This window comes from Capnocytophaga sp. HP1101 (genome assembly GCF_054772415.1).
In genome coordinates, this window is record NZ_BPUU01000004.1 from 1 (window position 1) to 57,671 (window position 57,671).

At 39.6% G+C, this 57,671-nt stretch carries 52 protein-coding genes, 1 other RNA gene and 3 pseudogenes (1 of these 56 running past the window's edge); 27 read left to right on the forward strand and 29 right to left on the reverse strand.

The features are described 5' to 3' along the window. Positions 1 to 506: 506 nt before the first annotated feature. Positions 507 to 1,718 carry a beta-ketoacyl-[acyl-carrier-protein] synthase family protein gene (locus tag RCZ04_RS03505; protein WP_460484573.1) on the forward strand — a complete coding sequence of 404 codons (1,212 nt, stop codon included), beginning with the start codon at positions 507 to 509 and terminating at the stop codon, positions 1,716 to 1,718. Between the two features lie 81 nt (positions 1,719 to 1,799). Here the strand turns inward: RCZ04_RS03505 and RCZ04_RS03510 are convergent, their stop codons facing one another. The 4 genes from RCZ04_RS03510 to RCZ04_RS03525 all read right to left on the reverse strand — a co-directional run bounded on the left by RCZ04_RS03510 (position 1,800) and on the right by RCZ04_RS03525 (position 8,351). Then, positions 1,800 to 2,159: a DUF6567 family protein gene (locus tag RCZ04_RS03510; protein ID WP_460484574.1), complete on the reverse strand. Its 360-nt coding sequence runs from the start codon at positions 2,157 to 2,159 to the stop codon at positions 1,800 to 1,802. A 22-nt stretch (positions 2,160 to 2,181) separates the two neighbouring features. Next, positions 2,182 to 2,829 (reverse strand): porin family protein, encoded by a 648-nt coding sequence (locus RCZ04_RS03515; protein WP_460484575.1) that lies wholly within the window; start codon positions 2,827 to 2,829, stop codon positions 2,182 to 2,184. Positions 2,830 to 3,201: 372 nt separating this feature from the next. Next, complete coding sequence (locus RCZ04_RS03520; protein WP_460484576.1) at positions 3,202 to 5,322, reverse strand: GH92 family glycosyl hydrolase; 2,121 nt, start codon at positions 5,320 to 5,322, stop codon at positions 3,202 to 3,204. Between the two features lie 806 nt (positions 5,323 to 6,128). Continuing rightward, the gene (locus RCZ04_RS03525) at positions 6,129 to 8,351 is read right to left on the reverse strand and encodes an FAD-dependent oxidoreductase (RefSeq protein WP_460484577.1); all 2,223 of its coding nucleotides are present in this window, start codon (positions 8,349 to 8,351) and stop codon (positions 6,129 to 6,131) included. Positions 8,352 to 8,439: 88 nt separating this feature from the next. Between RCZ04_RS03525 and RCZ04_RS03530 the strand changes: the two genes are divergently transcribed. Next, on the forward strand, positions 8,440 to 9,147 hold the full coding sequence (locus tag RCZ04_RS03530; RefSeq protein WP_460484578.1) for a response regulator transcription factor: 708 nt from the start codon (positions 8,440 to 8,442) through the stop codon (positions 9,145 to 9,147). Positions 9,148 to 9,351: 204 nt separating this feature from the next. On the opposite strand, the gene RCZ04_RS03535 is transcribed toward RCZ04_RS03530, so the two are convergent. From RCZ04_RS03535 to RCZ04_RS03550, 4 genes are read right to left on the reverse strand one after another with little or no spacing between them, the layout of a single operon-like run. Continuing rightward, positions 9,352 to 10,011 (reverse strand): hypothetical protein, encoded by a 660-nt coding sequence (locus RCZ04_RS03535; RefSeq protein WP_460484579.1) that lies wholly within the window; start codon positions 10,009 to 10,011, stop codon positions 9,352 to 9,354. A gap of 55 nt (positions 10,012 to 10,066) precedes the next feature. Then, positions 10,067 to 12,649, reverse strand: a complete 2,583-nt coding sequence (gene mutS / locus RCZ04_RS03540; RefSeq protein WP_460484580.1) for a DNA mismatch repair protein MutS — start codon at positions 12,647 to 12,649, stop codon at positions 10,067 to 10,069. A gap of 19 nt (positions 12,650 to 12,668) precedes the next feature. Next, entirely contained in the window at positions 12,669 to 13,115 is a 447-nt protein-coding gene (locus tag RCZ04_RS03545; protein ID WP_460484581.1) for a PIN domain-containing protein, read from the reverse strand. A gap of 6 nt (positions 13,116 to 13,121) precedes the next feature. Continuing rightward, positions 13,122 to 13,403 (reverse strand): hypothetical protein, encoded by a 282-nt coding sequence (locus RCZ04_RS03550; protein WP_460484582.1) that lies wholly within the window; start codon positions 13,401 to 13,403, stop codon positions 13,122 to 13,124. Positions 13,404 to 14,179: 776 nt separating this feature from the next. On the opposite strand from RCZ04_RS03550, the gene RCZ04_RS03555 reads away from it, so the two are divergent. Next, positions 14,180 to 16,477, forward strand: a complete 2,298-nt coding sequence (locus RCZ04_RS03555; RefSeq protein ID WP_460484583.1) for a glycosyl hydrolase family 65 protein — start codon at positions 14,180 to 14,182, stop codon at positions 16,475 to 16,477. Between the two features lie 48 nt (positions 16,478 to 16,525). On the opposite strand, the gene RCZ04_RS03560 is transcribed toward RCZ04_RS03555, so the two are convergent. Continuing rightward, positions 16,526 to 17,176, reverse strand: coding sequence for a WG repeat-containing protein (locus RCZ04_RS03560; protein ID WP_460484584.1), 651 nt, complete (start codon positions 17,174 to 17,176; stop codon positions 16,526 to 16,528). A gap of 20 nt (positions 17,177 to 17,196) precedes the next feature. Further along, positions 17,197 to 17,988, reverse strand: coding sequence for a hypothetical protein (locus RCZ04_RS03565; RefSeq protein ID WP_460484585.1), 792 nt, complete (start codon positions 17,986 to 17,988; stop codon positions 17,197 to 17,199). A gap of 200 nt (positions 17,989 to 18,188) precedes the next feature. Between RCZ04_RS03565 and RCZ04_RS03570 the strand changes: the two are divergent. Continuing rightward, positions 18,189 to 18,531: pseudogene (locus tag RCZ04_RS03570) on the forward strand (hypothetical protein). A gap of 141 nt (positions 18,532 to 18,672) precedes the next feature. Continuing rightward, positions 18,673 to 19,491, forward strand: coding sequence for a class I SAM-dependent methyltransferase (locus RCZ04_RS03575; RefSeq protein WP_460484586.1), 819 nt, complete (start codon positions 18,673 to 18,675; stop codon positions 19,489 to 19,491). Positions 19,492 to 19,736: 245 nt separating this feature from the next. Here the strand turns inward: RCZ04_RS03575 and RCZ04_RS03580 are convergent, their stop codons facing one another. The 3 genes from RCZ04_RS03580 to RCZ04_RS03590 all read right to left on the reverse strand — a co-directional run bounded on the left by RCZ04_RS03580 (position 19,737) and on the right by RCZ04_RS03590 (position 21,006). After that, positions 19,737 to 20,045, reverse strand: coding sequence for a hypothetical protein (locus RCZ04_RS03580; protein WP_460484587.1), 309 nt, complete (start codon positions 20,043 to 20,045; stop codon positions 19,737 to 19,739). A gap of 75 nt (positions 20,046 to 20,120) precedes the next feature. Next, positions 20,121 to 20,396 carry a hypothetical protein gene (locus tag RCZ04_RS03585; protein WP_460484588.1) on the reverse strand — a complete coding sequence of 92 codons (276 nt, stop codon included), beginning with the start codon at positions 20,394 to 20,396 and terminating at the stop codon, positions 20,121 to 20,123. A 457-nt stretch (positions 20,397 to 20,853) separates the two neighbouring features. Further along, positions 20,854 to 21,006 (reverse strand): hypothetical protein, encoded by a 153-nt coding sequence (locus RCZ04_RS03590; RefSeq protein WP_460484589.1) that lies wholly within the window; start codon positions 21,004 to 21,006, stop codon positions 20,854 to 20,856. Positions 21,007 to 21,107: 101 nt separating this feature from the next. Between RCZ04_RS03590 and RCZ04_RS03595 the strand changes: the two genes are divergently transcribed. Then, positions 21,108 to 21,620 carry an OmpH/Skp family outer membrane protein gene (locus RCZ04_RS03595; protein ID WP_460484590.1) on the forward strand — a complete coding sequence of 171 codons (513 nt, stop codon included), beginning with the start codon at positions 21,108 to 21,110 and terminating at the stop codon, positions 21,618 to 21,620. Between the two features lie 146 nt (positions 21,621 to 21,766). On the opposite strand, the gene RCZ04_RS03600 is transcribed toward RCZ04_RS03595, so the two are convergent. The 7 genes from RCZ04_RS03600 to RCZ04_RS03630 all read right to left on the reverse strand — a co-directional run bounded on the left by RCZ04_RS03600 (position 21,767) and on the right by RCZ04_RS03630 (position 28,420). Beyond that, positions 21,767 to 22,429: a LysE family translocator gene (locus RCZ04_RS03600; protein WP_460484591.1), complete on the reverse strand. Its 663-nt coding sequence runs from the start codon at positions 22,427 to 22,429 to the stop codon at positions 21,767 to 21,769. A 142-nt stretch (positions 22,430 to 22,571) separates the two neighbouring features. After that, complete coding sequence (locus RCZ04_RS03605) at positions 22,572 to 23,042, reverse strand: hypothetical protein (RefSeq protein ID WP_460484592.1); 471 nt, start codon at positions 23,040 to 23,042, stop codon at positions 22,572 to 22,574. Positions 23,043 to 23,337: 295 nt separating this feature from the next. Beyond that, positions 23,338 to 25,575, reverse strand: a complete 2,238-nt coding sequence (gene rnr, locus RCZ04_RS03610; RefSeq protein WP_460484593.1) for a ribonuclease R family protein — start codon at positions 25,573 to 25,575, stop codon at positions 23,338 to 23,340. 979 nt (positions 25,576 to 26,554) lie between these two features. Continuing rightward, the gene (rpsU, locus tag RCZ04_RS03615; RefSeq protein WP_009413086.1) at positions 26,555 to 26,749 is read right to left on the reverse strand and encodes a 30S ribosomal protein S21; all 195 of its coding nucleotides are present in this window, start codon (positions 26,747 to 26,749) and stop codon (positions 26,555 to 26,557) included. An 82-nt stretch (positions 26,750 to 26,831) separates the two neighbouring features. Beyond that, entirely contained in the window at positions 26,832 to 27,413 is a 582-nt protein-coding gene (locus tag RCZ04_RS03620; RefSeq protein WP_460484594.1) for a TatD family hydrolase, read from the reverse strand. Positions 27,414 to 27,436: 23 nt separating this feature from the next. Continuing rightward, positions 27,437 to 27,913 (reverse strand): CAP domain-containing protein, encoded by a 477-nt coding sequence (locus RCZ04_RS03625; RefSeq protein ID WP_460484595.1) that lies wholly within the window; start codon positions 27,911 to 27,913, stop codon positions 27,437 to 27,439. A gap of 87 nt (positions 27,914 to 28,000) precedes the next feature. Next, positions 28,001 to 28,420 (reverse strand): nucleoside-diphosphate kinase, encoded by a 420-nt coding sequence (locus tag RCZ04_RS03630; RefSeq protein WP_460484596.1) that lies wholly within the window; start codon positions 28,418 to 28,420, stop codon positions 28,001 to 28,003. A gap of 138 nt (positions 28,421 to 28,558) precedes the next feature. Here RCZ04_RS03630 and ffs point away from each other — a divergent pair. Next, an RNA gene (gene ffs, locus RCZ04_RS03635) (signal recognition particle sRNA small type) lies at positions 28,559 to 28,657 on the forward strand. 27 nt (positions 28,658 to 28,684) lie between these two features. Here the strand turns inward: ffs and RCZ04_RS03640 are convergent. Continuing rightward, on the reverse strand, positions 28,685 to 29,410 hold the full coding sequence (locus tag RCZ04_RS03640; protein ID WP_460484597.1) for a TerB family tellurite resistance protein: 726 nt from the start codon (positions 29,408 to 29,410) through the stop codon (positions 28,685 to 28,687). 87 nt (positions 29,411 to 29,497) lie between these two features. Further along, positions 29,498 to 30,358 carry a hypothetical protein gene (locus RCZ04_RS03645; RefSeq protein ID WP_460484598.1) on the reverse strand — a complete coding sequence of 287 codons (861 nt, stop codon included), beginning with the start codon at positions 30,356 to 30,358 and terminating at the stop codon, positions 29,498 to 29,500. A 699-nt stretch (positions 30,359 to 31,057) separates the two neighbouring features. Here RCZ04_RS03645 and RCZ04_RS03650 point away from each other — a divergent pair. The 20 genes and pseudogenes from RCZ04_RS03650 (at position 31,058) to recA (ending at position 51,932) form a co-directional block, all read left to right on the forward strand. Further along, positions 31,058 to 32,347: a peptidoglycan DD-metalloendopeptidase family protein gene (locus RCZ04_RS03650; protein ID WP_460484599.1), complete on the forward strand. Its 1,290-nt coding sequence runs from the start codon at positions 31,058 to 31,060 to the stop codon at positions 32,345 to 32,347. A gap of 272 nt (positions 32,348 to 32,619) precedes the next feature. Then, a pseudogene (dcm, locus tag RCZ04_RS03655) lies at positions 32,620 to 32,952 on the forward strand (DNA (cytosine-5-)-methyltransferase); the annotation flags it as partial. Between the two features lie 17 nt (positions 32,953 to 32,969). Continuing rightward, positions 32,970 to 33,719 carry a protein NO VEIN domain-containing protein gene (locus RCZ04_RS03660; protein ID WP_460484600.1) on the forward strand — a complete coding sequence of 250 codons (750 nt, stop codon included), beginning with the start codon at positions 32,970 to 32,972 and terminating at the stop codon, positions 33,717 to 33,719. A 5-nt stretch (positions 33,720 to 33,724) separates the two neighbouring features. Further along, positions 33,725 to 33,985: a hypothetical protein gene (locus RCZ04_RS03665; protein WP_460484601.1), complete on the forward strand. Its 261-nt coding sequence runs from the start codon at positions 33,725 to 33,727 to the stop codon at positions 33,983 to 33,985. A gap of 491 nt (positions 33,986 to 34,476) precedes the next feature. Beyond that, positions 34,477 to 36,096, forward strand: a complete 1,620-nt coding sequence (gene pgi, locus RCZ04_RS03670; RefSeq protein ID WP_460484602.1) for a glucose-6-phosphate isomerase — start codon at positions 34,477 to 34,479, stop codon at positions 36,094 to 36,096. Positions 36,097 to 36,178: 82 nt separating this feature from the next. Beyond that, on the forward strand, positions 36,179 to 36,985 hold the full coding sequence (map, locus tag RCZ04_RS03675) for a type I methionyl aminopeptidase (RefSeq protein ID WP_460484603.1): 807 nt from the start codon (positions 36,179 to 36,181) through the stop codon (positions 36,983 to 36,985). 85 nt (positions 36,986 to 37,070) lie between these two features. Continuing rightward, positions 37,071 to 37,235: an antitoxin gene (locus tag RCZ04_RS03680; RefSeq protein ID WP_460484604.1), complete on the forward strand. Its 165-nt coding sequence runs from the start codon at positions 37,071 to 37,073 to the stop codon at positions 37,233 to 37,235. 34 nt (positions 37,236 to 37,269) lie between these two features. Further along, the gene (aspS, locus tag RCZ04_RS03685; protein WP_460484605.1) at positions 37,270 to 39,018 is read left to right on the forward strand and encodes an aspartate--tRNA ligase family protein; all 1,749 of its coding nucleotides are present in this window, start codon (positions 37,270 to 37,272) and stop codon (positions 39,016 to 39,018) included. A gap of 153 nt (positions 39,019 to 39,171) precedes the next feature. Beyond that, positions 39,172 to 39,786: a DUF7691 family protein gene (locus tag RCZ04_RS03690; protein WP_460484606.1), complete on the forward strand. Its 615-nt coding sequence runs from the start codon at positions 39,172 to 39,174 to the stop codon at positions 39,784 to 39,786. An 856-nt stretch (positions 39,787 to 40,642) separates the two neighbouring features. Then, entirely contained in the window at positions 40,643 to 41,233 is a 591-nt protein-coding gene (locus tag RCZ04_RS03695; RefSeq protein WP_460484607.1) for an outer membrane beta-barrel protein, read from the forward strand. A 378-nt stretch (positions 41,234 to 41,611) separates the two neighbouring features. Beyond that, complete coding sequence (locus RCZ04_RS03700; protein ID WP_460484608.1) at positions 41,612 to 42,190, forward strand: outer membrane beta-barrel protein; 579 nt, start codon at positions 41,612 to 41,614, stop codon at positions 42,188 to 42,190. A 531-nt stretch (positions 42,191 to 42,721) separates the two neighbouring features. Next, positions 42,722 to 42,910: a hypothetical protein gene (locus RCZ04_RS03705; RefSeq protein WP_460484609.1), complete on the forward strand. Its 189-nt coding sequence runs from the start codon at positions 42,722 to 42,724 to the stop codon at positions 42,908 to 42,910. Further along, entirely contained in the window at positions 42,889 to 43,191 is a 303-nt protein-coding gene (locus tag RCZ04_RS03710; protein ID WP_460484610.1) for a type II toxin-antitoxin system RelE/ParE family toxin, read from the forward strand. Before RCZ04_RS03705 ends, RCZ04_RS03710 begins: the two co-directional genes overlap by 22 nt. A 27-nt stretch (positions 43,192 to 43,218) precedes the next feature. Further along, on the forward strand, positions 43,219 to 45,342 hold the full coding sequence (locus RCZ04_RS03715) for a prolyl oligopeptidase family serine peptidase (RefSeq protein ID WP_460484611.1): 2,124 nt from the start codon (positions 43,219 to 43,221) through the stop codon (positions 45,340 to 45,342). 278 nt (positions 45,343 to 45,620) lie between these two features. Continuing rightward, the gene (porK, locus tag RCZ04_RS03720) at positions 45,621 to 46,997 is read left to right on the forward strand and encodes a T9SS ring complex lipoprotein PorK/GldK (protein WP_460484612.1); all 1,377 of its coding nucleotides are present in this window, start codon (positions 45,621 to 45,623) and stop codon (positions 46,995 to 46,997) included. Positions 46,998 to 47,055: 58 nt separating this feature from the next. Beyond that, complete coding sequence (porL, locus tag RCZ04_RS03725; protein WP_460484613.1) at positions 47,056 to 47,724, forward strand: type IX secretion system motor protein PorL/GldL; 669 nt, start codon at positions 47,056 to 47,058, stop codon at positions 47,722 to 47,724. A 36-nt stretch (positions 47,725 to 47,760) separates the two neighbouring features. Further along, positions 47,761 to 49,341 (forward strand): annotated as a pseudogene (gene porM / locus RCZ04_RS03730) (type IX secretion system motor protein PorM/GldM). 13 nt (positions 49,342 to 49,354) lie between these two features. Next, positions 49,355 to 50,254, forward strand: a complete 900-nt coding sequence (gene porN, locus RCZ04_RS03735; RefSeq protein ID WP_460484614.1) for a type IX secretion system ring subunit PorN/GldN — start codon at positions 49,355 to 49,357, stop codon at positions 50,252 to 50,254. A gap of 113 nt (positions 50,255 to 50,367) precedes the next feature. After that, entirely contained in the window at positions 50,368 to 50,694 is a 327-nt protein-coding gene (locus tag RCZ04_RS03740; RefSeq protein WP_460484615.1) for a nucleotide pyrophosphohydrolase, read from the forward strand. Between the two features lie 68 nt (positions 50,695 to 50,762). After that, positions 50,763 to 51,932 carry a recombinase RecA gene (gene recA, locus RCZ04_RS03745; protein ID WP_460484616.1) on the forward strand — a complete coding sequence of 390 codons (1,170 nt, stop codon included), beginning with the start codon at positions 50,763 to 50,765 and terminating at the stop codon, positions 51,930 to 51,932. Positions 51,933 to 52,007: 75 nt separating this feature from the next. Here recA and RCZ04_RS03750 read toward each other — a convergent pair whose 3' ends face one another. The 7 genes from RCZ04_RS03750 to RCZ04_RS03780 all read right to left on the reverse strand — a co-directional run. Further along, the gene (locus RCZ04_RS03750; RefSeq protein ID WP_460484617.1) at positions 52,008 to 52,670 is read right to left on the reverse strand and encodes a DUF4377 domain-containing protein; all 663 of its coding nucleotides are present in this window, start codon (positions 52,668 to 52,670) and stop codon (positions 52,008 to 52,010) included. Positions 52,671 to 52,741: 71 nt separating this feature from the next. Further along, positions 52,742 to 53,236 (reverse strand): TlpA family protein disulfide reductase, encoded by a 495-nt coding sequence (locus tag RCZ04_RS03755; protein ID WP_460484618.1) that lies wholly within the window; start codon positions 53,234 to 53,236, stop codon positions 52,742 to 52,744. 78 nt (positions 53,237 to 53,314) lie between these two features. Next, positions 53,315 to 54,214 (reverse strand): sulfate adenylyltransferase subunit CysD, encoded by a 900-nt coding sequence (gene cysD, locus RCZ04_RS03760; protein ID WP_460484619.1) that lies wholly within the window; start codon positions 54,212 to 54,214, stop codon positions 53,315 to 53,317. Between the two features lie 6 nt (positions 54,215 to 54,220). Beyond that, positions 54,221 to 54,529, reverse strand: coding sequence for a type II toxin-antitoxin system RelE/ParE family toxin (locus RCZ04_RS03765; protein ID WP_460484620.1), 309 nt, complete (start codon positions 54,527 to 54,529; stop codon positions 54,221 to 54,223). After that, positions 54,519 to 54,755: a hypothetical protein gene (locus tag RCZ04_RS03770; RefSeq protein ID WP_460484621.1), complete on the reverse strand. Its 237-nt coding sequence runs from the start codon at positions 54,753 to 54,755 to the stop codon at positions 54,519 to 54,521. The genes RCZ04_RS03765 and RCZ04_RS03770 overlap by 11 nt, the downstream gene beginning before the upstream one ends. Positions 54,756 to 54,760: 5 nt before the next feature. After that, on the reverse strand, positions 54,761 to 55,186 hold the full coding sequence (locus RCZ04_RS03775) for an energy transducer TonB (RefSeq protein WP_460484622.1): 426 nt from the start codon (positions 55,184 to 55,186) through the stop codon (positions 54,761 to 54,763). A gap of 697 nt (positions 55,187 to 55,883) precedes the next feature. Continuing rightward, positions 55,884 to 57,671, reverse strand: partial view of a TonB-dependent receptor domain-containing protein gene (locus RCZ04_RS03780; protein ID WP_460484623.1) — the 3' portion only. The gene runs 531 nt beyond the window's last position; the window shows 1,788 of its 2,319 coding nt (coding positions 532-2,319); the start codon falls outside the window, past its right edge; the stop codon is at positions 55,884 to 55,886.

Consider the following 57,671-nt stretch of genomic DNA (forward strand, 5'->3'; position numbering starts at 1 on the left):
AACCTTTTTTAGGACAGGACATTCGTCCCTTTCCCCTATTGCCTATTGCCTAAGTCCCAATACCTCTTCCCCTTTCTTTCGCCTCGAAACCCTCTTTTCAGCATTATTGGCATTGTTGTATTACAGTATGAATCAATTACTTANNTTCGTATAAGCATCCTATAAGCTTTGTATAAGCTAACCATACCCATTTTACCTTTTACCTTTTATCTTTTACCTAAAAACTCCCTTCCGAACCTCTCCGTTTCCTTCCGAAACCACTGATATGTCACTTTTAGCAGTATACGCTTTGCCAAAGTTTTTAATCGCCCGTCGTGCTACACACTTTGCCAAAGTTTGAAACTTTGGCAAAGTTCATTATCGGTATTATTGGCATTATCGGTATTATCAGTATTATTGGCATTATCCGGTATTATTGGCATTATTTGGCATTATTTGGCATTATCAGTATTATTTCTTACCTTTGCCCCACTTTGTTAATTATCAATTGTCAACTGTCAATTATTATGAGAGTAGTTATCACCGGAATGGGAATTTATTCCTGCATTGGCACTTCGTTAGCCGAAGTGCGTGATTCACTATATCAAGGAAAATCGGGTATTGTTTTCTTGCCCGAACGCAAAGAATACGGCTATCGCTCTGCTCTGACAGGCTTTGTAGAAAACCCCGACCTAAAAGGACTCTTAGGTCGCCGTGAGCGTATTTCTATGGGTCAAGAAAGCGAGTTCGCCTATATGGCAACCCTCGAAGCACTTAAAAATGCCGGTATTGATAGCGATTTCTTACAACAAAACGAAGTAGGAATCCTCTACGGCAACGACAGTGTAGCCGAGTCGGTAATTCTTACCAACTACAAGATAAGAGAGAAGAAAGACACCACCCTCGTAGGCTCTGGGGCGGTATTCCGCACGATGAACTCTACCGTAACAATGAACCTTTCAACCCTCTTCCAATTGCGAGGGGTGAATATGAGTATCAGCGCGGCTTGTGCCAGTGGGTCACATTCGGTAGGCTTAGGCTATTTATTGATACAAAGTGGTATGCAAGACTGCGTAATATGTGGCGGAGCTCAAGAAATCAACAAATACAGTATGGGCAGTTTTGATGGCTTAGGCGTGTTCTCAATGCGTGAAGACGCTCCTACTCAAGCTTCACGTCCCTTCGATGCCAGTAGAGACGGCTTAGTACCCAGTGGAGGGGCAGCTACTTTAGTGTTAGAGAGCTACGAGTCGGCGATGAAGCGTGGAGCGACCCCTATCGCTGAAGTAGTAGGCTACGGCTTTTCGTCTAATGGCGGACATATTTCTACACCCAATGTAGAAGGACCTGCCCGTGCGATGGCGCGTGCCTTGCAAAATGCAGGAATGCAAGCCCGTGAAATCGACTATATCAATGCCCACGCTACTTCCACCCCCATAGGCGATGCCAACGAAGCAAAGGCAATTTATGAGATTTTTGGTAGCGAAATACCCGTGAGTTCCACCAAATCAATGACCGGACACGAGTGCTGGATGGCAGGTGCCAGCGAAGTGATATACTCAGTATTGATGATGCAAAACAGCTTTATAGCTCCTAATATCAATTTCAATACCCCCGATGAAGCTTCCGCTAAGTTGAACATCATTCCCGAAACCGTAGAACGCCCTATTCAAGCCTTTTTGAGCAACTCTTTTGGTTTCGGAGGCACTAACTCAGCTTTAGTTGTGAAGAGCTTTTAAAATAAGCCACACAAACAATTAAAAAATATCAGAAAGCCCCCTTTGTACAAAGGGGGCTTTCTGATATTACGAAAATCACTATTATTCTTCTGTAAATTCTATTACATCAGCCGAAACAGTTACAGTATATCTTGTCCCTATGAAAAATAGGAACGAATGTGCTTCTACCGTTTCGTTAATAACAGCTCTTGAAGTTCCTACCAAATTAGCATTTTTAAGCATTTCTGCACGGGCTTTCTCTATAAGAGCTTTTCTACCTCCTCCAAAAAACAGAAAATAATCATTAGTAGCTTCTCCTTTCACGTGTTCCACTACTTTAAAATTGTTTTTAGATAATACTACTTGAGTAGTATGACTATTTTGGTTGTATGTCAGTCCATTACTTACACCACAACTCACTAATAATAGTGCTAAAGTACCGAATAAAATTACTTTCTTCATATAATGATTTGATTATTGATTATTAAAACTTGTAACCTACACCTAATTGAACAATGCGTTTGTTTAAGCCAAAAAAACGAGCCTCTCCTTCATAATAAGATTTTGTACTTTCCAAACTTGTTAAACCATATTTAAAGTTTGCATCAACAAAAAGACCCATAGGAAAATGATATTCACAACCTATTCCCAATGAAACGCCAAAATTACTTTCTGCTGACCTATTTAAATAACGTGGCGCATCATACCTAAAGCGATAATAGCTATAATCTAAACTTATACCTAATTTAGGACGAAAGTTATTGATGTCATACTTTAACCATAAAGGCAGGCTTATTTCAGACATTCTAATTTTAAAAGAGTCGTTGTGTTCCCCACTCTCTTTTATCTTACTTGTTTGAGTAGAAAATATTAAACCCACATCTAAGAATAAGTTTTTGTAAAACTGATATTCCTCAAATCCTCCTAAGTGAAAGCCAGCCCCAACCGCTGATTTTACATCTACTGAGTGCCTTTCAGCAGGATAATACGTGGTGTATTCAAAATGTTTATTCTCCAAGGAGTAAGTAGAGATATTTACACCTCCTCTAATACCCCATTTTACTGCTTGGGCTTTCAACAAAGTAATAGAGGTAAGGGCTACCAATGTGAATAATAGAAGTTTTTTATTCATAAGATAATTTGAAATTAATAGGTTAGTTCACCAAGCCCTAAAAGTGAAGATATTATTTATTAGAAAAGAAAAAGCGAGGACTTTTAGCTTTCATTTATACTTTTAAGAAGCCTCTGGTATGGCTGAAATACTATATAAATAAAAGAAAAGCCCACGCCTAAGCGTGAGCGTTCTCGTTATTTATCCTATAAGTATTTCGTGAATTTACCAGATTCTCTTAAAAATAGAATAAAAAACTAACGCTTTTTATGTTTTATGTAAATTGTCTTGTTGGTTGTCTATATCATTAGACGATGCAAAATTACTTATTACTTTTATATTAGCAAAATAAAATTATGTTTATTTTTATGTAAGCGACTAAATTAAGGGCGTTTACTTCTTAAATTCTAAACTTCCGCCTTTTATAATTTCTTCATAAGTAATATAGCCTCTGCTCAGTGGTTTGCCGTTGAGTAGTGTTTTTGCTTTGCTGTTTTTTCTTTTTTCAATGGTAAAAGTCTTACCGTTCTCTAAGTGTAAAGTAGCTTTATCAAACAAAGGTTCACTCAAATAATACTTGCCGTTGGCAGGGTTAAGAGGATACAAACCTAAAGCGCTGAGCACATACCAACTGCTCATTTGTCCGCAGTCCTCATTACCACAATGTCCGTCGGGGGTATTTTTGTATTGAGTGTTCAATATTTCGGTAACGCGCTGGGTGGCTTTCTCGGGGTGAGCTGTAAAGTGATAGAGGTAAGCCACGTGATGACTGGGTTCGTTGCCGTGCACATACTGTCCTATCATACCCGTACTGAAGATAGGTAGTTTCTCATCGGGGGTAACTGCTAAAGTGAACATTGAGTCGAGTTTTTGTTCAAAAGCTTTAGTGCCTCCCATTGCAGCGCGCAATCCTTCGATGTTTTGTGGCACAAACCAACGATAATGCCAAGCGTTGCTTTCGCAGAAGTATTTACTATAATCTTTGGGGTTAAAAGGTTTCATAAATTGCCCTTTGCTATCCTTAGGACGGAAGAAAGTAGTTTTTTCGTCGAAGAGGTTGCGCCAGTTTTCCGCACGTTTGGCAAAGTAAGCCTCATCTTCTTTTTTATTCAAAGCTTTGGCAAATTGTGCAATGCACCAATCGTCGTAAGCGTACTCTAAGGTTTTGGACACCGACCAGTTTTCGTCTGACTTATCTAAATCGTAAGGCACATAGCCATATTGCTTATATAGGTCGATTTCACGTTCATTAGCCATTGCACTTTGCTTGCAAGCCTCATAAGCCAAAGGGATATCCATTGGGATATTCTTAAAATACGCATCTACGATAATAGGCACAGCGTGATAACCTATCATCATATGGGTTTCTCCTCCTTGCATACTCCACACGGGTAGCGTACCGTTTTCGCGGTAATGAGCCAAAAAGCTACGGATAAAATCGGCGGAAGCTTCACGATGTAAAAGGGTATAAAGCGGGTGTGCTGCGCGGAAAGTATCCCAAAGAGAGAAGGTATCATAACGTTTTTCGGTGGCATCGATATCGCTGAAAAGATTAGGTGCTAACATCGATTGGTAGAGCATTGTATAGAAAATCTTTTTTTGCTCTTCGGTGCCTCCTTCCACAGTGATTTTTTGTAATTGGGCTTCCCATAGATTGCGTGCGACTTCACGATACTCATCGAAAGCGAAGTGAGGGGCTTCAGCTTCCATATTTTTATACGCTCCTGCGATACTATGCATAGAGAGGGCGGTTTTCACTACAATGGTTTCATTATCGGCGGTGGCATAATGGAGTACGATTTTAGAACGGTTGCTTTTGCCGTTTTCTTTTTCTTCTGTAAACTCTTTATCAGCAAAGGGTTTGGAGAGTTTGATGACGAAATAGACCTTTTGGCTGCGTGCCCAACCGGTAGAAAAGCGATAGCCTTCCAATGTTGTGTTATCCACCACTTTTAGATAGGTTTCGGTGGGTTTATCCCAATTGATACTATAACCTAAATCAACGGTGATTTTGGATTGTTCATCTTTGGGGAAGGTATATCGTTGCACTCCTACGCGAGGAGTGGCGGTAAGTTCGGCTTTGATGCCATAACTAAGCAAATTGACACTGTAATAACCTGCGGTAGCGGTTTCCTTTTCGTGAGAAAAATAGGAGAAGGGCAAGTGATTGTTTGCCTCGATGCGCTCGTTAAATCTACTATTGGTAGGCATTATGAGCACATCGTAGAGGTCTCCCGCACCCGTGCCTGAGAGGTGGGTGTGTGAAAAGCCGGTGATGATGCTATCGGGGTAGAAGTAGCCCGAAATCCTGTTCCAGCCAGGAATGCCTATATCAGGGCTCAGTTGTACCATACCGAAGGGTGTCATCGCACCGGGATAAGTATTACCTGTGCCATCGGTACCAATAAAGGGGTTTACGTAATTAGTGAGTGGCTTTTTAGACAAATTGTTTTGTTCTGATGGGTTGTGGCAAGCCGTAAGGGCAAATGCTAAAAGGTAAAAGTATGGTTTCATATGGGTTGAGAGTTATGAGTTGCAAAGATAGGAAATAATACTGATAATGCCAAAAATGCCAAATAATACCGATAATGCCAATAATACCTAATAATTTACTTTGACAAGTGTGAGCCACACGGGCAGGTGCAAGTCGCACGGGCGATAATGGGGAGATTGGTTAGGCTTGTTTGGACGAGTCGGACATTTCAGACGAGTCGGACAGCTCAGAGGGTAAGAGCTTTCGGAAGAAAACGGAGAAATTCAGAAGGGAGTTTTTAGGCAAAAGATAAAAGATGAGCTGTGAGAAGGGTATGGTTAGCTTATACAAAGCTTATAGGATGCTTATACGAATCTTGGACGATTGTTATACAAGGGCTATATAAAGGGTTGAGAGTGAGCAGTTAAGAATGAAGGGTAAAATGCTGATAGTTGGGTTTTGAGGCGAAAGAAATGGGAATCCTCACCCCGACCCTCTCCCAAGGAGAAGGAGAGAGTAGCGACGGGCAGTTAAATTAGAAAATGAGAGAATTAGTAAATTAGGAGAGAGGGGTTGGACGGAGATCAGATTGGTCGGATAAAATCGGATAAGTCAGGTAGGTTGGAGAGAGGGAGAAAGATTAGCAGATTAGGAAATTTGAAAATGAGAAAATGTGTAGAAACCTCCCCCTAATTTACTTACTCGGCAGTTGCCGATAATCCTCAAATAGGGGGTAACCTCCCTCTACCCCCCTCAAAGAGGGGGAGTGTGGTGACGGAAAAGGGAGAGAAACCTGTCTCTTATTCAACTTTGGCAAAGGTCGTAGTACGGCAGGCAAATTATAAATTTACCCTCCAAAATCGTCTTTAAAGATATGTGATGCAGGAACTCCTTCTGAGCGAAAAAGTCCCTGCATTGCTTTGGTAAAGCTGTTGGTACCTACGATGTAATAATCACAATCGGTGAGGGTGTGGAGGTGTGTTTGCAAGAAATCGGCATTGAGGCGTTTTTGGGTTGCGGTGAATACGGGCACATAGCGGTAATGAGGTAAGGCAATACGCTGTAAATCGTTGTGAAAAGCAGTTGCGGATTCGGTTTTATTGGAGTAGAACACGCTTACTTCGCCAGTGAATTGCTGTTGCGCTAATTCTTTTAGCATTGGGAGCACGGGAGTAATGCCAATCCCTGAGGCGAGAAACACAATGCGTTGGCTTTTTCCTTTGAGGCTGAAAGTACCCATAGGGGCGAACACAGTGGCGGTATCGCCTATTGCCATTGCGGCAACACTTTTCTTAAAACTGCTATCGCTGAGGCGCATTGCGAATTGCAAAGTGCCTTCACTGGGGTGAGAAACCATAGAAAGCGGACGCAAAGGCATATCCAATTCGGTATAACGAGGGTTGTCGAGGCGCAACACGGCGTACTGACCTGCTTTGTACTGCAAATCTTTGGGTTTTTCAAAAGTGAGCAAGATGGTATTATCGGCAATGGTGTTTTTGGCTAAGAGTTTTAGAGAACGTTCATCGGTGAGGGTTGAGGGCGTGTAGTTTTGCCATTTCACTTGGGTTTTCATCTTGCAAGCCGTCATAAAACCACTATAGACAGCCCCTGAATAACCACCTCCAGAAGGCGCCCAAGCCGAGGCAAAATAAAGATTCTTCAGCGGTGAAGTGGTGAGTTTGTCGCGCTGAGGATAGGTTTGCTTCACCGATTGCACATAACCATACGGCGTGCCTTGCGGATTTAAAGTGTATCTTTTTATGGTTTTAGCGGTAGCTACCTCATAATACTCCAAGTACTGGAGAATCGTTGGAAATTCGGCTTCTAAACGCGTTAAAAACAGCTGTGCAACGGCTTCTTTCTTCTGCTGATATTCGGTTTCGGTGAGTCCTTCCCATTCTTTGAGGTAATCAACGGCGCAAATTACCGCTACCGTCTTCCCTTCGGGAGCCAATTGTGCGTCTACCATTCCGTAATTCACAAAAGTAAAAGGTTTTTGAGCCCAATCACCTTCTGAATCGGCTTTTACACCCTTGAGGGTATAGTCTTTTTGACCTTGAATAATGGTAGAATAATGGTTTACACCGAGTTTTTTCAAATCGGTATTGAAGCCTAAATAAATAGTGAGCAGCGAGCAAGCCATTTGTAAAGGTGCTACCTTTTGTTGTAGTTTAGTGCGGTAAGGCTCGGGGAGCATTTGAGTGACAATAGGTTGGGCAGCATTGGCAACCACGCTATCGGCATAGAGCGATTGCTTAGGCGCTGAGGTGTTGAACGTATCGCGATAGGTAACGCCCACGGCTTGATTGTTTTCTACTAAGATTTCTTCTACAAATTTACCCGTAAGCACTTGTCCGCCGCGCTTTTCGATAAAGCGCACCAAGTAGTTGGACAGCGATTGCGAACCCCCTTTCACGAAGTTACCTCCACCGTTCAAGTAGCTACCTTGAGCCACCAAAAAGTACATTAGCGAGAGGTTGTAAGGGTCATCGGTATAATAACCCAAGTTGGCTGTGAGCACGTTTTTGAGTTGTTCGTTTTTGATATTAGCATCGAGCCAAGTACCTACGTTCATTTTAGAAGTTTTGATTATGTTAGGAATCAAGAACGGCATTAGTGGGTAGAGTAATATACTGAGCCATTTGTTGCGTGGGAGACGGCGCATTTCGGTGTAAAGCTTGTCAATGAGTCCAAAATAGCGTTCGATTTCGGCCTTACAATCGGGAAAATCGGCAATGAGTTTTGCTTTAGCCTCACTCCCGTGGTGGAGGGTGCACTGGAAGTCGGGTTTCTGTAGATGGTAGAATTCGGGTACTTTTAGAAATTCTACTTCATCAAACACGCCCAAAAGTTCTAAAATCGGGCGCTTAGGGTCGGTTTCGTTGAGACCGTCGATTTCGTGCAAGCCAACTTCCATCAGGTAGTCTTTGCGTTTGAAAGCAGTGGCGCAACCCCCTGCGATATAGTGTTGTTCGAGCACGATTACCTTCTTGCCCCAGAGCGCCAAAGTAGCTCCAGCGATGAGTCCGCCCAAGCCACTACCTATAATAATACTGTTGTAATTTTTCATCTTTGAGAAATAATTATTAATTTTGGGGCAAAATTACGGCGGTTGCGCGAGTGTGGCAATACGCAAAAATAACCATTTTTAATTGACGATGAGCACCCCTACCTCTATGGAAATCTTGGCACAGAAGTATATCCCTTATGCCGAAATGTTAGCAAAAATAGGGAATAACGCTGTTTTTATAGTGGATAAGAACGAGCATTTCTATTATATTTCGGATAAGTTTCAGCTCTTTGGCTACGATGATATACCCGAAAACAACAGTAGTGAAATGCCCGATTATCCGCTAAAACGACGCATTCACCCTGATGATTTGGCAATAAAGGAAAAGATAGACGAGCAGATTTTTGAGTTTTTATCCACTTTGCCTAAAGAAGAGCAGGTGCAGTATAAGTACGTTTACGACTATCGCGGAATGGCGAGCGACGGCACTTATGGTCGGGTGACCAATGAGGTACAACTCTTAGAAGTGACAGACGATAATTACTTAGCTTTGGGGATTATAGAAATTGCCCCTGACCAATCGGAGCATTTGCCCGTGCGGGTGCGAATGAAACACTGTGTAACGGGAGAGATTGTGCCCATTAAACTACAAGATGAAGAAGAATTTGCGCTTACCCCGCGGGAAAAAGAAATACTCACGCTTGCCTCACAAGGTTTGTCGAGCAAACAGATAGCCGAGCAACTGTTTATCAGTACTTATACCGTGAATCGGCATCGGCAGAATATACGGGAGAAGTTTGGCGCTGAGAGCTTGATAGAAGCGATAGATATAGCGAGGAGGAAGGGAATACTATAATATTAAGTAAAAACTGAAAGATAAAAAGTGAAATCAAAAACACTTCTGCTTATCACAATGTGTGACAAAGTAAAGAAATATTAATTTAGTATTTCACCGTGTGTGACGGGGTAAAGAAATATTAATTTAGCATTTCACCGTGTGTGACGGGGTAAAAAAACTTCTCTCCGTTTATATACAGAACGGAGAGAAGAAAAATAAAGTTTAATAATCAGTTACTTTTTTAGCAATACGTCCGTCTTGACTAAAAATGCGATAAACACCTACTCCCATTATTTTATTTCCTTGGTCTTCTTTTTCAGTAACCGTCATTGTGAAAACCAAATCTTTAATCCCTTCAGAGGTAATTTCACCTGAGAAAACATATACATCTTTGTTCTTTACGCCTTGAGTAACGGCAACGTGAGCTAAGAAGACCGTAAACTTATTGCCACTTCCTGAGATGATAGCTCCAGAACCTATGGCAGTGTCAAATACTCCAAATCCTAATGCTTTATAGTCGGATTTTACTTTTACTCCTTGTTGTTCGTAGAATTTGAATTTGTAATTAGTAGCCTTATCACCTTTGGTGAAAGCATTATCATTAGGGTCACTGGTATAAAGGAATGTAAGGTTATCGAGCAGGTAAATGCCTTCGATATTAGGAGGCGTAGTCCCTTCGTGAATGGTCATACCATTAGCCACCATTTGCGTAAGGGTTTTGTCGGGCAGAATGGCTTTAGCTTCCTGAGGAATATTGAAGTTGGTTACCTCAATATCATCTTCGCCTTTATCTTTTTTGCTGTCATTATCATCAGATTTAGAGCAGGCAACAAAAGCAAATAGCGCAAATACAGCGCAAAGCGTGTGGATTGTTCTTTTCATTTTTATAGTTTTTTATTATTAGTGTTCTAATTATACACTTTGGCTAATTCGTCAATTAGCCAAATCGCTTTCGCATTTCGTTCAGCTTCATTAGGGCTTCTACGGGAGTGAGGGTGTTGATATCAAGGCTTAGTAAATCGTCTTTGAGAGCTTCGAGGAGAGGGTCGTTCATATCAAAAAAGCTCAATTGCATTTCTTTTTGGGCGCTTTTAACGACCTCAGCAGTTGGCACTACATTATGACTCTCTTCAAGCTTTTTTAGCATCTTATTTGCTTTTTGAATCACGTATTGGGGCATTCCCGCCATCTTGGCCACGTGTATCCCAAAACTGTGAGCCGAACCGCCTTCAGTGAGTTTGCGCAAAAAGAGTACGCTGTCCTTGGTTTCTTTCACTGATACGTTAAAATTCTTAATCCGCTCAAAGCTCTCACTCATCTCGTTGAGTTCGTGATAGTGAGTCGCAAAGAGGGTTTTGGCTTTGCTGGGGTGTTCGTGCAGGTATTCAGCGATTGCCCAAGCGATAGAAATCCCGTCGTAAGTGCTGGTTCCCCGCCCGATTTCGTCCAAAAGCACTAAACTTCTATCGGAAATATTGTTCAAGATAAGCGCTGCTTCGTTCATCTCCACCATAAAAGTCGATTCGCCCATCGAGATGTTGTCGCTCGCGCCTACACGGGTGAAAATCTTGTCGATAATCCCTAAGTGCGCTTCGGCGGCAGGGACAAAACTGCCTATCTGCGCCAAGAGCACAATGAGTGCTGTTTGTCGCAAAATAGCCGACTTACCCGACATATTAGGTCCGGTAATCATTATGATTTGCTGACTTTCGCGGTCTAAATACACATCGTTGGCGATATAGGGCGTACCCACGGGCAGTTGTTTTTCAATCACAGGGTGGCGACCTTCCTTAATGTCAATGGCATAACCCTCGTTCATCTCAGGACGGTGGTAATTGTTTTCCATCGCCAAAGTGGCAAACCCGCAGAGGCAATCCAACTGACCAATAAGGGTCGCGTTCGTTTGTACCTCGCTGATATACTCACTGATAAAGGCGATAAGTTCGGTATAGAGTGTTTGTTCTAACTGGGCGATTTTCTCTTCTGCCCCTAAGATTTTAGCCTCGTATTCCTTGAGTTCTCCCGTGATGTAGCGTTCGGCATTGACGAGCGTTTGCTTGCGAATCCAATCAGATGGGACTTTATCCTTATGGGTGTTGCGCACTTCGATGTAGTAGCCAAACACGTTGTTACTGTCGATTTTCAAGGACGGAATGCCCGTGCGCTGGGTTTCGCGCAGGAGCAAATCGTCTAAATAACTTTTGCCCGAATGCGAGAGTCCGCGTAGTTCGTCGAGTTCAGGTGAAAAACCTTCGGCAATGGCGTTGCCTTTGGCGATATTTACAGGAGCATCATCATTCAGTGTTTCGGCGATGCGTGCACTGAGCTGTTCGCAATTGTGGAGTTTGTCGCCTAAGAGTTGTAACGATTCATTGCCTGATGCCAAGCACAATTGCTTTATCAGGGGGATATGTTCTAAGGAAGCGCGCAATTGCACCACTTCACGCGGATTGATTTTCAGAGTAGCGACTTTGGAGATGAGCCGTTCGATGTCGCCCATACGGCTGAGAGAGGTTTTCACCTGCTCCAGTACATCGATATGCTTCAAGAAGTAATCCACCACCTCGTGACGCTGACGGATTTTGTCTAACTTTTTCAGCGGTAGAGCCAACCAGCGTTTGAGCGTGCGGCTGCCCATAGGCGACAGCGTTTTGTCAATCACATCTAATAAACTCACCGATTGGGCTGAGGTGCCTGCGTAGAGTTCCAGATTGCGAATGGTAAACTTGTCGAGCCACACATAAGCCTCTTCGGCGATGCGTTGAATAGCCGTAATATGTTGCAGTTGATGGTGTTGCGTTTCGGATAAGTAGTAGAGAATTGCCCCTGCGGTGAGGAGTGCTTCGGTGAGTTCATCTACGCCAAAGCCCTTGAGCGAGTTGGTTTGAAAGTGTTTGGTGAGTACCTGTTGGGCGTAATCGTCTTTAAAAACCCAATCTTCCAAATAGAAGCAGTGAAAATCATCACCAAAGCGTTCGGAAAATTCGCGTTTTTGGTGTTTGGCAATAAGGAGTTCGCTAGGGCGGAAGTTCTGTAAAAGCTTATCGATGTAGGTGGTATCGCCTTGGGCTACGAGAAATTCACCCGTAGAGACATCGAGGAAAGCCGCACCACACAGCTGTTTGCCCAGCCATACCGAAGCTAAGAAGTTGTTGCTTTTGCTTTGGAGAATATCGTCGTTCAGGGCGACGCCAGGGGTTACGAGTTCGGTTACGCCCCGTTTGACGATGCCTTTTACGAGTTTAGGGTCTTCGAGTTGGTCGCATATCGCCACGCGGTAGCCCGCTTTTACGAGTTTGGGGAGGTAAGTATTGATAGAATGGTAAGGAAATCCCGCGAGTTCGCTGCGCTCGGTGCCGTTGTTGCGGTTGGTGAGCACAATATCGAGGGTATGAGCGGTTTTGACGGCATCTTCGCCAAAAGTTTCGTAGAAATCGCCTACCCTAAAGAGCAACAGTGCATCAGGATATTTGCTTTTAATCTGATTGTACTGTTTCATCAAGGGAGTTTCTTTAGCCATATTATTTTTAGTGAAAAGTTTATTTTTTATAAAGATGTTTGCTTAGTTCTTCTGTAGAAGTAAAGAAATGTCCGTAACCTTTTTCAGTAAGACCTTTTACAAGTAGTTTATCAGAAGTCCAGATTTTGTGTTTGATTTGTAGATGAAGAGCGATAAAAGGATAATCTTTTATATCTATATCAGCTACTATTTCTTTAGCTTTAATAGCATTAGCTCTTTTTACCTCCTTTTCATTTACAATTGTAATCCCTTCTAATAACTTTTTGAAATCAGCTAATAATTGTTTCTTTGTTTTCTGATTTTTAAAGCGTTTTACCAAATCAGGAATATGCTCAGTTACTTCGGTGATAAGATAATCAGGGACTACATATTGTATTTTCTTTCTCTCAGCTAATATAGATGCTGTGCGTCCTGTAGGGTTTACAAGAGCACTCATAAAAATATTACTGTCGGCAATGATTATCATAGTAGCTTAAATGTTAAAGTGTTCATCCCAACGTTTAGCTATATTGTGATTTATTTTCTTAGAAATTGTCATCACAAAAGCGTAATCTTCAGGAGTCATTTCCTCTTCTTTAGCAGCGTCTACTATTTCTTGAGGGGTCATCTTTAACACTTTGGAAGCTTTCAACACTTCTTGAGAATAAGCAGGTTCTTTTTGCTTAGTAACCTTTACAAAATCAAGTGTTTTAAGGTATTTCACAAGGTGTATTGCTTGTGGATTGTTATCAGTAATGGTGATTGTATAAGGCATAACGTTTAGTATTTTTGGCAAAGGTACGAATAATTGGCAAATTTGCAAATGAGAAAATTTGCAAATGAGAAAATTAGTAGAAAAAAATCTTTTTCACTACCGACCGCAACCTGTAATATAGGGTGCAATAGTTGATAATACTGATAATGCCAATAATACTGATAATGAACTTTGCCAAAGGTCGTAGCACGACGGGCAGTGCGAGCCGCACGGGCAGTGCGAGGTCGTAGCACGACGAGCGATTAAAAACTTTGGAAAAGTGTATACCGCTAAAAGTGATATATCAGTGATTTCGGAAGGAAACGGAGGAATTCGGAAGGTGCTTTTTAGGTGAAAGATAAAAGGTGAGCTGTGAGAAGGGTATGGTTAGCTTATACAAAGCTTATAGGATGCTTATACGAATCTTGGACGATTGTTATACAAAGGGTATATAAGTAATTGATTCATACTATAATACAACAATGCTAATAATAGTAAAAATAGGATTTCGAGGCGAAAGAAAGGGAAAGAAGTGTTAGACATTAGGCAATAGGCATTAGGAGAAAATGGACGAATGACGAGGAACGAATTACAAAGGACGAAGGACGAATGACGAGGAAACCTCCCCCTAGCCCCCTCAGAGAGGGGGAACTGTAGGGACGGAAAAGTGAGGGTAAAATAGAAAAATGTAATGATGAAGATTGTTGGGTAGGGTATTTATGTGCTAATTTTAGAAATTTGCTGGTTTGCGAATTATCTTCTACCTTTGCACTTTAAACTGGTGAAATTTTATTGTTATGAACACGTGGAACATCATTGTTGAGGGCTTTGACAAAGCTGAGGTTACTAAACACGAGAGTATTTTCAGCCTTGGGAATGGGGCTATGGGAATGCGCGCTAACTTTGAAGAGGATTACAGTGGCGATACGCTTCAAGGGAGCTACATCGGTGGGGTGTATTACCCCGATAAAACCAAAGTGGGTTGGTGGAAAAACGGCTACCCTGAATACTTTGCCAAAGTGCTGAACGCACCGAGTTGGATTGGGTTACATATTCACATCAACGGGGAATTGTTGGACTTAAACACTTGTTTGGAGGTGAAGAACTTCCGTCGTGAGCTGAATATGAAAGAGGGTTGGTATGAGCGTTCGTTTACGGCTATGCTACCTAATGGGGTGGAGGTTGCTGTGAAAGCGGTGCGTTTGCTCTCGTTACGTCACGACGAATTGGGGGCTTTGCGCTATGAGATTACTCCTTTGAACACTGATGCTTCTATAGCAATAGAGAGTTATTTAGACAGTGGTATTGTGAATAATGATGCTAACTGGGATGAGCATTTTTGGAATACTTTAGAAATCAGTTCGGAAAACAACAGCGCTACTATTGTTGCTGAGACTAAAAAGACGGCTTTTAAAGTGGAAACCTTTATGGAAAACCGTCTGTTTGTAGAAGGAAAAGAACTGAATATCAGTGGAAAAGAGAATAGAGGGGAGAATTATATAGGGTTGCAGTATGAGGTTGCTATTAAGAAGAATAATGTTTTTTGTATTGAGAAGTATGGGGGGTATTTGAGAAATGAGATTGATAACATCCCCCCTTCACATACTCCGCTCTCGCGGACTTCCCTTAAAAGGGGGAGTGTAGCGACCGAAAAAAACATCCCCCCTGCCCCCTTCAAAGGGGGAGATGCGATGGAGAAAGTGGGAGAAGTAAAACCTTTGTCAAAGTTTGAGACCTTGACAAAGGTCGTAGCGCGACAGGCAGGAAAGAAAGATGTACAGGCAGTAACATTTGAGGGGTTATTGGAGATGCAGAAAGAAGATTGGGGAATGATATGGGAGACATCGGATATTGTGATTGAAGGTGATGAACAGGCGCAACAAGGGATAAGGTTTAATATCTTTCAACTAAATCAAACGTATCAGGGCAAGTACGCTCGCTTGAATATAGGTCCTAAGGGTTTTACGGGTGAGAAGTACGGTGGCAGTACTTACTGGGATACTGAAGCCTATTGCTTGCCTTTTTATATGGCAACCAAGGGCGCGGAAGTGGCTCGGAATCTTCTGTTGTACCGCTATAAACAGTTGCCTCAAGCTATTGAAAATGCTAAGAATTTAGGTTTCACAGGTGGGGCTGCGCTGTACCCTATGGTTACGATGAACGGCGAAGAGTGCCATAACGAGTGGGAAATTACCTTTGAGGAAATACACCGCAATGGGGCGATTGCCTTTGCAATTTACAACTATACGCGTTATACGGGCGATGAAACTTATATTAAAGATTACGGTTTGGAGGTGCTTATTGCCATTGCGCGTTTTTGGGTACAGCGAGTAAATTATTCAAAAGAGAAACAACAGTACGTACTTTTAGGGGTGACGGGACCTAATGAGTACGAGAACAACGTAAACAATAACTTTTATACAAACTATCTTGCCTCTTGGTGTTTGAGCTATGCGGCGACTATGGCTCTAAAATACAGAAAAGAAAAGCAGTGGGTGACTACTGAAGAATTAAAGGAGTGGAGTTACATAGTGGAACATATGTACTTGCCTTATAGTGAAAAATATGGTGTATACTTGCAACAAGATGGTTTTTTGGATAAAGACCTCAAGCCTGTGAGTAGCATTCCTGCTGGGGAGCGTCCGTTGAACCAACACTGGTCGTGGGATAGAATCTTGCGTTCGCCTTACATCAAGCAAGCGGATACGCTACAGGGGTTCTATTTCTTTGAAGAGCGATTCAGCAAAGAAGAGTTGCAAAAGCACTACGAATTCTATGAGCCTTTTACCGTACACGAGTCGTCACTTTCTCCTTGTGTGCACAGTGTGTTGGCTTCTGCTTTAGGGAAAACTGACGAAGCCTATGCTCTCTATTTGCGCACGGCTCGGCTTGACTTAGATGACTACAACAAGGAAGTGCACGAGGGCTTGCACATCACCTCGATGGCGGGCACTTGGTTGAGCATTGTAGAGGGGTTTGCAGGTATGCGTGTGAAGAACGGCGAATTGCAATTTACCCCCCGATTGCCCAAACAATGGAAGCGTTTATCGTTTAAAGTGATATTTAGAGGAGAAGTAAAAGAGGTGATTATTTAAATGAAAAAAGATTACCTTCTTTATCTATATTTACTTCTCTGCCTTTCTTTATGAGGATGTAGTAATAGTCTTCCCATTCCTCATTGCTTTTAGTATAGGTTCAGCCTGCTCGTATTCGAAAGGAATGATTGTATTACCGCGGCTATCAATCATTCCCCACTTTCCTTTATACTTTACCATTGCCTTTTTACTGTCGTTGAAATCATCGGCATCATCATATACAAAAGGCAATACTACTTTACCTTTAGTATTTAAATAACCATACTGATTACCTTGTTTAGCACGAGCGAGACCACCGAAAAATAGGTCTATTTCGTCATACCAAGGGGTGAGTGCTTCGTTATTAGTACTGAGGAGTTTCTTCTTACCATTGGATTGCACGATGAAAACACCTTCAGAATACGAAATAAAATTATACTCAGCAGGAATGAGTTCTTCACCTGAAGGGCGTATTACTCCATACAAATTGTTAATAGTAACATCGTAAAAAGGTATTCCGTCAGAAGGATAGATATTGATATAGTCATACTTCAAAGGTGCCACGAGGGTACCTTCGGCATTTACGAGTCCGTATTTATTATCTTTTCTGACCATTGAGATTCCGTTTTGAGACGGATACACCTCGTCGTATTTTCTGCGCCAATCGGTATTACAAGCAGTAGACAATAAAGCTAAAGTAATGATGAATAGTTTTTTCATAAGTAAATGTATTTTCTATATTAGTATTTTATTTCTCTTTCAGTAAAACCTACGATATACCCATTGACAGAAACAATGCGAGTTACCCAATTGCCTTGCTTATCAAAAGTGTGTTCAAACTTCTGATTATTCACACCGGTAGGTATACCTTTTTTATCATAGGCGTAATGCATTACATCGGGTTTGGTGTTCCCCTCAGCAATACTGCGTTCCACTACCCTACCCTCACGATCGTAACGCACTGAGATATGCATCTCGGTAGGCGGATTACCTTCGGTTACCATCTTGAGCAAAGTGCGTTGGTTATTTTTATCAAACTCCTGGAACACCTTGGCTTTGCTATTAGGTGTTACTAAGAGACCTTCAGTAGGGTTACCGTTGGCGTCCCATTTATTAAAAGTATAGGTTTGTGTAGGCGAAGCAATTACCCCTATCACTGTTTGGTAAGTTATTAAATGCCCTTGGTCATTATATTCATAAACTCCTGTAGAGTACTGCACACCTCCGTGAGCGACTCTTGATACTGTTACGCGCAGAGGTTTTTGCTCAGCATTGTAAGTATAGTCGTAACGCAAAGTAATACCACTATATTTTTGTTCTAACTGCAAGGCATTTCCTTCTTCATTAAATTCATAGTAATTTTCGGTTGCAAGACGTTTTTGTTTAAGGTTACCCTGGAAGACGTCGTAGGTACGTTCAGTAAGAGATTTAACTTTGCCGTTGAGCTCTTTCTCTAAGCGTGTAGCTGGAGTATTGATAATTTGTGCTACTCCCATAAAAGGAAGCAACAACAGAATAAAAAACTTTTTCATACTGATATATTATTATTTTACGCGGACAAAGGTAATAAATATTTTTTAATAGAGCTATATATTATTAGAAAATGTTCCACGTGGAACATTTATCAATGAACGATTGAGAATGGATAATTAAGAGTGTTTGTTTATCTGTGAATTATTATTTACCTTTGCCACAAATTAATGGTTTATCACTAAGTATTGAATAATAATAAATGAAACGTTTTATCGTAAACAAATATTTTGTACCTAAAGGTTATAGTGGTATTACTCTTTATCCTTTTGTATTTGCAAATAATTCCCAATTATTAGAAGACCCATACTTTATCAATCACGAACGCATACACCTTGCCCAGCAACGCGAACTCTTAGTGATATTCTTTTACATATGGTATCTTATAGATTTTTTGCTAAAGTATATTAAATATAAAGATAAGAAGAAAGCCTACCATAATATTATTTTCGAACGTGAAGCCTACGAGAATGATTATTCTTGATTATTTAAAGACGCGTAAATTCTACGCTTATATTAGAGGTAAGAAGCAAATAGAGAATTGATGAATTATAAAAATAGAAAATGTTCCACGTGGAACATTTAATAATGAACAATTGTATTTAGCAGTTAGAACTTAGTCGTTAGCAGTTAGTAAGCGACTAAACACTAACAATTAATGATAAACGACTAATAAGTAACGACTAATGACTATAAAGGATTACAGTGTATCAAAAGAGGAATTTACCCTCGTATATGACTCAGTATTAAAACTTTACCGCACTACTCCCCTACCCAATGACCTGGGTAGATACTACGAGAGTGCCGATTATATTTCGCATACCGATAGCCACAAAACGCTATTCGATAAACTCTACCAATGGGTAAAAAGTTATAACTTGAAACACAAAATCAAACTCATTAAGCAATACAAACAAGGAAATGTGCATCTGCTTGACATAGGCGCGGGCACTGGCGACTTTGTGTTGAGAGCTAAAGAATACGCACATTGGGAAGCTATGGGAATAGAGCCCAGCGAGAAAGCACGAAGTAAAGCCAAAGAAAAAGGACTACTATTGCAAAAAGATTTTAGTGAGCTTCTTCCCCACTCTTTTGATGTGATTACTATGTGGCACGTATTGGAACACGTACCCGATGTAGTGAAAGAAATACAGACCATCGGAAACTTACTTAAAGAAGACGGACTTGCTGTTATAGCCGTGCCCAACTACCGCTCGTGGGACGCTCAACACTACGGGGTTTATTGGGCTGCTTATGATGTACCCCGTCATCTTTGGCATTTCTCAAAAGACAGCATTGAGCAACTCTTCGCTAAAGAAGGTTTTAAGCTCCTCGCTACTTACCCTATGCTCTTTGATGCCTTCTATGTGAGTATGCTTTCCGAACAATATAAAACAGGAAAGAAAAATTTTCTTAAAGGTTTCATCAACGGAGTCCGTTCAAATTATTATGGTTGGAGGAAAGGAGAATACTCATCGCAGATTTATGTTTTAGGTAAGAAATAAGAGGTAAGAGTTAGAAATTGTCTATTTTTTTATATTTCTGAAACTAAAAATAGTAAAAACTTAAAATAAGACGTTTTTATAAGACTTCTCAACTATTAACCTATACTTTATTACTTTTTAAAAAATAATACTTAAAACAAGCTGTAATAAAGTCAGTTTTGATAAAATATATTTATAGATATATAGTTTTTAAATAAAAAAATCCTATATATAGGATTTAAGGTGTTTCACGTGGAACAATAAAACTAATCAGAATTTCCCATTTTTCTAAGATTCGCAATAAGAAAAGGATTTGTTGATAGAAAATTTTCTGATACAGAATATACATTATGAGTAACATATTCATTGATATCAATCCTATAATAGGAATATTTAAATTCTTTTTCATCTCTATTTTCTACTAAAAATTTCCATTCTTTATCTGTAAATTCATTCCTTGATATTTCAATACAATAATCACTTACAGGAATAGAAACAATATTATTTTTCTTAACAATTTCTTGAGTTTTAGTACAAATTTTATTAGCAACTGATTTTAAAAGCTCTTTATTCATTTTTATATTTAATTATTTAATAAAAAGTACTAATAATTTATTAGAAAACTATTAGTACTCTTTAAAGGTCAAAAATTATTTTTGCAACATACTATCTGCCTTCGAAGATTCCATAAAAACAGAACCCATTTGTTTGTAAACAAATCTTTTGCCACAGCCTTCTATTGCATAAGTAGCTTGTCCAAATCCCTTAACTCTCTCAACAACTTTAAGTTCTCCAACTGGACAATTTTGCTCAATAGAAACAGTTTTAAGTAATTTAGATTCAGTAGAACCAGAAACAGTTCTTGTTACCGAACCACAACTAAATAAAGTAATAGATAATAAAGATATAAATATAATCTTTTTCATTAGATTAAAAATTATTTTTGTTTTTCCTACTCTATCAGATTTTCGGATTCCTCTTTTGGTCAACTTGTAATCAATTAAAATTACAAGTAATTTGGAAGTTAATAAATTAATCATTCTACATAGGCATTGATTTTTTAACTCACTAAGTCCTAAAAATGAAGATTATAAAAACAAAAAAAGCGAGGACTTTTAACCTTTATTCATATTCTAAGGAGCCTCTGGTAAGCTATGACTATATAAATAAAAGAAAAGCCCACGCTATATCAGCGTGAGCGTTCTCGCCTATTTATTCTATAGTCAAATGAAAATTTACCAGATTTCCTTAGTATAGAAATATAAGCTAACGCTTTTTATAAACTAAAATTACAGTGCATAATTACTACAAATTAATTATATACGCAAATATTTTAACAAATATTTTTTATACATTTTCTGTAGATATTAAATAATCAGGGAGTTATAATTTCATATTTTTTGCTATTGCTTCATCTAATTCTTCTTGTGTGAGGTATTCTCCTCGTTCAATTTCCCTATAACCTTCTTCTATTTTAGACCAAAATTCATCAATAGTAAATTGAGATATTTCTTCATCTGTTAAAACTATTTTCATATCTATATTTCACTTTTTTAAGTAACAAAATTAAAAAATATTTCTTTTACACGTAAAACTTTCTTACTTTTGCCACGTAATTCAAATTAAACATTATAAAAATGAAAAAACTCATCTTAACAGGCGTAGCACTGCTCGCCCTTACTGCTTGTACCGACAAGGTAGCATTTGTTGATAACTCTAAACTTTTAAACGATTATCAGGAAAAACAAGACATCGAGGCTAAACTAAAAACTGAAATCGCTACCTACGAGAAAAAACGCGATAGTATTTCAATGGCGTTCCAAACCGAAGCACGTGCTTTCGACGCTCAATCTAAAACTATGGCTCAAAATGTAGCTCAGAAAAAATACAACGAACTGATGCAGAAAAGCCAAATCCTGCAACAACACTTACAACAAGAAGAACAACGTTTGCAAATGGAAAGTCAAACACAAATGGATTCACTGCTCAGTAAAGTGAAGAAAAATATTAAAGAGTATGGCAAACAAAAAGGATATACCTTTATCCTCGGCGCTAATGACGGTGGTAGCGTACTCTACGGTACTGAGAAAAAAGATATTACTAAAGAAGTTACCGAATACTTGAATAGCCAGTACAAATCAGGGAAGTAGGTCTTAGGTGTTAGGCCATAGGCATTAGGCCACAGGTGTTAGACCATAGTCCACAGTATAGACTTTGTCAAAGTTATAGCCTCTCATGCTACGAGCTTTGACAAAGTTTTTTATTGCGGATTGTCCCCCTTCGGGGGTTCGGGGGTCTAAAAAATATCTAAGATATGAGGAAAGAACGCTTGGAGTATCAAGAAAAGTCCGAAGATGAGGAGAATGATGCTAATAGTGCGCTTAATTTTGTAGATGTGAAAGGCGGTAAGGTGGTTCTTGAGTTTCTTGGCAATGAGGATTTTAAAGATGTCTATACCAAAATAGACCAAGATGATAGAACTAAAAAATACCAATATCCTACTGGCATTCATATCGAGCTTGGGGCCAAACACAATGATAATCCCTAACCAAAATCCCAACACTCCTATATTGATGAAATTCAATAAAAACCCTTTGATAAAGAGGGCGAGATAATTCACTTTTTCGGCTACTTGTAGGTGGGCATTCTCCTTGTTGTCCATCGTTTTCTTGAAATCTTTCTTGAGTTTGATGAACGAAATGAGTCCGTAGGTCACCATTATGAGTCCACCAGCGAAGAAGAGCTTAGGGTCGTCCTTGATTTCCCTTAGCAGACTACTGGTAGTGAAATAAACGATGAGAATAAAGACAGCATCGGCTAATACGACCCCTGAGTTAAAGGCAATGGCAGCCCTGAATCCTTTGGTAATGGCTGTTTCCAGCAATACAAAGAATACAGGCCCTATGGTAAAAGCCAATAACAAACCCAAAGGTAAGGCAAGCAATACATCCGCAAACATCTATTTCAGCAAAATTATAATTAAAAATTAATTGCACAAAGGTAGTAAAAAACTACTGAACTGCAAAAAATAAGGGGAGAAGTTTTTGGTACTTCTCCCCTACTCTGTTGAAATTCAGGGTTTAGGTATTAGGGTTTAGGGTTTAGAGCACTACTAAATATTCTGTAGTATCTGAAACAAAGAAAGTTTTAGTATCAGGAATATAGACTACGTGCAAGGTTGCACCTTGTGCTCCAAAATTATTTACAATATTTTCTACTGCAGCTGCTTTAGTAGCAAATTTTGCTTCGTAATCTTCTTCATAGCGCATACCTAAAACGGTATATTTTGTATCAGAAGGTTTGTAAAAAAGAGGGGCTAACCCAATAGCCATATCTCCTTCATTCTCTTGGTTAGAAAGCACTTCAATAGTTTTTTGAGAAGGATTTGCTTTAAAAGAAACCCAACGCACTAAGTCTTTATCGTGAGAGGGTTGCATAACTACTGAAGCAAAGTTATCATAAGATAATTGCTCATTGTCAATAGTTTGGGTAGTGCTATTTTCCTTAGAGCAAGATATAAAGGCTATGCTTAAGCATACCATTAGAAATGAATTTTTTATGAGTCTTTGCATAATAACTATTTTTTAAGTTCATAAATTATTTCTTTTGCACGTTCTTTTTTATGAAGACAATAACCCATAGCTCAGTTAAAAAATAATACTAATAGTTAGCTTATTCTATACTTCTTCATAATACCCATTTTTTCATCTTTCATAAGCATACTATTGATAATTAACAATACAAAAGTAATAATATTTTTTAAATAAACAAAAAACTTTGTCAAAGTCCAAGGACTTTGACAAAGTGTATGGCGCAAAAACAATTTTTAACTGCTTGTCGTGCTACGACTGCCTGCCGTGCTACGGCTCAATCTACTAATTCAAAATCTAATTGTTTCTTCATCAAATCGGTGTTCTTGACGCGTATCATTACTTCATCACCTAATTGATACATCTTGCCAGTAGCTTGTCCTACAAGGGCATATTGCTGGTCGTCGAAAGTGTAATAATCGTCCTTGATGTCGCGAGCACGTACTAAACCTTCGCATTTGTTCACGGTGATTTCTACATAAATACCCCATTCGGTTACGCCCGAAATAACCCCTGCAAACTGTTGGTTCTTATGGGCTTCCATATATTTCACCTGCATATATTTGATAGAATCACGCTCGGCGGAAGCTGCTAAACTCTCCATCTGTGAGGAGTGTTTGCATTTGGTTTCATAGTCGGCTTCAGGTTGTGAGGGGGCGTTGTCCAAATACTGCTGTAAGAGTCGGTGTACCATCACATCGGGATAACGACGGATAGGCGAAGTGAAATGGGTGTAGTAATCAAACGCCAAACCGTAGTGTCCTATGTTCTTAGTGGTGTAAGTCGCCTTAGCCATTGAGCGTATCGCCAAAGTATCCACCAAGTTCTGTTCCTTCTTGCCTTTCACTTCTTCGAGCAAATTGTTGAGCGAATCGGTAGTGGCTTTGCGGTTTTTCAAATCTAAATGGTAGCCAAATCGACCAATGACAGTATTAAACTGTTGCAATTTCTCGGCATCGGGTTCATCGTGTACGCGGTAGACGAAGGTCTTTTTCATTTTGGCTACATATTCGGCTACTTTCCTGTTAGCCAAGAGCATAAACTCTTCAATCAGCTTATTAGCTTCCTTGCTTTCTTTGAAATACACGCCTGTAGGGTTGCCGTTCTCATCGAGGTCAAATTTCACTTCTACCTTATCAAAAGTAATGGCACCTAAGCGCATACGTTTGCCGCGGAGTTTCTCGGCTAAAGTGTTGAGCGTGAGGATAGCCTCTACCACATTGGCAGGCACTTGTCGGTCGGCATCGGTGATGGAAGTATCCGCAGGAATAATGTACCCCTCCCCTACTCCAGCGTTCTCAATCACCGATTGTGCTTCTTCGTAAGCAAACCTAAACGACGAGTGGGTGACTGTGCGTCCTATCCAGATGTCCACCACTTCAGCTTTTTTGTTCATCTCAAAGACCGCTGAAAAAGTGTACTTATCTTCATCGGGACGCAACGAACAAGCAAAGTTGCTCAATATTTCGGGCAACATCGGCACTACCCTATCTACCAAATACACTGAGGTCGCGCGGTTATAAGCCTCTTCATCGAGGATGGTGCCTTCCTGTACATAGTGCGACACATCGGCGATGTGCACCCCTATTTCGTAATTACCATTCTCTAATACTTTGAACGACAGCGCATCGTCAAAGTCTTTTGCATCACGCGGGTCGATAGTAAAATTGAGCGTATCGCGCATATCGCGACGGCGGGCAATTTCGTCTTCAGTAATCGATAAATCTAAGTTCTTAGCAAAGGTTTCCACCTCTTCAGGATAAGTGTACGGCAAACCGTATTCGGCTAAGATAGAGTGCATTTCGGTAGACTGTTCCCCAGGTTTGCCGAGGATTTGCTCCACGACTCCCATAGGCGAATCGCTCTTATCCTTCCAATCTTCGATGCGCACAATCACGCGATCGCCGTCCTGAGCGCCATTGAGATTGTCTTTCAGCACAAAGAAATCGGTGTACATACGCGGGTCGGTAGGGACAACAAAAGCAAAATTCTTGTGTAGCTGTACAGTACCCACAAAACGCACTTTGTTGCGTTCGATAATTTTGCTGATTTCGCCTTCCATCTTATTACGGTTGCGAAAACGCGGAAATACGTACACCTCTACCAAATCGCCGTGGAGGGCTTTGTTCAAGAAGTTCTGTGCCACAAAAATATCGTTGTCCAAACCATCGACCATCACATAGCCATTGCCGCGCGAACTCACATCGAGGGTGCCTACATAATAATGTTGCATAGGGATCGCTTGGTACTTCCCGCGGTCGATTTCCACAATGCGTTTTTTCTCTTTGAGTTGTACCAATTGTTTTACTAACATATCGCGACGCGGTGCATCGGTAATATGGAGTTTGGCAGCGATTTGCTTGTAGTTAAAGCTCTCTTCGGGGTGCTCGTGAAGTACCGAGAAAATCGCTTTGATAAGTTCGTGTTTGTTGCGTTTGGCTAAACTCTTATTTTTTTTAGGTTTCCCTGATTTACCTTGTTTCTGGGTTTTACTGTTCTTAGTTGTTTTTTTCATAGTGTTTGTATTTTTTTAGTAGTCAAATATTAAATATGAATCAAAAATTAAAAAATAACCTATTGCTTTACTAATAATTTTCAAATTCGCTAATTCTCTCATTTTTCTAATTTTCTACCTGCCTGTAGTGCTACGACCCTTTTCTTTCGCCTCGAAACCCCATTATTGGCATTTTTAGTATTATTGTATTACAGTATGAATCAACTACTTATATACCCTTTGTATAACAATCGTCCAAGATTCGTATAAGCTTTCTATAAGCTAAGTGTACCCATCCATCACCCTTTCAAGGCTCTGAAAGCCCCTTTAAGAGTTCCGATTTTCTCCGAAAACTTTCCCCATAAATTACAACTTCACTCCTAACTTCTGATACTTATAATATCTAACACCTATCCCCCACTCCCAAACGCAAAAGTAATCATTTTTGACTTATCAACAATCACCTAATTATAAATTGAAAAAGATTTTTTTCTAAAAAAGAAAGGTTATTATTATGAAGGCGTTCATAAGGGGGATAAAATTAGCCCCAAAAACTTGCTTTTTTCACTTCAACAATGTTATGATTAGTTATCAACAATAAAAAGTGATTTACACTTTTTAAAATGAATATTTTAAGCAAAACTGTTGATAACCATTTTTGATATTATGCACAACTTTTTGTTGAGAACTTTCACTTACGCACATTGTTCATAACTGCCAAAAAGTAGTGAATATTTTTATAACAAATAAATTTGCTTTTCTCATCTTCATTTTTGTATACATACAAAACATAAATAACCAAATATTTTAGTGTTTTTTCTTCCTCAAGTTATGCACAATTTAAGAATAAATAATGAACAATATATTGTCGCTTTCCCGTCACACATTCCCATAATCAATAAGTTAATCTAGCCCTTGATTTGCATAAACAACATTGAAATAAAAAAGTAGGAACAGATAGTATCTATTCCTACTTAAAAATAAATATTTCCACAATGAACTATACTTCTTCTTGATCTTTCAAGTGTTGAATGTATTGTGCTTTTTGGATTTCGGTTCTTCTGCGCACAGAAGGTTTAGTGAAATGTTGTCTTTCACGTAGTTCACGAACCACACCTGTACGGTCGAATTTGCGTTTGTAACGTTTTAAAGCTTTATCGATGCTTTCTCCGTCTTTTAAAGGAATTATTAACATAAGTGATACACCCCCTTTCAATTTTCAGGGCGCAAAGGTATGAAGTAATTTGTAAATGAGCAAATTTTTTAAGTAGAAAATTTTAATTTTCAGTTATCTGAATAGCCATACTGGTTAAATTACTAATAACTGAAACCTCACTGTCATCACTTTCAAAAAACCTGTATTCACTTGGAATCTTCTTAAAAACTTCTTGTAATTGGGCAGAATAGAGTAGGGGAGAGCCAAATGAAAGTGCAATCCCGTGAGCGATGAGCTCTTGAGCTACTTTAAGGTTTTTCCGAAAGCCGTGTAATATCCAAAGTTGTTTGCTTTTAGTAATTTTTCGCAGGTGAATAACTTCAGCATAAGCTTTCACACAGTGAATAATAAGAGGAAGTTGTAATGTTTCAGCTAACTGAATATGCTTTAAGAAGATTTCTTGTTGTAAGGGTAGGGGAGAGGAGATATTCTTATCGAGCCCGCATTCACCTATAGCCCAGCAGTTAAAATGCTGGGCTATAGGTATGAGTACGTTCCATTGCGCTTCCCAATCCTCTAAATACCAAGGGTGAATACCCACTGAAAAAGGCTCATCAGTAACAGCAGTAAGTGGGTATTGATTGCGAATTACTAAAATATCGGCAGTTGAGTGCTGGGTATGCGAATGAACGTCGAGGTACATTTTTAGGAAGTAGGAATTAGAAATTAAGGGTAAGGAGCAGCAAAGAGTTGCGTCCAATACTTACCACTGCGAGCGACACCTACTTCAGTAACTTGTGCATTCATAATATTTTCACAATGTCCAGGACTGGAGAGCCAGCTTTTCATTGCTTGTTCTTCAGTTTCTTGTCCCATAGCTACGTTTTCAGCCCACGTAGTCCATTTATAGCCTGCGTTAGTAAGCCTCTTACCAGGACCGTCACCGTTTTTGCTGTTGTGAGTCATTGTATTGTGGCGTTGCATATCGTCGCTATGAGCTTTGGCTACTTTTTCCAGTGTTTTATTCCACTTTAGAGGTGGTACTGGTTTAAAGTAGTTACTTCCACACTTGCAACCTTTTTGTCGTTGCTGGTTAATAAGGGCTAGCATTTTGTTAGAGTTTGAGTCCTTTGTTGGCTCACTATCTTGTGATTTACTACACTGTAGTGATAGGAGCGCTAAGAGTAGGATTAAGATTCTCATTTTATTTAGATAATTAATTAAAAAGATAATAAGTGAAAAGAGTCAGTTCAGTTGCACTTATTTTGCAGTTAAAAATCATTATTTATTTTAAAATATCTCACGTTCTGAGAAATGAAAATGACTTTCAATAGAGGCATTCTCATCACTATCAGAGCCGTGAACGGCGTTTTCTGTTAATGAAGTAGCATATTTCTTACGCAGTGTACCTTCGGCAGCTTCTTCGGGGTTGGTACTTCCTAAAAGCTTACGGAAGCTCGCTACAGCATCGTCTTTTTCGAGGATTGCTGCTACAATAGGCCCACGTGTCATAAAGTTCAGTAAACTCTCAAAGAAAGGTTTACCTTTGTGAACGGCGTAAAACTGCTCGGCATCACGGCGAGTGAGTTGTGTGAATTTCATTGCTTTGATAGTAAAACCTGCAACAATGATATCGGATAGAATAGACCCTATATAGCCGTGTTCTACAGCATCAGGTTTAATCATTGTAAGGGTTCTGTTTGTTGCCATTTTTTTAAGTTTAGAGTTATGAATTATCAGTTTATAATTAAGTTAGCAGATGGGGTTAGCAATGATAAATTTGGTACAAAGATACAACTTTTTTTGAAAAAAACTTGCAGTGTGATAAAAAAGTTGTACTTTTGTCGCCGGCAAGTCCTACACGACCAGCTCCTGAAAAATCCTCCAGGGTGGGAACACAGCAAAGGTATTCGGTTGTAGCGGTGCGATGTAGGTAGCTTGCCACTTTTTTGTTTATAGGGGTTAGCTATTTGGTTAGTTCATTCCTCTTTGGCGTGCGATTTGTTCATAGGCTTGTTGTACTTGCTTGAACTTTTCTTCAGCGCCTTTTTTTATGGCTTCATCTTCTGTAATCACTCTATCGGGGTGATATTTTTTTGCCATATTTCTGTAAGCTTGTTTTACTTCAGCATCGGTAGCTTCGGGGCGTATGCCTAATATGGTATAAGCATTTTCATTAGGGGTTTGAGCATAGTTATTACTGCCATAGGTGCTAGCAAACATTGCTTTGATGCTTATAAAATCACTTTTTTCTACATTGAAGTAGTAGGCTATTTGCTCTATTTGGCGCACTTCGTCTTCACTTACTACGCCATCGGCTTGAGCGATACCGAAGAGAAAATAGAGGATTTGCAAGCGTGTTTCGTAGGTAGTACGCGCCCGCACGAACATTGCTACTCGGGGGGCTTCAATCTCTCGACCTTTTACCAGCTCGTTGAAACTGCGGAACACGGCATTGGCGCGTTCCTTACCATAAAGATGTACGAACTGCAAGCGCACGAAATCTAATTCGGCTTGAGTAACACGTCCGTTAGCTTTGATTACCAAAGAGCAGAGTGAGAGCAGGTTTAGCTCAAACGTAGCAGGGGTAATGTTTTGCTGAAACGGATTGCGCAAAGGCTCTCCGGTGGATAGTTGTTGGGTGAGTTGTCTAAAAATCCAAAAGAAAAAAAGGAATATAAGAATAGTGAATAAGCTCATACGATATAAAATTTAATAATGCCAATAATACCAATAATACCAGAAATGCCAATAATACTAATAATTAAAATATGAAGCTAATTCATATTAATAATATGTGATGTCTCTTTCGATGATGTATACTAATTTATCTTTGAGAAAGCATTTTTTCTCTATCCAATTGCCTTTTTCGTCGTATTGATAAGAAAAGGTATAGCTGACTTTCTTTGCTTTATTATTGGTTGTTTTTCCGAAGATTAAGTGCATTTCAGTAGGAAAGGGCTCTTTTTTATAGGTATACGCTGTTTCAAGACTTTTATTCTTCTCGTTGGATTTGGTTATTTGGTGGGTAACAAATCCGTTTTTGTTATACTTTGTTTTCTTGGTGTATTTTATGGATTTATCGGGATTGTAAACGGTGGCTTCTAATTGGTTATCTCTTTTGTCGTACTTATATGAGGAGTAGTTTTTAACGCTTTTATCGGTGTTGTAATAGGTGGCATAGGTGGGGTAACTTCGTTTGTTGGTATCGCTTGTGAGCACTAAGTATTGCTTCCCTGTTTTGGGGAAGTAGGCGGTTTTTTGCATTTTTTTCTCTTTATCGTCGTAAGTAAGGGTGTACTCGCGCAAAAGGGTATCGGTTTCGTCGTATACTTTGAGGTTGGTTTCACGGTTTTTATCGTCGTAAGTTACCTCTGTTTTATGGTTGAACGCATTTCGGTCGGCAAACATAATTTGCTGGATAACATTTCCTTGTTCATTGACTAAAAGAAACAGATTTTCATCGTAATAGAATTTCTTTACGGGGGTTTTATGAATGTGTTGTTTTTTGTTTTCTTTTACTTCATAGGGAATCACGCGCACGGATTTTACGTTTCCTTTTAGAAAGAGTTCTTTGAGCAAAAATATGTTCTGACCAAAAGCATAAGAGGTTGTTAGTAGGACGATTAACGTATAAAAATATTTCATAATAATTTGTTTTATGGGGGCAAAGATAACAATAATACTGATAATGCCAATAATGCCAGAAATACCAATCAAGGGTTTAATTAACTATTTGATTATAAACATCCCCCCTTTCACATACTCCGCTCTCGCGGACTTCCTTCAAAGGGGGAAATGTGATGCAAAGGCGACAATATGCTGTTAATCAATGATAATTATTTTTTAACTCTTGATTCATACTAATAATTTTAGGGGGAGTGAGGATAGGGATTTTCAAAAAGAAAAATATACTGTGGGTATAGGTACCTTATACGAACCTTATACGAATGTTGGACGATAGAAGGTGCTTTTTTGGAAGTTGCCCCTCTGCGAAATGGGGTTTTGGTGGAAAAATGTGCTACGTATGTTGCTTGTGAGGTAGAAAAATGTGCTGAATAGGGGAGGGGGTATTTGGGGTGTGCTGGGCTTTAAAAAGAAGGTGGGGAGAAGGGTAGTGGTAAGGGGGGTAAAAAGGGGATATAGAAGTGATTTGTGCAGATTGAGGAGAACAGTTTAATATATTAATTATGAATAAATTAAAGGCATTACAAAGTGCTTTTTTAGTTTTTTTATTTGCGTAGTTCATTTTTTATTTGCACCTTTGTAAAATTTTTTAATACACTTAGGCAGTAAATGGCTTGGTGTTTGTGAACTATAAAATATAAAAACAGAAACAAAAAACTTATGATGAAGAAAGTTCTTTACTTATCAATTTTTGCACTTCAGTTTTCGGTATTTACGGCTTGTAATGATACGGATAATGCTGGAAAGGCGACAGCTTCGGCTACTGTTAAAGCGCCGAAACCCCCTGTGTATGAATTTGGTTTTAACTTGAATGATTACACGATAGTGAAAGATACGATAAAGCAGGGAGACACCTTTGGTAAACTATTAGAAGAGAATAATATAGGTGCGGTGGATATTCATAATATCACCCAAAAAACCAAAGGGGAGTTTAATCCTAAAAACATACGTACGGGTAAGGTTTACGCTTTTTTGTACGATAAAAAAGACCCCTCGAAACCCCATAGCTTTATTTATCAGCCGAACGTTACGGATTACGTAGTGGTGCGTTTGGGCGACTCGGTTCACGCTTATAAGGCGCAACGCAAGGTAACGATTGTGGAAAAGGCATTGGCAGGAAATATCAACAGCAATCTTACAGTTGATGCGCTTGCGGCGGGTATCAGTGCGAATGCTACTTACCAAATGGGGCAGATTTTTGATTACACCATTGACTTTTTCCGTTTGCAAAAGGGTGATAACTTCAAGATTATTTATGAAGAACGTTATGTAGACGACACTATTTTTGCTGGGGTTGAGAGAGTGAAAGCGGCTTATTTTGAATGGCAAGGGAAGCCTTATTACGCTTTTAACTTCACTACCGATTCGATAAAAGGTACTAATGGTTATTATGACGAGAAGGGCAATATGATGAAGCGTATGTTTTTGAAATCGCCTTTGGATATCTTTCGTATAACCTCGAAGTTTGGAATGCGTTTTCACCCTATACTTCACCGTATGAAAGGACACTTTGGCACTGACTATGCAGCGCCTACCGGTACGCCTATACGGGTAACGGCTTCGGGGACAGTGATTGAGGCGGGCTATGGTTCGGGTAACGGTAACTATGTGAAGGTGCGCCACAACAATATGTATACAACTCAGTACTTGCATATGTCGAAAATATTAGCGCGCAGAGGGCAACACGTATCGCAAGGGCAGGTGATTGGGCTTGTGGGCAGTACCGGCTTAGCAACAGGTCCTCACGTGTGCTATCGTTTCTGGAAGAATGGAAGACAAGTAGACCCACTCAGAGAGAAATTACCAGAATCGGTGCCTATTGATGCGCGACTTAAAGCTAAATATTTGAAGGAGATTGCGCCACTAAAAGAACAGCTTGATGCGCTAAAAGCGACCCCTATTGAAATGGAAGAGGAGGTAACGAATGTACAAAAGCAAACGGTGTCGTAACAATGGTTAATGATTAGTGATTAATGGTTAATTGAGCAGAAGTACGAATTTTTATTAGAATAGAAGGTCGTAGCACGACGGGTAAGTACGAGTTACATAGGCGATTATATAAAGCAATTTTAATTGTTTTTAATGAGAACTTGATGTAAACGAGTGATGCTGTACTTCCAAAATAGGAACTAATTAATTTTTAAAATTAAAAGAGAATCAAGGATACGCCTTTGAGAAAGGGTTATTTAGGACTTTAGAGAGAAAAATAAGAGTTTTTGGATATGGGAAAAAGCGTTAAATTCATAGATTTATTTGCAGGGGTAGGGGGCTTCCGCTATGCTTTGCAGAATATAGGGGGTGAATGTGTCTTTTCGTCAGAATGGGATAAGTTCGCTCAGCAAACCTATAAGCTAAACTATGGAGAAGTTCCTTTTGGCGATATTACTTTACAAGAAACGAAAGATAATATTCCTAATGAATTTGATATACTTTGCGCAGGATTTCCTTGTCAAGCATTTTCTATAGCTGGATATCAAAAAGGTTTTGAAGACATTAGGGGAACACTCTTTTTTGAGATAGAAGAAATAGCAAGAAAGCATCGTCCTAAGGTTATTTTATAAGTATTGGAATTATGGCAAAGCATAAAAACTATGAATTACTTAATCTTTTAGGGTATGGATTAGCAAAATTTGACAATAACTTTGTTCGTCAATTTGGTTTTCATTCTAAAAGTAATTTCTATAATTATTTTGTTAGTTTAGGGGTAGCAGAAACAGGTAGTGTTGTTAAAAATAGAATGGATTTATTTGATCCTTTTTTTGATAATGGCAGAAAAGGCTGGTGGCAAAAAGGAGATGTTTATATTCATAGAAAATTGCTAATAGATAGTTTGTTTGGAGATGAAGATGTAATAGGATATGCTAATGTTGTGAAACTATTTCTAAAAGACTATTACAATGTATCAGGTATTAAAGTGGATGTAAGACCTATTGTAAAATCTAGATTTAGAAAAATGCAAGAAACAGGTTTAGAAGCTGAATTGTATTTTATGAGAAATTACCGAGCTATTGAGCTTTTTAAGAATGGAATTTTAGAAGACGCTCGGCTTTATGGTGATGGTTATGATTTTCAAGTAGATGTAAATATAAAATCTTTTTTAGCAGAAGTAAAAGGAATTCGTGAAAGAATAGGAGATTTTAGGCTTACAGAAAATGAGTTTAGAAAAGCTGAAGAATACAGTAATTATTATATAGTTACTTTAGTTATGAATATGAATGATATTCCACAATTTATAACTATTGAAAATCCTATTGAGAATTTAAAATTTCAAAAAGAAATATTGCCTGCAAAAGAACAAGTACAATATAGATTTAAACTTTAAGAATAATGATTACTTTTAAACAGAAGCAAGATTTTTTATTAAATTACTTATTTGTAGATCAGAAAAATTATCACGATAATTTTAGAAATGATTTTCTATTTTATATAGAAAGTGGAGATATAAACATAAAAATTCTTGATAAACTAAAAACAAAAAAGGAGATTATAGCTTGGGTTGATAAACTTCTTTCTATATACCATTTGAAATATGAAAATGAAATGAATTTGAAAGAGTTTTTGTTAATAGAAACAACTCAAAAGCATTAATGACAAATCCTAATAAAGCTCTTTCAGATTGGTTATTAAGAAAAGTTTTTCAGGTAAAAGAAGGAGAGCTTTTAACTATTGAGAAGATGAATGCATTAGGGTTTGATAGTATTATCATTATTAAGGAATGACGAAGAGAATTACAAAATAGATAAAGCGAGACTTGATAGTTATGAAGTTTTTATCAATGGAAGTTCTATCGGAAATGAAGAATAAGAAGAGAAAATAAGTTTTATTAAGTAAATAATTTGTCAATTATCAAATTAGACAATGGTGAGGCGTCATTATCTTGTAGTTTTGCACTCTGAAAAGACAGATGTTAGTTGCTATTACATAGATTATAATTAAACAAATAAAGAATTCAACTGATTATTAAGATAATTAACTTTGCCAAAGTTTCAAACTTTGGCAAAGTGAAAGGTGCAAAATTTACAGACTAATTTGTGATTAACTATAAAAAGAATAACAACATTAAACATATATAAATAAAAATGTTAAAAAATAGTAATCCAACACAAACCAATGCTTGGAAAGCATTGCAAAAACATTTTACTGAAGTAAAAGACCGCCATACGCTTTCTCTATTCGAGAAAGACCCTGCTCGCGGGGAGAAATTCGCCATCAAATGGCACGACTTCTATGTAGATTATTCTAAAAACCGCATAGACGAAGAAACTCTTAAACTCCTTGTGCAACTCGCCGAGGAATGTGGTTTAAAGGACGCTATTGGCAAATACTTCGGTGGCGACCTTATCAACAACACCGAAAAACGCGCCGTATTGCACACTGCTCTTCGCGCGCCCGAAAACAGCGTAGTAAACGTAGATGGCAAGAACGTAATGCCCGAAGTAGCAGCTGTAAAACACAAGATTAAACAATTCAGCGAAGAGGTCATCAGTGGTAAACGCAAAGGTTATACCGGTAAAGCCTTTACCGATGTGGTGAATATCGGTATCGGTGGCTCTGACCTAGGTCCGGCAATGGTAACAGAGGCGCTTAAATTCTATAAGAATCACCTCAACGTACATTTCATCAGCAATGTAGATGGTGACCACGTGCTCGAAACTATCAAGCACCTCAACCCCGAAACTACCTTGATAGTGATTGTATCTAAAACTTTCACAACACTCGAGACCCTTTCGAATGCGCTTACTGTAAAAGAATGGTTCCTAAAATCGGGTAGCGAAAAAGATATTGCTAAACACTTTGTAGCGGTGTCTACTAACTTGCAAGAGATTGACAAATTCGGTATCGACCCTGATAACGTATTCCCTATGTGGGACTGGGTAGGCGGACGCTTCTCATTGTGGAGTGCCGTAGGCTTGAGCATCGCCCTATCAGTAGGTTATGACAATTTTGATAAGTTGCTCAAAGGGGCTCACACTATGGACGAGCATTTCCGCACTGCTCCTTTTGAGAAGAATATTCCAGTAGTATTGGCATTGCTCAGCGTGTGGTACAACAACTTCTATGGAGCCGAAAGTCAAGCTATCATTCCTTATACTCAGTATTTGCACCGCTTGGCAGCTTACCTACAACAAGGTATAATGGAAAGTAACGGTAAACAAACCGATCGTGATGGCAACCCTGTAAGTTACCAAACAGGGGTAATCATCTGGGGTGAACCAGGAACGAACTCTCAACACGCGTTCTTCCAGCTCATTCACCAAGGTACTAAATTGATACCTACTGATTTCATTGGTTTTAAACACTCATTGCACGGCAATACCGACCACCACAACAAGCTAATGGCTAACTTCTTTGCACAAACTGAAGCCCTCCTCAAAGGTAAAACCGAAGCCGAAGTGCGCAAAGAAATGGGTGACAAGGTGAACGAAGCCTTAGTGCCTTTCAAAGTGTTTACAGGGAACCGCCCTACAACCTCTTTCTTGATTGACAAGCTCACTCCCGAAAGTCTCGGTAGCCTGATTGCAATGTACGAACACAAAATATTTGTAGAAGGCGTGATTTGGAACATCTACAGCTACGACCAATGGGGCGTAGAGCTCGGCAAACAGTTGGCAAGCAAAATCCTCAAAGATATTGCCGCTACTGAAATTTCCGCTCACGACAGCTCCACCACTAATTTGTTAAAACAATTCAAGAAATAGTTGTTAGCTTTTAGTCGTTAGTCGTTAGAATTTGGACTGTTCTAACGACTAACGACTAATGACTAACCTCTGACCACTAAAAATGATACATATCAGGACATCAGAAGAAATAGAACTATTACATCAGGCAGCGCAGGTAGTATCGCGCACTTTAGGCTTGATGGCTAAAGAAGTAAAACCAGGGGTAACTACCCTTTATCTCGATAAACTCGCCGAAGAGTACATCCGCAGTCAGGGAGCTATTCCAGGCTTTTTAGGCTTGTACGGATTCCCTAATACACTCTGTATGAGTCCTAATGCGCAAGTAGTACACGGTATCCCGAATGATCGCCCGCTACAGGAAGGCGACATTATTTCCATCGACTGTGGGGCGCTTAAGAACGGCTATTACGGCGACCACGCCTATACTTTTGAAGTAGGCGAAGTAGCCCCCGAAGTGAAAGAACTCTTGCGCGTAACTAAAGAATCGTTGTACATTGGTATTCGTCAGTTTCGCGCGGGCAACCGCGTAGGCGATGTGGGGCACGCTATCCAACAACACTGCGAGGCACACGGCTATGGGGTAGTACGCGAACTCGTAGGGCACGGCGTAGGACGCAAAATGCACGAAGACCCCGAAATGCCCAATTACGGCAAGCGCGGCAACGGCAAGAAGTTCAAGGACGGTATGGTAGTTGCTATTGAACCGATGATTAACTTAGGCACCAAGAGCATACGCCAACTCAAAGACGGCTGGACGATCCTCACTGCCGACGGTAAACCCTCCGCCCACTTTGAACACGATGTAGCCCTCATCGACGGCAAACCCAAATTGCTCTCCACCTTCAAATACGTGTACGAAGCCTTAGGTATTGAAAGCAATGAAGAAGAAGAGTTCTTACTGAATTAATTAGCAAATGGATGCAGCACTACACTTTGTCAAAGTCTACAACTTTGACAAAGGCTTAAATAAAAATTCTTAAAAACAATATATTATGTGTCTATTGGCATATTCAAAAAAACAAAATTCACGAGAAGAGAACCATATTCCTAATGAACTTACTCTCCAAGCAATGAGAGAAGCTGAAGCTATGGCTAAGGATAAGAACAAAAAGAAGTATGCTACTATTGAAGAATTAATAGAGTCTCTCAAAAAATAACTACTAACTAAAAATTCAAAAAAACTAACAGCAAATGTACAGAACTCATACCTGTGGGCAGCTACGCCTCACTAATGTAAATGAACAAGTAACCCTTAGCGGCTGGGTACAACGCATCCGCAATAAGGGATTTATGATTTGGGTAGACATACGCGACCGCTATGGCATTACCCAGCTCATCTTTGATGAAGAACGCACTGATAAAACAGTGTTTGAACAAGCTAAAACGCTCTCTCGCGAGGACGTGATCCAAATTCAAGGCTTCGTAATACAACGCGAAGCAATGAATACGAACATCCCTACCGGCGAAATTGAGATTTTGGTAACTAACCTTACCCTCCTCAACCACTCCGAAACTCCTCCTTTCACCATTGAAGACAATACCGACGGCGGTGAAGACCTCCGTATGAAATACCGCTATCTCGATATTCGCCGTACCCCCGTTCGCGAGAACCTTATCTTCCGCCACAAAGTGGGCATTATGGTGCGCAACTACCTCTCCGAACAAGGCTTTATTGAGGTGGAAACCCCCGTACTCATCAAATCAACCCCTGAAGGGGCGCGCGACTTTGTGGTACCCAGCCGTATGAACCCAGGCGAGTTTTACGCACTACCGCAATCACCGCAAACCTTTAAACAACTACTAATGGTAGGCGGTTTGGACAAATACTTCCAAATCGTAAAATGCTTCCGCGACGAAGACCTCCGTGCCGACCGTCAGCCGGAATTTACACAAATAGACTGTGAAATGTCGTTTGTAGAGCAAGAGGATATCATCCAAACCTTTGAAGGATTGGCTAAACACCTTTTGAAAGAACTCAAAGGCTTAGATTTTGGGGCTTTCCCTCGTATGACCTATGCCGAGGCGATGAAAACTTACGGTAACGACAAACCCGATATCCGATTTGGAATGAAGTTCGGCGAACTGAACGACCTCGCACAACACCGCGATTTCAAGGTATTCAACGAGGCTGAATTGGTAGTAGGTATTGCCGTACCAGATGCCAATAGCTACACCCGCAAGGAAATTGACGCGCTTATCGAATGGGTAAAACGCCCACAAATAGGTGCTTCTGGTATGGTATATGTAAAATGTAATGAAGACGGCACGTTTAAATCGTCAGTAGATAAGTTTTATAATGAGGACGACCTCAAAGCGTGGGCAGAACGCACCGGTGCCAAAGCAGGCGACCTTATCTGCATTCTATCAGGCAAAGCTAACAAAGTGCGTCCGCAACTCAGTGCCTTGCGTATGGAGCTCGCTGAGCGTCTTGGCTTGCGCAAACCCGATGAGTACGCTCCACTTTGGGTAGTTGATTTCCCTCTATTGGAGTGGAGTGAAGAGGAAAATCGCTTCTTTGCGATGCACCACCCCTTCACCTCACCTAAGCCAGAGGACATTCCGCTACTCAACAGCAACCCAGGGGCGGTACGCGCCAATGCTTACGACTTAGTACTCAACGGCAATGAAGTAGGTGGTGGTTCTATCCGTATTTTCGACCAAGGGTTACAAGCCAAGATGTTTGAGCTTTTAGGCTTTACCAAAGAACAAGCCGAAGCCCAATTCGGTTTCTTGATGAACGCCTTTAAGTACGGTGCACCTCCACACGGTGGTTTGGCCTTTGGCTTTGACCGACTCGTTGCCCTACTCGGCGGACAAGAAACCATCCGCGACTTTATCGCCTTCCCTAAAAACAACAGCGGTCGCGATGTGATGATTGATGCCCCCTCCCCTATTGATGAGGCACAACTGAAAGAACTCAGTATTACAATTAACAATTGATAATTGACAAAGGCCGTAGCGCGGTAGGCGTTAAGGACTTTGACAAAGTCTATTGAATAAAACAAAGGCTGTCATAAAGTGAGATTTGTGACAGCCTTTGTTGTTTTTAAGATTAGAAATACTATCTTTGTCCTTTCTTAAAAATAAATTCTTATGGGATACTATATGTTTGCTTACGGAGTAAAAACTCCTGAAATCAAAGCCGTTTTTGGCTCTAAAGACGAAGCGCTTTTGCAAAGAGTAAAAGCTAATGACACTTTCCAAAACTACGCTGAAGACGATGAAAACCACGAGACTACGCAAGCCCTTACCGATATAGTAATGGGCAACCCTTACACTCTCGAAGGCTATCACTACGGCTATGCCTTTATCGGGATTTGTGCAACACTGGGAGAGGAATTGCCCTATACACAGGAAATCAAATTTTGGTATGAAACCGACCTTATCAACCAAACCCTTCTAAGCGATGGGGGTATTGAGGTAGAAATAGATACCGAACTCTTCCCCGCTGACCATTTTCACCCTTTCCGCTTACCTAAAATAAAGGATTTCCCGATGATCAGTCTGCTCAATGAGGAACGCCTTAAAACCCTTGCCTCCTTACTGGGCAAAGTGCACAAAACTCCTGATGAAATTGAAGCTCTCATTGATGGCGACACTGAGGATGACGAAGACAAAGGCTATAGCTACGAGCATATTACAGGCTTAAAAGAAAACATCGCTTTTTGTCTTGACAACGGACTGGAGATGGTAGCGTTCTGCCATTAATTTACTGAGGTAGGCATACGAGCATTTAAGACTTCTAATGGTGTAGAGATTGAAACAAATAGGTTTTAGCTATACTTCTTTAGCTTAATTGATGTTATATTATTAAAGTCTCGCACAGATTACACGGATTGTACGGAAGAAGCAAAGTGTAAGTGGAGCCCCGATTCATTTACTGGGCAATTGCCGATAACCTTAAAAGGGGCGAAAACCTCCCCCTATTCACATACTCTGCTCTCGTTGTGCACATACCCAGCTGTGAGCCCTCGCTGGCTATCTCCAAAGGGGGAAGGTGTGACGGTCATCATACACAAAGCATATAATGAGATTATAATAAACTTTGGCAAAGAGGAAGTCGCAATTTTGCAAATCAATTTTGATGAAGTATAATAAAACAGCCAAAATATGTTAAATCACTGCTTTTTCTTCAGTTTTAAGAGCTGAGTATCTTAAATCTTTTTAAAAACTATAAACACTTAATAATCAGCGAAGAGCTTTACTTTTTATCTTTTACCTTTTAGCTACTTTAACCGAAGGTAAGACGAACCTAAGGCGAACCTAAACCGAAGCTAAGGCGAAGGAAAGATGGTAGAAAACTGAATATCAATTCATAAAAAAAGGCTGTAAAATTCTGAAGAAAATATGTTAAAAAACCGTTTTTAACAGAAAAAAACGCAATGCTATTTCATCAGGTTAGACGCACAAAATTAGTTAAGCAAAAGAAGTGTAGCTTGTGCTACAGAAATTAAACAAAAATCAATAAGAAAATTTTGTGAGCTTGCCTATTAATTTATTAGAACTTTTTGTCAATTGGAAATTATTTTATACTTTTGCTTTATAAACATTAAAATTCAATAGTATGAAAAAACATTTATTAGTAGTAGTAGCGGTTGTTTTTGCAACTGTTACCTACGCACAAACCGGAAAAGGGAACTGGATGGTAGGCGCCGATTTGGGTCTTTCATTTCAGTCTAAAAATGTAGTAGAGAAAGATGACCGGGTGCAATATATGGATCAGACAGTGACTACGTTTAAAATCACGCCTAACTTTAATTACTTTGTGGTTAATAACTTAGCTGTAGGTTTAGGAGTGGGCTATGAGCACTCAAGAGATAAGAGAGCGAATAGCAGTTGGGATACAGAATCAAACACTTTTATAATTGCGCCTAATGTGCATTACTATTTCCCTACCGGAGGAAGTTTAGCACCTTTTGTGGGGGCAAGAGTTGGTTATACTACCAGAAAGAACCCGATAGGGTTGCGCACTGGTGACTGGAATGGTTTGGTAGTAGGTGGTAAAGCAGGTGTGGCTTACTTTGTGAACCGAGGAGCTGCTCTTACAGCGTATGCCGAGTATGACCATTTTTCATTGAAACATACTGAACAAAAGGATCGTAAAACTAAGGAAGGTATTTTGGGTGTAGGTTTAGGAGTAGCCTTGTTCTTTTAGGTGTGAGGTCGTAGCACGACAGGCAGGTGCGAGCCGCACAGGCGAGTGTGAGCCACACGGGCGAAGTAAAAATAGAGAATTAGAAGATTTGGAAATTAGCAAATGAGTAGAGACCTTCCCCCAGCCCCCTCCAAAGGGGGAATGTAGTGATGCAAAGTCTGTGACAGCAGGGTATGTGATGACGATGTACAGTAAATCAAATATGATTATTTATAACTCTTGATTTGTATTAGGGGTTAAGAGAGAAAAAGGATAGTGGAGGTATGGAATAAGCATTTTAATGGCTGAGGTAAAATGAAAAATTCTTTTAAAAAACTTGCGCATTCAAAAATAAGTAGTACCTTTGCCTTATTAATAACAATAAAAATATAGAATTGTATGAAAAAATTTTTATTAATCGTAGCAGTTGCTTTTGCGAGCGCTACATACGCACAAACAGAAAAAGGGAACTGGATGGTAGGTTCCGATTTGTCTCTTTCATTTGAGTCTGAAAAAACAGTTACTAGACTTGATGGAACAAAGCAAAGTGAAGGAACTGTTTCTACATTCAAAATTACGCCAAACTTAAATTACTTTGTGATTAATAACTTAGCAGTAGGTTTAGGACTAGGCTATGAAAGTAAAAAAACAAAAGATGTAGATGGTGCTGATAACACCTTTACTATCGCTCCTACTGCACATTATTATTTTCCTATCGGAGGAAAATTGGCACCTTTTGTAGGAGCTAAAGTAGGATATGCTCACAAATCTAAAAAAGGCTCAACAAGTGACGCTAATAAATGGAACGGTTTAGTAGTAGGAGGTAAAGCAGGTATTGCTTACTTTGTGAATGATGGAGCTGCTCTTACAGGTTATGTAGGTTATGACCATTTTTCTTTAAAGAATAAACAAGCAAACAAACTTAAAGCTAATCAAGGCACTTTTGGTGTTGGTGTTGGAGTAGCTTTGTTCTTCTAAACTGAGAAATTTTCATAACTATAATATGGGTGTTTTAAAAAGTAGTAATATTTTTTAGGACACCCTTTTTAGGTAAAAGGTGCGAGCCGCACGAGCAGTCTTAGCACGGCGGGCGAAGAAGCAAATGGGGAGCTGGGAAGAGTTTTTTAGATTGGTCGGATATTTCGGGGATTCGGAGAAGGGCTCTGAAGAACTCGGAGGGGACTCGGAGAGACTTGGGGAATCACTTATTCGACTATTGCGGGCTACCCTAAAAAAGGGGATAACCTCCCCCTATTCACATACTCTGCTCTCGCAGACTACCTCCGAAGGGGGAATGTAGTGACGGGAAAAGAGATGAAACCTCCCCCTAATTCACTTAGAGGTGCGAGATGCACGGGTAGTGGAAAAAATTAGCAAATTAGCAAATGGGAGCTGTGGGTGGAAAATAATAAAGATTTATGAAAGAAGATAGAATAACAGAATTAGGTTTAATAGAGATGATAAAAGCATTTTCTTAAGGGTCAAATATACAAAAGAAATATTTTGAAGATGGAAACAGATGTTTTAACAGAAAATCCTTATACTTCTAAAATAGAGGAAAAGGCAGAAAAACTTACAGAGGCAGAACGCCAAAGAATAGAATGGGCTCTCAAAGAGGAAAGCTTAGGTTTGGTAGTTTCTAATGAAGAGGTAATGCGCGAAGCAAGAGAACTGTTATGCCAACGAAAAAGAAAATAGATTGGACGCGCACTGCAAAAATTGAGTTCAACGAAGAGATAATTTATTGGATAGACGAAAAGGATAATTATGCTTATGCCGAAAGAATTATAAATGAAACTGAAAAAGCGCTAACTTTTATAGCAGAAAAACCATATAGTTGTACTCCAACAGACTATGAGAATATCCGTAAAGCATTTGTGCTAAATCGTTATACTATATTTTTTAAGATAAATCAAGAAGACATAAAAATATTGTATTTCTTTAATAAAGACGATAACCCTGAAAAGATAAAACTATAATATCAGTTTAATAAAAAATAATTGAATATGAAACATAGACTATTTCCTGTAGCGTTACTGCTTTTAGTAGCCTGCAATGAGAACGCTAACAACACAAACGACGAAAAAATGAACTATCCTGAGACGCGTATGGATAATACCGTTGATACTTACTTCGGTACTCAAGTGCCTGACCCTTACCGTTGGCTTGAAGACGACCGCTCGGCTGAAACCGCTGAATGGGTAAAAGCTCAAAACGACTTTACTTTTGGTTATCTTTCTAAAATACCTTACCGCCAAGCCATAAAGGAGAAACTTGAGAAACTCTGGAACTATGAAAAAATCAGCGCACCTTTTACTGAAGGTGATTATACCTATTATTATAAGAACGACGGCTTACAAAACCAGTCGGTATTGTACCGCAAAGATAAAGAGGGTAGGGAAGAGGTGTTTTTAAACCCTAATACGTTCTCTAAAGATGGAACCACTTCATTAGGCGATATTGCTTTTTCCGAAGATGGGTCATTAGTAGCTTATCTCATTTCAGAAGGTGGTAGCGATTGGCGTAAGGGCATTGTTCTCAACGCTAAAACCAAAGAGGTAATAGGCGACACTTTAGTAGACATCAAATTCAGTAGTGTAGCGTGGAAAGGCAATGAAGGTTTCTTCTACTCCAGCTATGATAAACCTAAGGGCAGTGAGCTATCGGCAAAAACCGACCAGCATAAGCTCTATTATCACAAGCTCGGTACGTCCCAAAAGAGCGATGTACTCATCTTTGGTGGTACACCCGCTGAGAAATACCGCTATGTATCGGGCACAGTATCCAATGACGGGAAATATCTCTTTATCTCAGTTGCCAATGCGACCTCAGGCAATAAGCTGTTTGTAAAAGATTTGTCTAATCCTAAATCTTCATTGGTAACCATTACCAACACCTTTGATGGCGATACAGGATTTGTAAACAACCAAGGTACAACCCTCTTTTTGGAAACGAATCTCAATGCGCCTAACGGTCGGTTGGTGAAAGTAGACTTTAAAAATCCACAGCCAGAGCATTGGCAAGATGTTATTCCTGAAACTAAAAATGTACTCAGTATTACTACCGCAGGCAAATATTTATTTGCTAAATATATGGTAGATGCACTTTCTCAGGTAAAACAATACGATTACGAGGGGAAACTCATTCGCGAAGTGAAACTCCCCAGTATAGGTAGTGTAGGAGGTTTTTATGCTAAAAAAGACGAGACCCACACCTATTTTAGTTTTACTAATTACGCTTATCCGACTCAAATATATAAAATGGATTTGGCAACCGGAGCTACCGAACTTTATTGGAAACCTGCGATTGCCTTTGACGCTAATAATTACGAATCAAAACAAGTGTTCTACACTTCTAAAGACGGCACCAAAGTACCGATGATGATTACCTATAAAAAAGGAATCAAGCTTAACGGCAAAAACCCTACTTTATTATATGGATATGGGGGTTTCAATATAAGTTTAATGCCTACCTTCAGTGTTTCCAATGCGGTGTGGTTAGAACTTGGAGGCGTATATGCTGTGCCTAACTTGCGCGGAGGCGGGGAGTACGGCAAACAATGGCACGATGCAGGTACTAAGATGCAAAAGCAAAATGTGTTTGATGATTTTATAGCTGCAGGTGAATATCTCATCAAAGAAAAATACACTTCAGCTGAGTATCTTGCTATTAAAGGAGGCTCTAACGGAGGGCTCTTAGTAGGAGCTACTATGTTGCAACGCCCAGACCTATTTAAGGTAGCCTTACCCGCAGTGGGAGTGATGGATATGTTGCGTTATCACACTTTTACAGCAGGAGCGGGCTGGGCTTATGATTATGGTACAGCTGACGACAGCAAAGAAATGTTTGAATACTTGAAAGCCTATTCGCCTGTACACAATGTAAAACAAGGAGTTGCTTATCCAACCACTCTTATTACCACAGGAGATCACGACGATAGGGTAGTACCCGCCCATAGCTTTAAGTTTGCTGCCGAATTGCAAGCAAAACAAGCGGGCAATAACCCTGTACTGATAAGGATAGAAACCAATGCAGGTCACGGAGCAGGTACGCCAGTGAGCAAAACAATAGAACAAAACACCGATTTGCAAGCCTTTACTCTTTGGAATATGGGAATTAAAAAGCTTTAATAAAAGGAGTAGAAGGAAGGTAAAAAAAGGGTTCGTAACAATATTACACAATCTTTTTATACTATTTATTACCCAGAAGTGTTTACAAAAGAAGTATTAAATGGGGTAAAAAGTAAACTCATTCTTTCACTTTTTTTTTACATTTCGGGGGGTAAAAAGGGCTAAAATGTAAAAATAGTGTTAAAATTTACAGGTTGTTGAAAAATATTATTGGATAAATTTTGTGTGTATAAAATAAATGCGTACGTTTGCGCCCTAATTAAATGTGAATTTAAACAATGTTTATGGCAAGAAGAATATTTGTAATGCTACTTGTACTATCAGTACTGGCTGCGTGTAAGCGTGGCGGTGGCGACAGCAAAGGAGAGCTTGTAGGTGTTAAGGGGAAAAGCTGGAAACAGCCGGCTCCTTACGGTATGACGCTTATTCCGAGTGGTTCTTTCATTATGGGTAGTTCCGATGATGATAAAACTGCGAGTTTTAATGCACCAGTGAAAACTGTGAGCGTTGGGTCGTTCTATATGGACGAGACCGAAATCACAAATAGTGAGTATCGCCAGTTTGTGAATTGGGTTCGCGATTCAATTATCCGTACTCAGTTAGCTGAAATGGCGGAACAAACCGGTCAGAGCCAAGGTGGTGGAGGTATTGGTGAATACGCATACTTAGATGCGAACACCGAGAAGTTGAATGCTTACCAGCAGTATCTTCAAAACACATATGGCGACCAAAAAGCACGAAAATTGAACAAGAAAGTAGCACTTATTTGGGACACCAATAAGTTCCCAGATGAATACTACTCGGAAGTGATGGACAAAATGTATTTGCCCGAAGAAGAAGCATACAACGGCAAACGCATTATGGACGTTCAGAAGTTCGAGTTTAAATATCAATGGCTTGATATGGATAAAGCCGCTCGTACGAGAGGTAACCGTAAAGACTTCATCAAAGAAGAAATCGTGAAAGTATATCCTGATACTACTGTGTGGATTCGCGACTTCAACTACTCTTATAACGAGCCAATGCACAACGACTATTTTTGGCACGAAGCCTATGGCGACTACCCTGTGGTAGGCGTTAGTTGGATTCAAGCTAAAGCCTTCTGCGAATGGCGTACCCTCAACAAAAACTCTTATCAAAAATCAAAAGGAGACTACACTGTAAACTCTTTCCGTTTGCCAATTGAATCGGAATGGGAATACGCAGCACGTGGTGGTCTGCCAAGTGGTACTTACCCTTGGGGAGGTCCTTATACCTATGATGATAGAGCTTGTTTCCTCGCAAACTTTAAACCAATGCGTGGTGACTATGCGGTTGATAACGCACTTTATACCGTAGAAGCTAAGTCATACGAACCTAATGGTTATAACCTCTACAATATGGCAGGTAACGTATCAGAATGGACAAACACTTCATATGACCCCAATTCATATGAATATATGTCTACTATGAATCCTAACGTACTTGACGATAAAAATCACCGTAAAGTAATACGTGGTGGTTCTTGGAAAGACGTTGCCTTTATGTTGCAAGTGAACACCCGTGATTATGAGTACCAAGACTCAGCTCGTAGTTATATAGGGTTCCGTACCGTACAAGATTTTATGGGTATCAGCGACAAACAACAGGCTAAATCAGCAAGAGGATACAGATAATATTAAAAGAAAAATCAAACTAATTAACTAATAAAATTAACAAATAAAAAAAAGTCTTATGGCAGGAAGTAGATCAACAAAGAAATTGTTTAATATGGTTTATGGTATAGGTGCCTCAATTGTAATTATCGGTGCCTTAGCCAAAATTTTGCACGTGGATATCTTAGGTATCAGCGGTGGCGTATTGTTAGCAATAGGGATGGGAACAGAAGCAGTAGTCTTCTTCTTATCAGCCTTTGAACCAATAGATGAAGAGTTCGATTGGTCATTGGTTTATCCTGAGCTAAAAGGAGGTGCTCCATCAGGACGCCAAGGAGCATTGGCTTTACAGTCGGCTCAAGAAGATAAGATTCTTAAAGAATCATTATCACAAAAATTAGATGGTATTTTAGCAGAGGCACGTATCGATGCTAATATGATGCGTTCATTAGGAAGATCAATTGAAAACTTCGCAGAAGCAAGTAAAGAAATCGCTCCAGTGGCTAACACAATGGTGGCTACTCACAAATACGGTGAAGAGCTTTCAGCAGCAGCATCAAATTTAGAGTCATTAAACAGCCTTTACAAATTACAATTAGAGAGAACAGAAAGACAAGTATCTGCACAGGCAGGTGTTGTTGATAACTTAGATTCATTAAATCAGCAAATGCTTACGTTTAAAGACAACTTGAGATCTTTGAACACTATCTATGGAGGAATGTTATCTGCAATGGGCGGCGCACGATAAGAGTAATTATTTATTAACTTATTAAAAAAATAGCTTATGGCAGGTGGAAAATTAAGTCCTAGACAGAAGATGATTAACCTGATGTACTTAGTATTCCTTGCGATGATCGCATTGAATATGGGTAAGCAAGTACTAGATGCATTTGGGTTAGTGAATCAAAAGTTTGAAACATCAAACAAGAGAGCTAATGAAAGCACAGCGAATGCTTTAGCCGAATTAGCAAATAAAGCAAGTGAGAATCAAGCTCAATATGGTGAGATATATGAACAATCCAAACAAATTAAAGAACTTTCAGATGGATTGTACAGCTATATCCAAGATATTAAAACCTAAGTAGAAGATGTAGTTGGACAGAAAGACATTCCTGTAAATCAAAGAGATTATCAGGCAATGGATCAATCAGACTTTACTGATAATTACTTTTTTGCTGAGGGAGCGCAAGCTAAAGCTCACGCAAGCGAATTCATTGAAAAGATGAAAACCTATCGCGAAGGAATATTAAAGGTATTGGGAGATAACCCAGCTTACAAATCTTTAGCAGATAAAGTAAGAGTAAACTTTAATACTGACGACGTAAAAGATAGAGAAGGTAGAACCGTAAAATGGTTAAACTTTAACTTTGAAGGGTTCCCTTATGTTGCGACTTTAGCAAAATTCTCAATGATGCAGTCAGACATCTTAACTACTCAACAAGAGTTTTTTGATACAGCTTTGGCAGGTAGCTTGAAATCACAAGTTTCAATGACTAACTACACTACTTTGCTTGAACAAGGTAAAGGAGCGTATTACCAAGGTGAGAAATTCGATGGTTCTATCGTGTTGGGTAGAAAAGACGCTACTACACGTCCTAATGAAGTAGACATCGCTATTGATGGTAGAAAATTAGGAACAAGTGAATACACTATTGAAGATGGTCGTGTGAAATTAAATATTTCAGCAGGTAATACAGGTGATCACAAAATCACAGGTAACTTGTACTTTGACCAAGATGGAGAACGTATTGCTGTTCCTGTAGCACAATCATTCTCTGTGATTCCTAAACCAAACTCAGCTGTTATTTCAGCAGATAAGATGAACGTAGTGTATCGCGGTGTTGCTAACCCTATTACCATCTCAATGCCTGGTGTTCCTGATAACAAAATCTCAGCTTCAGCTCCTGGTTTATCAAAAGCTGGTGGTAGTGGTGCTTGGGTAATGCGCCCAGGACAAGGTAGAGAAGTTACTATTCACGTAACAGGTGAGCTTGCAGGACAAAAATTCAGCTCTTCTAAAATGTTCCGTATTAAAAATATCCCTCGTGCTGTGACCAGCTTGGGCGGACAAATAGGAAATGCTAAATTACCAAAAGCAAACGTATCAGTAATGCCTGTAATGGCTGTTTTGGAAGACTTCGACTTCGACTTAAAATTACAAGTAAACGAATTTAAAGTGTTCATTCCAGGACAACCAAGTGTATATGTGAAAGGTAGCAGAATGAACGAACAAGCAAGATCTGCTGTCCTAAGAGCAAAACGTGGTGATAAAATCCAGATATTTGATGTAAAAGCAAGTATCATTGGTAACTCTGATCTCAGATTGCCTCCTGTATCACCAATCGTAGTTGAAATAACAAACTAAGACAAACATTATTATGCACGTAAAAAATATAATATTATTATTGCTTTCAGTATTTGCATTTCAGCTCTCAAAAGCCCAGGTAAACATCTTAAACGCAAAAGTAGCAAGCGATATAGGTGTTAAATCAGAAGCTCGAATAGAAGCTGATAATGACAAACCACTACCTTATGGCTATGTGGATGACCGCGATATCCTTTGGTCAGTAGAAGTATGGGAAGTAATCGACCTTAATGAAAGAGCTAACTTTCCTCTCCTTTTTCCTACTGATACCTTGGAAATAGATGCTTACCGTCGCTCATTGTATGATGTACTTTTAAAGAATATCAAAAATGGTAAAATTCAAGACATCTATGTAGATTCTTATTTTACTCAAACAAAAACAGCTGAGTCTATAGAAGCATCTCTATCAAAGGTAGATACTTTGGATATAGGATATGAGCAACTTAACGCAGGTGAAGCTCTTTCACCTGAGTATGTAACTCATAGAAACTTAGAGTCTGCAGATATCGCTCAGTACCACATCAGAGGTATTTGGTATTTCGACAAACGCCAAGGTGAATTAAAATATCGTTTGCTCGCACTGGCTCCTGTAGCCCCCGATGTAAACTTTATAGACTCTGATGACTCTACTATGTCGGCATTAGTACCTCTATTCTGGGTATTCTACCCGCAAGTACGCGATATTTTGCACGAAGCGAAAACCTTTAATAGGAAGAATGACGCTCGCCCTGTCTCTTTCGACCACGTTTTAAATGCACGAATGTTTAGTTCGGTGATATTTAAAGAAGCGAATGTATACGGCGACAGAAAAATCAAGGAATTCCTTCCTGATAACGCACTCTTCCAATTGTTAGAATCTGACAAGATTAAAGAAAAGATTCGCGACAGAGAGCAAGATATGTGGGCAAACTAATTTTAAATTCACAGAAATATTCTTTAAACTGCTTTGAAAGAGCGTTGCTATCAAAAGCAATGCTCTTTTAAAGTAGTTTTTTTATTCAAAATAACATCTTATCAGCATAAACTATGAATATTAAAAATGCACAATTAGCAGTTGATAATTGGATAAAAGAACACGGAGTTCGCTATTTTAATGAACTTACCAATATGGCGCAACTTACCGAAGAAGTCGGAGAGGTCGCCCGTATTATTGCTCGTCGCTATGGAGAACAGTCCGAGAAAGAAAGTGATAAAAACAAAGATTTAGGCGAAGAGCTTGCCGATGTAGTGTTTGTGGTACTTTGTTTGGCAAATCAAACAGGAATTGACTTACAAGAAGCTTTTGATAAAAAGATGCTAAAGAAAACACAACGTGACCACGACCGCCATCACAATAACCTAAAACTAAAATAATTCCTCTCTATTATTGTTTTTATCATTAAATTTTGTATCTTTGCCCTATTAAAACAACTTAGTATAAAATGGCTAAAACAACAAAAGATAACAAGGAAATGAGCGTAGAAGAGGCTAAAAAACAAGCCTTAAAACTCACCTTAGAAAAATTAGATAAAGCCTATGGCAAAGGAACCGTACGTGCCTTAGGCGATAATCCCGTCGAAGATGTAGAAGTTTATTCTTCTGGTTCTATCGGGCTCGATGCTGCATTAGGAGTAGGAGGATACCCCAAAGGTCGCGTAATCGAGATTTATGGACCTGAATCTTCTGGTAAAACCACCCTTACGCTACACGCTATCGCCGAAGTACAAAAAGCTAAAGGTACTGCTGCCTTTATTGATGCAGAGCACGCCTTCGACCCTGTTTATGCACAACGCTTGGGTGTAGATGTTAAAAATCTACTAATTACCCAGCCTGATAGTGGCGAACAAGCGCTTGAAATTGCTGATGCTCTTATCCGTTCTAATGCAGTAGACCTCGTAGTAATCGACTCAGTCGCTGCTCTTACCCCAAAAGGTGAAATTGATGGCGAAATGGGAGACTCTAAAATGGGGCTTCACGCTCGATTAATGTCTCAGGCTTTGCGCAAAATCACCGGTAGTATTAGCAAAGCAAAATGTATTGTTATTTTCATTAATCAGTTGCGTGATAAGATAGGCATTACATTCGGCAACCCCGAAACTACCACAGGAGGTAATGCACTTAAGTTTTATGCCTCTGTGCGTATAGATATCCGCAAGGACGGAGGACCTCAAGGAAGTGCTGCTATTAAGGACAGTAATGGTGAGATTATTGGTAATAAAACCAAAGTCAAAATCGTGAAAAACAAAGTAGCATCGCCTTTTAAAACCGCTACTTTCGATATTATGTTTGGTTTAGGTATTTCTAAATCTGCTGAACTTCTCGAGTTGGGCGTTGAGGCCAATATCGTAGATAAAAGCGGTGCTTTTTATAGCTATAAAGGCACTCGCTTAGGTCAAGGACGTGATGCTTCTATTGCAATGCTTAATGACAATCCTGAAATAGCCGAGCAAATAGAGGTAGAACTACGTGAATGGCTTAAACATAATGAGCTCTCTTCTAATCCTAAGAAAGGTAAAAAGAGTACTAAGGCTAAAGACAAGAAGACTCAAGAACCCGAATATTCTGAAGAAGAATATGATGAAGCCGACACTTATGACGAAGAAGATGATTAGTTAAGGTACTATTATAATCAAAAAGGCTGTTAGAGATGTCTCTAACAGCCTTTTCTTTTATTAACAATAAAACAATTATTTCTTTGTGAAGGTAAGCAGTACACCTCCTTGGGCATCAGTTAGCAATAGTTGCTCATCTTTAAGCTCATATTGCTTTACCTTTTGCATAGCCACACCAAAAGCATCAGCAACATTCATTTTTTCTGCACAAAGCATTAAGGTAGAGGCTAATTCACCAAAAACGAGCTCTTTATCAGTAAAGGTCTTAATACTTCCCATAAATCTGTTACAGCTGTCCGCTCCGTTTACCTTCATTTCTCTAATATTGATATTTAACACAGGTTGCGCCTCAGCAACGATAGTCATACCTCCCATACTCACCAGTTTCCACTCGCCTTGCAAATCAAAACGAGGGTCTTTTACCTTCTCTACCTCACGCACTAAAGTATAGGCAACACTTGGAGCATCAGCAGGGACATCTTTCAAGGGTTGCTCGCTTACTTCTATCTTCTTAAAAAAGCCCTCTTCAAAGGCAAAGCCTTCAATAGGAGCATAAAAAGCCTCCCATTGCGCATTGCTTAGGTCATCACCCTTATACACTTGCAAACATTCCATTTTACCTGCACCTGCACTACAGTCCAACTTGGTACTATTCACCCAATACACTGTAGTATTTGTGCCACAACTTCCCAATACCATTGCTACACTCAGTAGCATTATTAACTTGATTTTTCTCATTGCAAATATTCTTTATATTTTTATTTTAACATCAGTTCAATATAAAAAACCGCCCGTCGTGCTACGACCGACTATTTGATGTATTTCTTTAGCGTTTTCATTAAATCATCACCTCTAAGGTTTTCCCCTTGTGATAATAGGTTCCCGTCAGGGTCTATGAGAAAAGGCGCAGGAATGCTTGTTACCCCATACTTGTCAGCCGTTTTACCGTCATTGTCCCACACATTGTTCCACACCATTCCCTCTATTTTCATAGCATCCCGCCAAGCATCTTTGTCTTTTGGTCTATCTATCGATACTGATAGAATGGTAAAGTTCTTTCCTTTAAGCTCTTTATACGCTTGTTTGAGATATTTGTTTTCCTTCTTGCAAGGCAAACACCACGATGCCCAAAAGTCTATCAGCACATATTTACCACGCAACGATGATAAACTCAAGTTCTCACCATTCACTTGTGGCAAGTTGATTTCAGGAACCACTTTATGGCGTTGTAAAGTTTGAGCTGCTACGGGTACAGTCGCCAAAAGCAATAGCGCTATCGCTGTAAATAAAAATCTTTTTTTCATTCGTAATCTCGTTTTTTTAGTTATTGTTTTTTGTACATACAAAAACCTGACCAAATTTAATTGCCCGTGCGGCTCGCACTAAAAGTATCCTCCTTTTTTACGGTCTTCCATAGCCGCTTCCGTTACTTTATCGTCTATACGGGTCTCACCGCGTTCCGAAATACGCGAAGCCGTAATCTCGTTCACCACCTCTTCCAAAGTCGCTGCATTGCTCTCTACCGCAGCTGTACAAGTCATATCACCTACCGTACGATAGCGCACGCGTTTGTTGAGGATAGTATCGTTTTCATCTATCTGAATAAAAGGCGACACCGCAATAAGCCTACCTTCGTGCTCAATCACCTCACGGTTATGCGCAAAGTAGATAGAAGGAAGCTCTATTTTCTCCTGCTGAATGTAGCTCCACACGTCGAGTTCCGTCCAGTTCGAGATAGGAAATACACGCACGTTCTCCCCTTTCTGAATCCTACCGTTGTAGATGTTCCACAGCTCGGGGCGTTGCAATTTAGGGTCCCATTGTCCAAACTCGTCTCTTACCGAAAAGAAACGCTCTTTAGCACGCGCTTTCTCCTCATCACGACGAGCCCCACCAATGCAAGCATCAAAGTGAAATTCCTCAATCGTATCCAGCAAAGTATGCGTTTGCAACCAGTTACGCGAAGCAAACTTGCCTTTAGGCTCGGTAAGCCCTTTCGCTTTTATGGTATCTTCTACTTGGCGAACAATGAGTTCAGCCCCTATGCGTTTAGCTAGCGCATCGCGGTATTCAAGAGCTTCAGGGAAGTTGTGTCCCGTATCGATATGCACCAAAGGGAAAGGAATCTTCATCGGGGCAAAGGCTTTCATAGCCAAATGCACTAAGGTAATAGAATCCTTACCACCACTAAACAGCAATGCCGGACGTTCAAACTGCGCCGCCACTTCGCGCATTATGTAAATACTTTCAGCTTCTAATTGTTTTAAATGTTCTTTATTCACGATTTGTTATTCTTTGTATCTTACTTTTCTGCTTGTATGCAGAATGTTTATCACTGTTATTGTTGTTCTTTTTCTTTTAGGAGTAATTTTTATCACATAATAAATCCCATAAGGGAATACTTTGGTAAAACAGACTCTGATTTCCCTATATCTTTTAGCAAACATATAAGGATAATCTTTTATGTATTCAAAACATTTATCTATCTCTTGGAAGAAGCGATTAGCTAATTTTTCATCAATATCAGTATAATAATCTAATATCTTTGATAGATTTTTTTCAGCTCTTTTTCCTACTCTAAATGTGTCAGAAGCCATATTTCTGTTTGAATTTTAGTTTTAAAACTTCCCAGTCTTCTGCTTCACCAGTTTCTTCAAATTCTTTTAGGCTTTCGTCTAAAATCTCTTTATGCCATTCTGGAATCTCTTCATTATTACTTAAATCAGCCTTCTCAAAACGCCATTCATTATAGGTTTCCATAGGAATAACAGCTAAAATATCATTCCCTTCAGAATCTTTTATGTATTGTGCAGTTGTGTTCATAATAACTAATCTTTTAATCTAAAATTAATAGGATACTTACAATAGCATTCCACAGCCTCCCCTTTGATATTCTTAGCAGGGTACATCGGCGGATAATACCTAAACAAATCTATCGCCGCTTTTTCCAGTATAGGGTCGTCTCCTTCGGCCTCCATAATTCTTAAAACCCCTTGCTTGTTTATCACTATATCAAGCATTACTTGCCCTTGTATATTCCACTTAGCAGCCTTCTCCGGATATTCAAAGTGCATTGTTACCCAATAGTCCAAACACTCTTGCAAAGTTCTCTCTACCATCTTTTTCTCCGAAGTATCAAAAATTCTACAATAAGGACGCACTACAGGCACTGTTAAAGCATCTTCTTTTTCTTGTGCTCCCACACCCTGAGAAAACCCTAAAACTAAAGATGTTAGTAAAAGAAGTGTCTTCATAACTAAGACTCTTAGAAAGTACAAAGGTAGTACATTTTTTTTGATTACAAAAATATACTACCCTTAAACAATTATTTTCTACTCTTTTCTCCCAGTTTATTATTGTCATATTCCCCCTCCCTGAGAGGTGTCCGCAATTACCAAGTAAGTAAATTAGGGAGAGCTTTCTCTCGCTTTCCGTCACTAATTCCCCCTCTCCGAGGGTTGTCCGCGATAGCGGAGTAAGTGAATTAGGGGGAGGTTTCTGCACATTTTCTCCGTCATTTGTCCCTCGTCCCTCGTCCTTCGTCATTCGTTCCTCGTTCCTCGTCCATCTCCCCTAATGCCTATGGCCTAACACCTCTTCCCCTTTCTTTCGCCTCGAAACCCAATTATTAGTATTATTGGTATTATTGTATTACAGTATGAATCAATTACTTATACGCCCTTTGTATATCAATCGTCCAAGATTCGTATAAGCATCCTATAAGCTTTGTATAAGCTAAGTGTACCCTCCCAATAACCTTTTCTCACCAAAATCACTCTCATCTCTCTTTTGAATTCCTTCGCTATCTTTCTCCTTTCTCATCTCTATTCTAAGACCCCTCAGAATTTTTGAAACTTTCTCCAACAAGTCTGAAATGTCCGACTTGTCTTACTCGTCCAACCACCTCCAAACAATCTCCCCTTTACAGCCTGTCGTGCTACGACCTCGCACTCATAACCTATTCTTCTCATCTTCTCCAGCACTTTGCCCCTTGTACTTGCTTTGGGTGGTGTTGAAATTGTAACTCAGTCCTACTTTAAAACTTATATTGCTGTAATTCTGAGCAGTACTATTGCTGATATACGAATTTTGTACACGTGTGTGTTCATTGAGACCGTTAAAAGGGTCGGAAATTACGGTATACACCGTAAGCGATTGGTGGAAGAACATACGGGCAACCCCTACGACTATTCCGCTCATATCTTTGTAGGCGTAGGCTTCTCGGTTTGAACCTTTGCTTGCATAAATAAACATCGCTAAGATTAACCAATTTTCAGTAGGGGTGATTTGGTTCATCCATTCTACCATAAACCTACCTTTATTGGTGTAAAACACATTACTTGCAAAAGGCTTTCCGTAAGTAAGGGTGAGCTTAGGCATCCATTTTCCTATTTGGGTTTGCGCATTGAGTACGCATTTCAGTACGCTAAAATCATCGTAATTGCGAAGGGTTTTCTCAACGGCATCGGGATTGATGCTTGAGAGTTGGTAATCGGAATAGATACCCTTGTGAATATTCGAATAACTTACCGAAGCCGAAATAGGACCATAAGTAGCCAAGGCATTCCATTCATCAGTAAGCTGAGGCACAATATATGGGTTTCCGCGATTGTACAAGAAAGGAGAACTATAAGTGTTGTAGTCGCTGAGCTCATAAAAAGCCGGACGTTTGATTTTGCGTGCATAACTAAAAGTCAGTTGAGTTTTATCCCAAGGGAATGCGATAGAAATATTGGGCAACCAATCGCGATAGGTCTTGCTTTTTACGGGGCTTTTTTGTCCGTTTTCGTAATAACCAAAGTCGGCGTACTCGTAGCGCGTACCGAGTTTCAAACTCACTTTTTTGATAGGGTAAGAGAAACTCACAAAACCAGCCGAGCGTGTTTCGGTATTCTTAATATCCGAAGCCGAAAGCACATTATCGGTATAATCCTCAGTGCGATGCAGGTCGCTTGCCTCTACGCCATAGTTTATAGCGCCCTTGCCAAGGGTTTGCAAGAAAGTAGTTTTGAGTCCCCACCAATCGGAAGCAGCATCGGGATGGGTATGCACGTTACGAGAGGTTGCGTTGAGGAGGTTGCGCTCCACAACATCGGAAGTGTTATCGGAACGCTGACCGATATAATCTACATCGGTTTGCAGTTTCAGTTTGTCGGTAAGTTTACCTTCGTAATAAGCATTAATGCTTAACTTTTTATCTTGGCTAAAGCGGTCGTATTCATTGAGCCCTTTGGCTGTAAGGAGGTTATTTTTGAAGGTAGCGGTTTCTTGGGTGCTAAACCTGTGTCCTATCCAAGGTTCTACACTTCCTCTCACACTTGCGCCTATGGAATGTTTATCGGAAATCTCGTGAGCTACCCCTATTTTAGCATTTATTCCTTTGGCATTACTCCTATTAGTTTCGTCGCTTGTCACGCGCCAATCATTACTTTGGGTATGTACTTGCAAATCCTGATAGAGGTCGGCATTTTTCTTGTTGAAATTGTTGAAGTTGCCTATAGTAGTAAACCAGTCGGTTTTGCCTTTGCGGTAGTTGAGACTAAGCCAAGTAGTTATTAAGGCTCCTTTTTTTAACACATAATTTTCATTTTCAACCGACCCACTCAGTCCATCACCTTGTTTCTTTTTCAGTTTGATATAGATTACCGCACCCACCGTATTGTCGTGTTCTGCACCAGGTTGGGTTTCCAGCTCTATGCTCTCAATATCTTTGGGCGATAGCTGATTCACCTCATCTAA

Coding starts and splice junctions, on each gene's coding strand:
- rpsU (WP_009413086.1), bottom strand. CDS start 26,749: ATGTTAATAATTCCTTTAAAAGACGGAGAAAGCATCGATAAAGCTTTA.
- RCZ04_RS03715 (WP_460484611.1), top strand. CDS start 43,219: ATGAAACATAGACTATTTCCTGTAGCGTTACTGCTTTTAGTAGCCTGC.
- RCZ04_RS03525 (WP_460484577.1), bottom strand. CDS start 8,351: ATGAAAAATTACAACAGTATTATTATAGGTAGTGGCTTGGGCGGACTC.
- RCZ04_RS03740 (WP_460484615.1), top strand. CDS start 50,368: ATGAATATTAAAAATGCACAATTAGCAGTTGATAATTGGATAAAAGAA.
- map (WP_460484603.1), top strand. CDS start 36,179: ATGATACATATCAGGACATCAGAAGAAATAGAACTATTACATCAGGCA.
- RCZ04_RS03625 (WP_460484595.1), bottom strand. CDS start 27,913: ATGAGAATCTTAATCCTACTCTTAGCGCTCCTATCACTACAGTGTAGT.
- RCZ04_RS03575 (WP_460484586.1), top strand. CDS start 18,673: ATGACTATAAAGGATTACAGTGTATCAAAAGAGGAATTTACCCTCGTA.
- mutS (WP_460484580.1), bottom strand. CDS start 12,649: ATGGCTAAAGAAACTCCCTTGATGAAACAGTACAATCAGATTAAAAGC.
- RCZ04_RS03555 (WP_460484583.1), top strand. CDS start 14,180: ATGAACACGTGGAACATCATTGTTGAGGGCTTTGACAAAGCTGAGGTT.
- RCZ04_RS03650 (WP_460484599.1), top strand. CDS start 31,058: ATGATGAAGAAAGTTCTTTACTTATCAATTTTTGCACTTCAGTTTTCG.
- RCZ04_RS03645 (WP_460484598.1), bottom strand. CDS start 30,358: ATGAAATATTTTTATACGTTAATCGTCCTACTAACAACCTCTTATGCT.
- RCZ04_RS03620 (WP_460484594.1), bottom strand. CDS start 27,413: ATGTACCTCGACGTTCATTCGCATACCCAGCACTCAACTGCCGATATT.
- RCZ04_RS03770 (WP_460484621.1), bottom strand. CDS start 54,755: ATGAACACAACTGCACAATACATAAAAGATTCTGAAGGGAATGATATT.
- RCZ04_RS03690 (WP_460484606.1), top strand. CDS start 39,172: ATGGGATACTATATGTTTGCTTACGGAGTAAAAACTCCTGAAATCAAA.
- porL (WP_460484613.1), top strand. CDS start 47,056: ATGGCAGGAAGTAGATCAACAAAGAAATTGTTTAATATGGTTTATGGT.
- porK (WP_460484612.1), top strand. CDS start 45,621: ATGTTTATGGCAAGAAGAATATTTGTAATGCTACTTGTACTATCAGTA.
- RCZ04_RS03775 (WP_460484622.1), bottom strand. CDS start 55,186: ATGAAGACACTTCTTTTACTAACATCTTTAGTTTTAGGGTTTTCTCAG.
- rnr (WP_460484593.1), bottom strand. CDS start 25,575: ATGAAAAAAACAACTAAGAACAGTAAAACCCAGAAACAAGGTAAATCA.
- RCZ04_RS03680 (WP_460484604.1), top strand. CDS start 37,071: ATGTGTCTATTGGCATATTCAAAAAAACAAAATTCACGAGAAGAGAAC.
- RCZ04_RS03590 (WP_460484589.1), bottom strand. CDS start 21,006: ATGAAAATAGTTTTAACAGATGAAGAAATATCTCAATTTACTATTGAT.
- RCZ04_RS03580 (WP_460484587.1), bottom strand. CDS start 20,045: ATGAATAAAGAGCTTTTAAAATCAGTTGCTAATAAAATTTGTACTAAA.
- aspS (WP_460484605.1), top strand. CDS start 37,270: ATGTACAGAACTCATACCTGTGGGCAGCTACGCCTCACTAATGTAAAT.
- RCZ04_RS03695 (WP_460484607.1), top strand. CDS start 40,643: ATGAAAAAACATTTATTAGTAGTAGTAGCGGTTGTTTTTGCAACTGTT.
- RCZ04_RS03710 (WP_460484610.1), top strand. CDS start 42,889: ATGCCAACGAAAAAGAAAATAGATTGGACGCGCACTGCAAAAATTGAG.
- pgi (WP_460484602.1), top strand. CDS start 34,477: ATGTTAAAAAATAGTAATCCAACACAAACCAATGCTTGGAAAGCATTG.
- porN (WP_460484614.1), top strand. CDS start 49,355: ATGCACGTAAAAAATATAATATTATTATTGCTTTCAGTATTTGCATTT.
- RCZ04_RS03565 (WP_460484585.1), bottom strand. CDS start 17,988: ATGAAAAAGTTTTTTATTCTGTTGTTGCTTCCTTTTATGGGAGTAGCA.
- RCZ04_RS03510 (WP_460484574.1), bottom strand. CDS start 2,159: ATGAAGAAAGTAATTTTATTCGGTACTTTAGCACTATTATTAGTGAGT.
- RCZ04_RS03585 (WP_460484588.1), bottom strand. CDS start 20,396: ATGAAAAAGATTATATTTATATCTTTATTATCTATTACTTTATTTAGT.
- RCZ04_RS03660 (WP_460484600.1), top strand. CDS start 32,970: ATGGCAAAGCATAAAAACTATGAATTACTTAATCTTTTAGGGTATGGA.
- RCZ04_RS03605 (WP_460484592.1), bottom strand. CDS start 23,042: ATGCAAAGACTCATAAAAAATTCATTTCTAATGGTATGCTTAAGCATA.
- RCZ04_RS03520 (WP_460484576.1), bottom strand. CDS start 5,322: ATGAAACCATACTTTTACCTTTTAGCATTTGCCCTTACGGCTTGCCAC.
- RCZ04_RS03550 (WP_460484582.1), bottom strand. CDS start 13,403: ATGCCTTATACAATCACCATTACTGATAACAATCCACAAGCAATACAC.
- RCZ04_RS03700 (WP_460484608.1), top strand. CDS start 41,612: ATGAAAAAATTTTTATTAATCGTAGCAGTTGCTTTTGCGAGCGCTACA.
- RCZ04_RS03545 (WP_460484581.1), bottom strand. CDS start 13,115: ATGATAATCATTGCCGACAGTAATATTTTTATGAGTGCTCTTGTAAAC.
- RCZ04_RS03640 (WP_460484597.1), bottom strand. CDS start 29,410: ATGAGCTTATTCACTATTCTTATATTCCTTTTTTTCTTTTGGATTTTT.
- RCZ04_RS03515 (WP_460484575.1), bottom strand. CDS start 2,829: ATGAATAAAAAACTTCTATTATTCACATTGGTAGCCCTTACCTCTATT.
- RCZ04_RS03535 (WP_460484579.1), bottom strand. CDS start 10,011: ATGAAAAGAACAATCCACACGCTTTGCGCTGTATTTGCGCTATTTGCT.
- RCZ04_RS03560 (WP_460484584.1), bottom strand. CDS start 17,176: ATGAAAAAACTATTCATCATTACTTTAGCTTTATTGTCTACTGCTTGT.
- RCZ04_RS03595 (WP_460484590.1), top strand. CDS start 21,108: ATGAAAAAACTCATCTTAACAGGCGTAGCACTGCTCGCCCTTACTGCT.
- RCZ04_RS03600 (WP_460484591.1), bottom strand. CDS start 22,429: ATGTTTGCGGATGTATTGCTTGCCTTACCTTTGGGTTTGTTATTGGCT.
- RCZ04_RS03505 (WP_460484573.1), top strand. CDS start 507: ATGAGAGTAGTTATCACCGGAATGGGAATTTATTCCTGCATTGGCACT.
- RCZ04_RS03765 (WP_460484620.1), bottom strand. CDS start 54,529: ATGGCTTCTGACACATTTAGAGTAGGAAAAAGAGCTGAAAAAAATCTA.
- RCZ04_RS03755 (WP_460484618.1), bottom strand. CDS start 53,236: ATGAAAAAAAGATTTTTATTTACAGCGATAGCGCTATTGCTTTTGGCG.
- RCZ04_RS03665 (WP_460484601.1), top strand. CDS start 33,725: ATGATTACTTTTAAACAGAAGCAAGATTTTTTATTAAATTACTTATTT.
- RCZ04_RS03750 (WP_460484617.1), bottom strand. CDS start 52,670: ATGAGAAAAATCAAGTTAATAATGCTACTGAGTGTAGCAATGGTATTG.
- recA (WP_460484616.1), top strand. CDS start 50,763: ATGGCTAAAACAACAAAAGATAACAAGGAAATGAGCGTAGAAGAGGCT.
- RCZ04_RS03630 (WP_460484596.1), bottom strand. CDS start 28,420: ATGGCAACAAACAGAACCCTTACAATGATTAAACCTGATGCTGTAGAA.
- RCZ04_RS03705 (WP_460484609.1), top strand. CDS start 42,722: ATGGAAACAGATGTTTTAACAGAAAATCCTTATACTTCTAAAATAGAG.
- RCZ04_RS03530 (WP_460484578.1), top strand. CDS start 8,440: ATGAGCACCCCTACCTCTATGGAAATCTTGGCACAGAAGTATATCCCT.